This window comes from Pseudomonas sp. 32_A, assembly GCF_017490905.1.
GTDB classification, from domain to species: Bacteria; Pseudomonadota; Gammaproteobacteria; order Pseudomonadales; family Pseudomonadaceae; genus Aquipseudomonas; species Aquipseudomonas inefficax.
Genome location: NZ_JAFGYI010000014.1, coordinates 56,899 through 113,279, shown reverse-complemented (window position 1 = coordinate 113,279; position 56,381 = coordinate 56,899). Strand labels below are relative to the sequence as shown.

At 63.8% G+C, this 56,381-nt stretch carries 55 protein-coding genes and 2 pseudogenes (1 of these 57 running past the window's edge); 44 read left to right on the top strand and 13 right to left on the bottom strand.

Features of this window, described 5'->3' with window-relative positions:
• The 26 genes from J5M58_RS11330 to J5M58_RS11205 form a co-directional block, all read left to right on the top strand.
• Positions 1-11 carry the 3' portion of an STAS domain-containing protein gene (locus J5M58_RS11330; protein WP_112253083.1) on the top strand. It extends 295 nt beyond the left edge of the window, so 11 of the gene's 306 nt are visible here — the last part of the coding sequence; its start codon lies off the left edge, out of view; its stop codon occupies positions 9-11.
• An 8-nt stretch (positions 12-19) separates the two neighbouring features.
• On the top strand, positions 20-1,711 hold the full coding sequence (locus J5M58_RS11325) for a fused response regulator/phosphatase (protein WP_207878145.1): 1,692 nt from the start codon (positions 20-22) through the stop codon (positions 1,709-1,711).
• Between the two features lie 48 nt (positions 1,712-1,759).
• Positions 1,760-2,107 carry an Hpt domain-containing protein gene (locus J5M58_RS11320; RefSeq protein WP_207878144.1) on the top strand — a complete coding sequence of 116 codons (348 nt, stop codon included), beginning with the start codon at positions 1,760-1,762 and terminating at the stop codon, positions 2,105-2,107.
• Positions 2,108-2,179: 72 nt separating this feature from the next.
• Complete coding sequence (locus J5M58_RS11315) at positions 2,180-3,445, top strand: flagellar hook-length control protein FliK (RefSeq protein WP_207878143.1); 1,266 nt, start codon at positions 2,180-2,182, stop codon at positions 3,443-3,445.
• A gap of 219 nt (positions 3,446-3,664) precedes the next feature.
• The gene (gene fliL, locus J5M58_RS11310; protein WP_025340078.1) at positions 3,665-4,162 is read left to right on the top strand and encodes a flagellar basal body-associated protein FliL; all 498 of its coding nucleotides are present in this window, start codon (positions 3,665-3,667) and stop codon (positions 4,160-4,162) included.
• Positions 4,163-4,171: 9 nt separating this feature from the next.
• Complete coding sequence (gene fliM / locus J5M58_RS11305) at positions 4,172-5,140, top strand: flagellar motor switch protein FliM (RefSeq protein WP_013973595.1); 969 nt, start codon at positions 4,172-4,174, stop codon at positions 5,138-5,140.
• A gap of 47 nt (positions 5,141-5,187) precedes the next feature.
• Positions 5,188-5,658 (top strand): flagellar motor switch protein FliN, encoded by a 471-nt coding sequence (gene fliN, locus J5M58_RS11300; protein WP_112253253.1) that lies wholly within the window; start codon positions 5,188-5,190, stop codon positions 5,656-5,658.
• Positions 5,659-5,670: 12 nt separating this feature from the next.
• A complete protein-coding gene (gene fliO, locus J5M58_RS11295; protein ID WP_112253252.1) occupies positions 5,671-6,105 on the top strand; it encodes a flagellar biosynthetic protein FliO in 435 nt (144 codons plus the stop codon).
• Positions 6,105-6,860 (top strand): flagellar type III secretion system pore protein FliP, encoded by a 756-nt coding sequence (fliP, locus tag J5M58_RS11290; protein ID WP_038410037.1) that lies wholly within the window; start codon positions 6,105-6,107, stop codon positions 6,858-6,860. Before fliO ends, fliP begins: the two co-directional genes overlap by 1 nt.
• Before the next feature lie 21 nt (positions 6,861-6,881).
• On the top strand, positions 6,882-7,151 hold the full coding sequence (gene fliQ, locus J5M58_RS11285; protein ID WP_112253079.1) for a flagellar biosynthesis protein FliQ: 270 nt from the start codon (positions 6,882-6,884) through the stop codon (positions 7,149-7,151).
• 7 nt (positions 7,152-7,158) lie between these two features.
• Positions 7,159-7,935, top strand: coding sequence for a flagellar biosynthetic protein FliR (fliR, locus tag J5M58_RS11280; protein WP_021785189.1), 777 nt, complete (start codon positions 7,159-7,161; stop codon positions 7,933-7,935).
• 2 nt (positions 7,936-7,937) lie between these two features.
• Positions 7,938-9,080 (top strand): flagellar biosynthesis protein FlhB, encoded by a 1,143-nt coding sequence (flhB, locus tag J5M58_RS11275; protein ID WP_112253078.1) that lies wholly within the window; start codon positions 7,938-7,940, stop codon positions 9,078-9,080.
• A 218-nt stretch (positions 9,081-9,298) separates the two neighbouring features.
• Positions 9,299-11,428, top strand: coding sequence for a flagellar biosynthesis protein FlhA (gene flhA, locus J5M58_RS11270; RefSeq protein ID WP_112253077.1), 2,130 nt, complete (start codon positions 9,299-9,301; stop codon positions 11,426-11,428).
• 11 nt (positions 11,429-11,439) lie between these two features.
• Positions 11,440-12,750, top strand: coding sequence for a flagellar biosynthesis protein FlhF (flhF, locus tag J5M58_RS11265; RefSeq protein WP_112253076.1), 1,311 nt, complete (start codon positions 11,440-11,442; stop codon positions 12,748-12,750).
• Between the two features lie 93 nt (positions 12,751-12,843).
• On the top strand, positions 12,844-13,677 hold the full coding sequence (fleN, locus tag J5M58_RS11260) for a flagellar synthesis regulator FleN (protein ID WP_039612698.1): 834 nt from the start codon (positions 12,844-12,846) through the stop codon (positions 13,675-13,677).
• A complete protein-coding gene (fliA, locus tag J5M58_RS11255) occupies positions 13,674-14,414 on the top strand; it encodes an RNA polymerase sigma factor FliA (RefSeq protein ID WP_133974377.1) in 741 nt (246 codons plus the stop codon). Before fleN ends, fliA begins: the two co-directional genes overlap by 4 nt.
• A gap of 103 nt (positions 14,415-14,517) precedes the next feature.
• Positions 14,518-14,892: a chemotaxis response regulator CheY gene (locus J5M58_RS11250; RefSeq protein ID WP_112253075.1), complete on the top strand. Its 375-nt coding sequence runs from the start codon at positions 14,518-14,520 to the stop codon at positions 14,890-14,892.
• Between the two features lie 20 nt (positions 14,893-14,912).
• Complete coding sequence (locus J5M58_RS11245) at positions 14,913-15,701, top strand: protein phosphatase CheZ (RefSeq protein ID WP_112253074.1); 789 nt, start codon at positions 14,913-14,915, stop codon at positions 15,699-15,701.
• Between the two features lie 12 nt (positions 15,702-15,713).
• Positions 15,714-17,948 (top strand): chemotaxis protein CheA, encoded by a 2,235-nt coding sequence (locus tag J5M58_RS11240; protein WP_112253073.1) that lies wholly within the window; start codon positions 15,714-15,716, stop codon positions 17,946-17,948.
• Positions 17,949-17,994: 46 nt separating this feature from the next.
• The gene (locus tag J5M58_RS11235; RefSeq protein ID WP_207878142.1) at positions 17,995-19,134 is read left to right on the top strand and encodes a chemotaxis response regulator protein-glutamate methylesterase; all 1,140 of its coding nucleotides are present in this window, start codon (positions 17,995-17,997) and stop codon (positions 19,132-19,134) included.
• Positions 19,134-19,874 (top strand): flagellar motor protein, encoded by a 741-nt coding sequence (locus J5M58_RS11230; protein ID WP_025340068.1) that lies wholly within the window; start codon positions 19,134-19,136, stop codon positions 19,872-19,874. Before J5M58_RS11235 ends, J5M58_RS11230 begins: the two co-directional genes overlap by 1 nt.
• 3 nt (positions 19,875-19,877) lie before the next feature.
• Positions 19,878-20,735 (top strand): flagellar motor protein MotD, encoded by an 858-nt coding sequence (gene motD / locus J5M58_RS11225; RefSeq protein WP_112253071.1) that lies wholly within the window; start codon positions 19,878-19,880, stop codon positions 20,733-20,735.
• A 216-nt stretch (positions 20,736-20,951) separates the two neighbouring features.
• On the top strand, positions 20,952-21,740 hold the full coding sequence (locus J5M58_RS11220; RefSeq protein WP_207878141.1) for a ParA family protein: 789 nt from the start codon (positions 20,952-20,954) through the stop codon (positions 21,738-21,740).
• The gene (locus J5M58_RS11215) at positions 21,740-22,633 is read left to right on the top strand and encodes a CheW domain-containing protein (RefSeq protein WP_112253069.1); all 894 of its coding nucleotides are present in this window, start codon (positions 21,740-21,742) and stop codon (positions 22,631-22,633) included. Before J5M58_RS11220 ends, J5M58_RS11215 begins: the two co-directional genes overlap by 1 nt.
• A 41-nt stretch (positions 22,634-22,674) precedes the next feature.
• Positions 22,675-23,154 (top strand): chemotaxis protein CheW, encoded by a 480-nt coding sequence (locus J5M58_RS11210; protein WP_003254393.1) that lies wholly within the window; start codon positions 22,675-22,677, stop codon positions 23,152-23,154.
• Position 23,155: 1 nt separating this feature from the next.
• The gene (locus J5M58_RS11205) at positions 23,156-23,551 is read left to right on the top strand and encodes a DUF2802 domain-containing protein (RefSeq protein ID WP_112253068.1); all 396 of its coding nucleotides are present in this window, start codon (positions 23,156-23,158) and stop codon (positions 23,549-23,551) included.
• Positions 23,552-23,607: 56 nt separating this feature from the next.
• On the opposite strand, the gene J5M58_RS11200 is transcribed toward J5M58_RS11205, so the two are convergent.
• The 4 genes from J5M58_RS11200 to J5M58_RS11185 all read right to left on the bottom strand — a co-directional run bounded on the left by J5M58_RS11200 (position 23,608) and on the right by J5M58_RS11185 (position 31,245).
• On the bottom strand, positions 23,608-26,469 hold the full coding sequence (locus J5M58_RS11200; protein ID WP_207878140.1) for a DUF6543 domain-containing protein: 2,862 nt from the start codon (positions 26,467-26,469) through the stop codon (positions 23,608-23,610).
• Positions 26,466-29,216: a DUF6543 domain-containing protein gene (locus J5M58_RS11195; protein WP_207878139.1), complete on the bottom strand. Its 2,751-nt coding sequence runs from the start codon at positions 29,214-29,216 to the stop codon at positions 26,466-26,468. Before J5M58_RS11195 ends, J5M58_RS11200 begins: the two co-directional genes overlap by 4 nt.
• A 131-nt stretch (positions 29,217-29,347) precedes the next feature.
• The gene (locus J5M58_RS11190) at positions 29,348-29,692 is read right to left on the bottom strand and encodes an EscU/YscU/HrcU family type III secretion system export apparatus switch protein (RefSeq protein ID WP_112253065.1); all 345 of its coding nucleotides are present in this window, start codon (positions 29,690-29,692) and stop codon (positions 29,348-29,350) included.
• Positions 29,689-31,245 carry a flagellar hook-length control protein FliK gene (locus J5M58_RS11185; protein WP_207878138.1) on the bottom strand — a complete coding sequence of 519 codons (1,557 nt, stop codon included), beginning with the start codon at positions 31,243-31,245 and terminating at the stop codon, positions 29,689-29,691. Before J5M58_RS11185 ends, J5M58_RS11190 begins: the two co-directional genes overlap by 4 nt.
• A 265-nt stretch (positions 31,246-31,510) precedes the next feature.
• Between J5M58_RS11185 and ccmA the strand changes: the two genes are divergently transcribed.
• From ccmA to J5M58_RS11110, 15 genes and pseudogenes are all read left to right on the top strand, one after another.
• Positions 31,511-32,143: a cytochrome c biogenesis heme-transporting ATPase CcmA gene (ccmA, locus tag J5M58_RS11180; RefSeq protein ID WP_207878137.1), complete on the top strand. Its 633-nt coding sequence runs from the start codon at positions 31,511-31,513 to the stop codon at positions 32,141-32,143.
• A complete protein-coding gene (gene ccmB, locus J5M58_RS11175; RefSeq protein ID WP_012273477.1) occupies positions 32,140-32,808 on the top strand; it encodes a heme exporter protein CcmB in 669 nt (222 codons plus the stop codon). Before ccmA ends, ccmB begins: the two co-directional genes overlap by 4 nt.
• A 46-nt stretch (positions 32,809-32,854) precedes the next feature.
• On the top strand, positions 32,855-33,622 hold the full coding sequence (locus tag J5M58_RS11170) for a heme ABC transporter permease (protein ID WP_207878136.1): 768 nt from the start codon (positions 32,855-32,857) through the stop codon (positions 33,620-33,622).
• Positions 33,619-33,795 (top strand): heme exporter protein CcmD, encoded by a 177-nt coding sequence (ccmD, locus tag J5M58_RS11165; protein ID WP_013973562.1) that lies wholly within the window; start codon positions 33,619-33,621, stop codon positions 33,793-33,795. The genes J5M58_RS11170 and ccmD overlap by 4 nt, the downstream gene beginning before the upstream one ends.
• A pseudogene (gene ccmE, locus J5M58_RS11160) lies at positions 33,792-34,243 on the top strand (cytochrome c maturation protein CcmE); the annotation flags it as partial. The gene ccmD and the pseudogene ccmE, both read left to right, overlap by 4 nt.
• Positions 34,244-34,258: 15 nt before the next feature.
• Positions 34,259-36,232, top strand: coding sequence for a heme lyase CcmF/NrfE family subunit (locus J5M58_RS11155; protein WP_181457375.1), 1,974 nt, complete (start codon positions 34,259-34,261; stop codon positions 36,230-36,232).
• Complete coding sequence (locus tag J5M58_RS11150) at positions 36,229-36,765, top strand: DsbE family thiol:disulfide interchange protein (RefSeq protein ID WP_023663391.1); 537 nt, start codon at positions 36,229-36,231, stop codon at positions 36,763-36,765. Before J5M58_RS11155 ends, J5M58_RS11150 begins: the two co-directional genes overlap by 4 nt.
• A complete protein-coding gene (locus J5M58_RS11145) occupies positions 36,762-37,250 on the top strand; it encodes a cytochrome c-type biogenesis protein (RefSeq protein WP_207878135.1) in 489 nt (162 codons plus the stop codon). The genes J5M58_RS11150 and J5M58_RS11145 overlap by 4 nt, the downstream gene beginning before the upstream one ends.
• Positions 37,243-38,430: a c-type cytochrome biogenesis protein CcmI gene (gene ccmI, locus J5M58_RS11140; RefSeq protein WP_112253060.1), complete on the top strand. Its 1,188-nt coding sequence runs from the start codon at positions 37,243-37,245 to the stop codon at positions 38,428-38,430. The genes J5M58_RS11145 and ccmI overlap by 8 nt, the downstream gene beginning before the upstream one ends.
• 12 nt (positions 38,431-38,442) lie before the next feature.
• Positions 38,443-38,862 (top strand): hypothetical protein, encoded by a 420-nt coding sequence (locus J5M58_RS11135; RefSeq protein ID WP_112253059.1) that lies wholly within the window; start codon positions 38,443-38,445, stop codon positions 38,860-38,862.
• Between the two features lie 462 nt (positions 38,863-39,324).
• Positions 39,325-40,263: a 2-hydroxyacid dehydrogenase gene (locus J5M58_RS11130; protein WP_112253058.1), complete on the top strand. Its 939-nt coding sequence runs from the start codon at positions 39,325-39,327 to the stop codon at positions 40,261-40,263.
• 50 nt (positions 40,264-40,313) lie between these two features.
• Positions 40,314-41,102 (top strand): PhzF family phenazine biosynthesis protein, encoded by a 789-nt coding sequence (locus tag J5M58_RS11125; protein ID WP_207878134.1) that lies wholly within the window; start codon positions 40,314-40,316, stop codon positions 41,100-41,102.
• Between the two features lie 92 nt (positions 41,103-41,194).
• Positions 41,195-41,602, top strand: a complete 408-nt coding sequence (locus J5M58_RS11120; RefSeq protein WP_207878133.1) for a GFA family protein — start codon at positions 41,195-41,197, stop codon at positions 41,600-41,602.
• A gap of 74 nt (positions 41,603-41,676) precedes the next feature.
• Positions 41,677-42,015: an FKBP-type peptidyl-prolyl cis-trans isomerase gene (locus J5M58_RS11115; protein ID WP_207878132.1), complete on the top strand. Its 339-nt coding sequence runs from the start codon at positions 41,677-41,679 to the stop codon at positions 42,013-42,015.
• A 238-nt stretch (positions 42,016-42,253) separates the two neighbouring features.
• Complete coding sequence (locus J5M58_RS11110) at positions 42,254-42,916, top strand: histidine phosphatase family protein (RefSeq protein ID WP_112253250.1); 663 nt, start codon at positions 42,254-42,256, stop codon at positions 42,914-42,916.
• A 127-nt stretch (positions 42,917-43,043) separates the two neighbouring features.
• On the opposite strand, the gene J5M58_RS11105 is transcribed toward J5M58_RS11110, so the two are convergent.
• The 3 genes from J5M58_RS11105 to J5M58_RS11095 form a co-directional block, all read right to left on the bottom strand.
• Positions 43,044-43,772, bottom strand: a complete 729-nt coding sequence (locus J5M58_RS11105) for an aspartate/glutamate racemase family protein (protein ID WP_112253054.1) — start codon at positions 43,770-43,772, stop codon at positions 43,044-43,046.
• Positions 43,773-43,788: 16 nt separating this feature from the next.
• Positions 43,789-45,321, bottom strand: coding sequence for an NCS1 family nucleobase:cation symporter-1 (locus J5M58_RS11100; protein WP_207878131.1), 1,533 nt, complete (start codon positions 45,319-45,321; stop codon positions 43,789-43,791).
• 556 nt (positions 45,322-45,877) lie between these two features.
• Positions 45,878-46,315 carry an Lrp/AsnC family transcriptional regulator gene (locus J5M58_RS11095; protein WP_112253052.1) on the bottom strand — a complete coding sequence of 146 codons (438 nt, stop codon included), beginning with the start codon at positions 46,313-46,315 and terminating at the stop codon, positions 45,878-45,880.
• A 134-nt stretch (positions 46,316-46,449) separates the two neighbouring features.
• Here J5M58_RS11095 and J5M58_RS11090 point away from each other — a divergent pair, with 134 nt between their 5' ends.
• Entirely contained in the window at positions 46,450-47,346 is an 897-nt protein-coding gene (locus J5M58_RS11090) for a DMT family transporter (RefSeq protein WP_112253051.1), read from the top strand.
• Between the two features lie 144 nt (positions 47,347-47,490).
• The gene (locus J5M58_RS11085; protein ID WP_112253249.1) at positions 47,491-48,417 is read left to right on the top strand and encodes a class I SAM-dependent methyltransferase; all 927 of its coding nucleotides are present in this window, start codon (positions 47,491-47,493) and stop codon (positions 48,415-48,417) included.
• 124 nt (positions 48,418-48,541) lie between these two features.
• Here the strand turns inward: J5M58_RS11085 and J5M58_RS11080 are convergent, their stop codons facing one another.
• Positions 48,542-49,543, bottom strand: a complete 1,002-nt coding sequence (locus J5M58_RS11080; protein WP_112253050.1) for a sulfate ABC transporter substrate-binding protein — start codon at positions 49,541-49,543, stop codon at positions 48,542-48,544.
• Between the two features lie 217 nt (positions 49,544-49,760).
• The gene (locus J5M58_RS11075; protein ID WP_112253248.1) at positions 49,761-50,582 is read right to left on the bottom strand and encodes an ion transporter; all 822 of its coding nucleotides are present in this window, start codon (positions 50,580-50,582) and stop codon (positions 49,761-49,763) included.
• A gap of 150 nt (positions 50,583-50,732) precedes the next feature.
• Between J5M58_RS11075 and J5M58_RS27915 the strand changes: the two are divergent.
• Positions 50,733-50,999: pseudogene (locus J5M58_RS27915) on the top strand (RHS repeat-associated core domain-containing protein); the annotation flags it as partial.
• A 385-nt stretch (positions 51,000-51,384) separates the two neighbouring features.
• Here the strand turns inward: J5M58_RS27915 and J5M58_RS11065 are convergent.
• The 4 genes from J5M58_RS11065 to J5M58_RS11050 form a co-directional block, all read right to left on the bottom strand.
• Complete coding sequence (locus tag J5M58_RS11065; RefSeq protein ID WP_112253048.1) at positions 51,385-52,266, bottom strand: urea transporter; 882 nt, start codon at positions 52,264-52,266, stop codon at positions 51,385-51,387.
• A gap of 210 nt (positions 52,267-52,476) precedes the next feature.
• Entirely contained in the window at positions 52,477-53,892 is a 1,416-nt protein-coding gene (gene pyk, locus J5M58_RS11060) for a pyruvate kinase (protein WP_207878130.1), read from the bottom strand.
• Positions 53,889-55,163 (bottom strand): glycerate kinase, encoded by a 1,275-nt coding sequence (locus tag J5M58_RS11055; RefSeq protein WP_025340038.1) that lies wholly within the window; start codon positions 55,161-55,163, stop codon positions 53,889-53,891. The genes pyk and J5M58_RS11055 overlap by 4 nt, the downstream gene beginning before the upstream one ends.
• 243 nt (positions 55,164-55,406) lie before the next feature.
• The gene (locus tag J5M58_RS11050) at positions 55,407-56,300 is read right to left on the bottom strand and encodes a 2-hydroxy-3-oxopropionate reductase (RefSeq protein ID WP_112253046.1); all 894 of its coding nucleotides are present in this window, start codon (positions 56,298-56,300) and stop codon (positions 55,407-55,409) included.
• Positions 56,301-56,381 lie beyond the last annotated feature (81 nt).

Genomic DNA, 56,381 nt, shown 5'->3' with positions numbered 1-56,381 from the left:
ATATCAGTTGAGCGCCGACATGCCCGCCGAACAGGCGTTGACCGTGCTGGTCGCCGAAGACGGTGCCGCCGACCGTCTGCTGCTGGCGCAGATCGTGCGCCGGCAGGGTCATCAGGTATTCACCGCGGAAAACGGCGAGCAGGCGGTGGCACTGTTCATCGAGCGGCGCCCGCAACTGGTGCTGCTGGATGCACTGATGCCGGTGATGGACGGCTTCGAGGCGGCACGGCAGATCAAGGCCCTGGCCGGCGAAGCGCTGGTGCCGATCATTTTCCTGACGTCATTGAACGAGGAGGAAGGCCTGGTGCGCTGCCTGGAGGCCGGGGGCGACGACTTCATGGCCAAGCCCTACAGTGCGGTTATCCTCGGCGCCAAGATCCGCGCCATGGACCGCCTGCGCCGGCTGCAGGCCACCGTGCTGGAGCAGCGTGACCAGATTACCCGGCACCACCACCACCTGCTCAACGAGCAGCGGGTGGCCAAGGCAGTATTCGACAAGGTGGCCCACTCCGGCTGCCTGGCCGCGCCCAACATCCGCTACCTGCAGTCGCCCTATGCGCTGTTCAATGGCGATCTGATGCTGGCCGCGTTCACCCCGTCCGGCGACATGCGCGTGCTGCTTGGCGATTTCACCGGCCACGGCCTGCCAGCGGCGGTGGGGGCCATGCCGCTGGCTGAAGTGTTCTACGGCATGACTGCCAAGGGCTACGGCATGGCCCAGGTCCTGCGCGAGATGAACGCCAAGCTCAAACGCATCCTGCCGGTGGACATGTTCTGTTGTGCGCTGTTGCTCAACCTCAGCATGCAGCGCGGTTCGGTGGAGGTGTGGAACGGTGGCATGCCTGATGGCTATCGCCTGGCAGTGGATGGCCAGGTGCTGTCGGTGCTGAGTTCGCGACACCTGCCACTGGGCATCCTGGATGCCGAGCGTTTCGATGACAGTACCGAAGTGTTGCCGTTGGCACCAGGCGAGCGCCTGCTGCTGCTGTCGGACGGCGTGCTGGACACTGCCGACGACCAGGAACGCCTGTTCGGCGTGCAGCGCCTGCGCAGGGTGCTGGCCGACAACCGTGACCCGGTGCGGCTGTTCGACGAAGTGATGCAGGCCCTGGAGCGCTTTGGCGGGCGCCCGCGCGATGACATCAGCTTGTGCGACATTCGCATGTTCAGCGCCGAGGAGCGGGTGCCGGCGCCTATGATCTACTCTGATAGCGGCCGCTCCAGCCCGCTGGACTGGTCGCTGGGGTTCGAGGTGCGTGGCCAGAGCCTGAAACGCTTCAACCCGGTGCCGTACCTGGTGCAATTGTTGCAGGAGATTCACGGCCTGCGCGCACGTACCGGCAACCTGCACAGTGTGCTCAGCGAGCTGTATTCCAACGCCCTGGAGCATGGCGTGCTGGGCCTGGACTCGCAGCTCAAACGCGATGTACAGGGCTTTGCCGACTACTATCAGGAACGCGCTCGGCGCCTTGGGGTGCTGACCGACGGTTACGTACGCATCGACTTCCAGGTTGAACCGCAGGCCGATGGCGGGCGTCTGATGATCGAGGTCCGTGACAGCGGTGCCGGGTTCGATGTGCAGCGCGTGCTGTCGCGGCCCTCGCTGGCGCAGGAGCTGAGCGGGCGAGGCCTGAACCTGGTGCGGCGGTTGGCCAGCAGTGCGCACTGGAGTGATGGCGGGCGCTGCGCGCATGTGGAGTTCGTCTGGTGAGCCACGGGTTGGCTCGGGCATAATCTGGCTTGATCAAGGAGTGAACAAGTGACTGACATGCATATTGACCACAAGGTACTCAGCGACCTGCGTGAGATCATGGAAGATGGCTACCTGCAGTTGGTGCAAACCTTTCTCGACGACTCCGAGCAGCGCCTTGATCAGCTGCACGCGGCCAAAAGTGCCGAAGAGCTCAGTTCTGCAGCCCACAGTTTCAAGGGCAGCAGCAGCAACATGGGCGCAGTTGTGTTGGCCAGTCTGTGCCAGCAGCTGGAGGAGCGCGCGCAGCGGCCCCCACTGTATGGCATCGAGGACCTGATCAGCCGCATCGACTTGGAGTTCGTCGAGGTGCAGCGCTTCTACCGAGGTGAGCAGCAACGCATTTCGGCAGGTTAACCCACAACTTGGCGCGAGTCTTGCGTGTCTCTGGCCGGATTATTTTTTTGTTTCTGGCGCGGAGACTGCTCGATGCCTGTCGCACCCAACCCATTGTTGCAAGGCAACGCCATTGCCACCACCTCGCGGTCGGCCACCACGCAGGTTGAAAAACCTCTGCAGGCGCCGGGCGACAAGGGTGACAGCTTTGGCCAGGTGATGGCCAGGCGGGGCCGCGACAAGGCCGCCGCGCAGGACGACAAGGCCGACCAGGCCAAGCCCAAGGACAAATCCGAGGCGGCACAAGGCGGCAAGAAAGACGCTGCGGAAAACCCCGCCGTTGCCGATGACGGCAAACAATTGCCAGCCGACGACCAGGCTCAAGCGGACACTGGCGTGCGCGATGCCAGCCTTGTGGCCGGCCAGGTAACCGACGCTCAGCCTGGCGCACAGCTGATTCAGGCCCAGGCCGAGGCGGTGGCACCTGTGTTGCAAGCCGCCACGGCGCAGGCCCAGGTCACCGCCGCACTGCCCGAGGAGCCAGTCGCCGAGGAAGCCTTCGACCCTGACGCCGACCCTTTGGCCAACCTGCCGACCTTGCGCCTGGCACTGGAACAAAGCGCCCAGGCCAAAGGGGCGACCTCGGCGCATGCCCTGGACCCTTCACAGGCCCAGGGCGAGGACGGGCAGATGGCCGTCAATACCTTGGCGAATCTGGTCGAGAATGCCGAGAGTGAAACCGGCGAGCCTGGCGACAAGGCCTTTGCTGGCTTGCTCGAAGATGGCCTGAAGGACACCAAGAGCGCTGGCAGCGATACGCGCGTCGACGATTTCGCCAACCGCCTGGCCAACCTGACCCAGGCCGCCACGGCCAAGACCGCCAATGCCGTGCCGGCCAATGCCAGCCCATTGCACCAACCGCTGCCGATGAACCAGAACGCCTGGGCCGAGGGCCTGGTCAACCGGGTCATGTACCTGTCCAGCCAGAACCTCAAGTCGGCGGATATCCAGTTGGAGCCGGCGGAGCTGGGGCGCCTGGACATTCGCGTCAATGTTGCGACGGACCAGTCGACCCAGATCACCTTCATCAGCGGCCACGCCGGTGTGCGTGACGCCCTCGACAGCCAGGTGCACCGCCTGCGCGAGCTGTTCGCCCAGCAGGGGCTGGCACAGCCGGATGTCAACGTGGCCGACCAGTCGCGCGGGCAACAGCAGCAGCAGGGGCAGGCGCAGGGCAGCAACCTGTCCGGGGTGGCGGCGCGCCGGGCCGAGCAGGATGGCGGCGAGGCAGTCGATAGCGCCCGGCCTGTGGAGCAACAGGTGGTTGTTGGCGACAGCGCGGTCGATTATTACGCGTAGATCTCGATTGCCTGTACTGGCCTCTTCGCGGGTAAACCCGCTCCCACAAGTACAATGCAGGATTCGCAACCTGTGCAGGTCCTGTGGGAGCGGGTTCACCTGCGAAGAAGCCAGCACAGTCGTCCCTGCTGAAAAATGCCCTTCTGCAAAATCTGGCATAACACTTGCTCAAGCCAAGCCATTCTCCCTTGAACCCCCGATGGACGACGGATTATTGGCATGGCGAAGAGCGAAGCAGTCAAAGACCCCGCCACTAAAGGCAAACTCAAGCTGATCCTGCTGGCAGTAGTGGGCCTGTTGCTGGCGATCGGCCTTTCGGTGGGCGCTACCTGGTTCATCATGCACAAGAGCGAGCCGGCCCCGGCCGCCGATCCTGCAGCCAGCAACGTCAAGCCAGCGGCTATCTACGAAGCGCTGGCCCCGGCCTTCGTGGTCAACTTCAACCAGAACGGCCGCCAGCGCTACATGCAGGTGAGCATCACCCTGCAAGCGCGCAGCCAGGCTGACCTGGATGCGCTCAAGGTGCACATGCCGGTGATCCGCAACAACCTGGTGATGATGTTCTCCGGGCAAGGCTTCGACACCCTGGCTGGTAGCCCGGTAGGGCAGGAAATGCTGCGCCAGAAGGCCACCGCAGTGGTCCAGGAAGTGGCGCAGAAGGAAGTCGGCAAGCCGGTCGTCGACCAGTTGCTGTTCACCAATTTCGTATTGCAGTAGGAGTCCGCAATGGCCGTACAGGACCTGCTGTCCCAGGATGAAATCGATGCCCTGTTGCATGGCGTCGACGACGGGCTGGTGCAGACCGAGAGTGCATCCGAGCCTGGCAGCATCAAAAGCTACGACCTGACCAGCCAGGACCGTATCGTGCGGGGCCGCATGCCGACCCTGGAAATGATCAACGAGCGTTTCGCCCGTTACACCCGTATCAGCATGTTCAACCTGCTGCGCCGTTCCGCCGACGTGGCGGTGGGGGGCGTGCAAGTGATGAAGTTCGGCGAGTACGTGCACTCGCTGTACGTGCCGACCAGCCTCAACCTGGTCAAGATCAAGCCGTTGCGCGGCACCTCGCTGTTCATCCTCGATGCCAAGCTGGTGTTCAAGCTGGTGGACAACTTCTTCGGCGGCGACGGCCGCCACGCCAAGATCGAAGGCCGCGAATTCACCCCCACCGAACTGCGCGTGGTGCGCATGGTGCTGGACCAGTGCTTCGTCGACCTCAAGGAAGCCTGGCAGGCAATCATGCCGGTCACCTTCGAATACATGAACTCCGAAGTAAACCCGGCCATGGCCAACATCGTCGGCCCCAGCGAGGCGGTGGTGGTGTCCACCTTCCACATCGAACTGGATGGCGGTGGCGGCGACCTGCACGTGACCATGCCGTACTCGATGATCGAGCCCGTGCGGGAAATGCTCGATGCCGGTTTCCAGTCCGACCTGGACGACCAGGACGAGCGCTGGGTCAAGGCCCTGCGCGAGGATGTGCTGGACGTGGCCGTGCCGCTGACCGCCACCGTAGCCCGGCGCCAGCTGAAGCTGCGCGACATCCTGCACATGCAGCCTGGCGACGTGATCCCGGTGGAGCTGCCCGAGCACCTGGTGCTGCGCGCCAACGGCGTGCCGTCGTTCAAGGCGCGCCTGGGTTCGCACAAGGGCAACCTGGCGCTGCAGATCATCGACCCGATCGAACGCCGCTGACGGCGTGCCGGTCACTCCTAACGAATTGAATGCCTGTCGAGGAAACCATGGCTAACGAAAACGAGATCACCTCTGCAGAGGACCAGGCGCTGGCCGATGAGTGGGCTGCGGCCCTGGAAGAAACCGGTGCAGCCGGCCAGGCCGACATCGATGCACTGCTGGGTGGTGACACCGGCAGCAGCGCCGGCGGCCCGGGCCGCCTGCCGATGGAGGAGTTCGCCAGCTCGCCGAAGCCGAACGAAAACGTCAGCCTCGAAGGCCCGAACCTGGACGTGATCCTGGATATCCCGGTGAACATCTCCATGGAAGTGGGCAGCACCGAGATCAACATCCGCAACCTGCTGCAGCTCAACCAGGGCTCGGTGATCGAGCTCGACCGCCTGGCCGGCGAACCGCTCGACGTGCTGGTCAACGGCACGCTGATCGCCCATGGCGAAGTGGTAGTGGTCAACGAAAAGTTCGGCATCCGCCTGACCGACGTGATCAGCCCCAGCGAACGTATCAAGAAGCTGCGCTGAGTGAAGGGCACGATGCGCGCCTTCGCGGCGCTCGCCGCGCTGCTCGCCAGCCAGGCTTGCCTGGCCGCGGCCACACCGGCGGCAACCCCGGCAACCGCGCCTGGCAGCCTCGGTGGGCAGTTGGCGCAGATGGTCTTCGGCCTGTTGCTGGTGGTCGGCCTGATCTTCTTCCTGGCCTGGTTGCTGCGGCGCATGCAAAGCACGGCGGTGAAGGGCGGGCAGGTGATCGAGATCGTCGGCAGCCGGGCCATCGGCCCGCGTGATCGGCTGCTGCTGGTGCAGGTGGGCAAGCAGCAGATCCTGATCGGCCATACCCCTGGCAGCATCGAGGCCCTGCATGTGCTGGCCGAACCCGTGGAAGTGCCGGAAAGTGCCCGTCAGGCGACGCCGGAGTTTGCCCAGCGGCTGATGGAGCTGATGGGCAAGGACCCTAAGGACAAGAAGTGATGAGTGGCGCGCTGCGTGTGTTGTTGACTCTGGCGCTGCTGCTGGCTGCGCCGCTGGCCTTGGGTGCCGACCCGCTGTCGATCCCGGCCATTACCCTGTCCAATACCCCGGACGGGCAGCAGGAATACTCGGTCAGCCTGCAGATCCTGCTGATCATGACGGCGCTCAGCTTCATCCCGGCGTTCGTCATCCTGATGACCAGCTTCACCCGCATCATCATCGTGTTCTCGATCCTGCGTCAGGCCCTGGGCCTGCAGCAGACGCCGTCGAACCAGTTGCTGACTGGCATGGCGCTGTTCCTGACCATGTTCATCATGGCGCCGGTGTTCGACCGGGTGAACCAGGACGCGCTGCAGCCGTACCTGAAGGAGCAGATGACCGCCCAGCAGGCCATAGACAAGGCCCAGGGGCCGCTCAAGGACTTCATGCTGGCACAAACCCGGCAAAGCGACCTCGACCTGTTCATGCGCCTGTCCAAGCGTACCGACATCGCCGGCCCGGACCAGGTGCCGCTGACGATCCTGGTACCGGCGTTCGTCACCTCAGAGCTGAAGACCGCGTTCCAGATCGGTTTCATGATCTTCATCCCGTTCCTGATCATCGACATGGTGGTGGCCAGCGTGCTGATGGCCATGGGCATGATGATGCTGTCGCCGCTGATCATCTCGCTGCCGTTCAAGATCATGCTGTTCGTGCTGGTGGATGGCTGGGCGCTGATCATGGGTACCCTGGCCAGCAGTTTCGGCGGCGTCTGACGCCGTCAAGGAGAGCCGCCGATGACACCTGAAGTCGCTGTCGACCTGTTCCGTGATGCCCTGTGGCTGACCACCCTGATGGTCGCCATACTGGTGGTGCCGAGCCTGCTGGTGGGCCTGGTGGTGGCGATGTTCCAGGCCGCCACGCAGATCAACGAACAGACCCTGAGTTTCCTGCCGCGCCTGCTGGTGATGCTGGTCACGCTGATCGTCGCCGGGCCGTGGCTGGTGCAGAAGTTCATGGAGTACTTCATCAGCCTCTACACCAACATCCCGCATTTGATCGGTTGACGCGCCGATGCTGGAGCTGACCGACACGCAGATCGGCACCTGGGTTGCCACCTTCATCCTGCCGTTGTTCCGGGTGACGGCAGTGCTGATGACCATGCCTATATTCGGCACCCGCATGCTGCCGGCGCGGGTGCGCCTGTATGTGGCCGTGGCTATCACCGTGGTGATCGTCCCGGCCCTGCCGCCCTTGCCCGAGTTCGACCCGTTGAGCCTGCGCGGCCTGCTGCTGTGTGCCGAGCAGGTCATCGTCGGGGCGCTGTTCGGGTTGTCATTGCAGTTGTTGTTCCAGGCGTTCGTGATCGCTGGCCAGGTCGTCGCGGTGCAGATGGGCATGGCCTTCGCATCGATGGTCGACCCGGCGAACGGCGTCAACGTCGCGGTGATCAGCCAGTTCATGACCATGCTGGTGAGCGTGCTGTTCCTGCTGATGAACGGCCATCTGGTGGCGTTCGAGGTGCTGACCGAAAGTTTCACCACCTTGCCGGTGGGCAATGCGCTGGTGGTCAATCAGTTCTGGGAGCTGGCAGGGCGCCTGGGCTGGGTGTTCGGTGCCGGCCTTCTGCTGATTCTGCCGGCTATCGCCGCGCTGCTGGTGGTGAACATCGCCTTTGGCGTAATGACGCGTGCCGCGCCGCAGTTGAACATTTTCTCCATCGGTTTTCCGCTTACCCTGGTCATGGGCATGTTCATTTTCTGGGTTGGCCTGGCCGATATACTTTCCCATTACCAGGCATTGGCCAGCGAAGCGCTGCAATGGCTGCGTGAACTGGCGAGGGCGCGCTGAGCATGGCGGAAAGCGAAAGCGGTCAGGACAAGACAGAAGAACCCACCGACAAGCGCAAGCGCGATGCTCGCGAGAAAGGCGAGATCGCGCGTTCCAAGGAACTGAATACGGTGGCGGTGACCCTGGCCGGCGCCGGTGGCCTGTTGGCGTTTGGCGGCCACCTGGCCGAGACGCTGCTGGCGATCATGCGCATGAACTTCAGCCTGACCCGCGACTTCATCACCGATGAGCGGGCCATGGGTGCCTTCCTGCTGGCCTCGGGCAAGATGGCCATCTGGGCGGTGCAGCCGATATTGATCCTGTTGTTCGTGATTTCCTTCGTCGCGCCGATCGCCCTGGGCGGTTTCCTGTTTTCCGGCAGCCTGTTGCAGCCGAAATTCAGCCGTATGAATCCCTTGTCAGGGGTCAAGCGCATGTTCTCGATGAATGCCCTGACCGAACTCTTGAAAGCGTTCGCCAAGTTTCTCGTGATTCTGGTCGTGGCGGTAGTGGTGCTGGTCAATGACCGTCAGGCGCTGCTGGCCATTGCCAACGAGCCGTTGGAGCAGGCGATCATCCATAGCCTGCAGGTGGTGGGCTGGAGTGCGTTGTGGATGTCGGCGGGGCTGCTGTTGATTGCGGCGGCGGACGTGCCGTTCCAGCTGTGGCAGGCGCACAACAAGCTGAAGATGACCAAGCAGGAAGTCAAGGACGAGTACAAGGACAGTGAAGGCAAGCCCGAGGTCAAGCAGCGTATTCGCCAGCTGCAGCGTGAGGCTTCGCAGCGGCGCATGATGGCGGCCGTGCCCGAAGCCGACGTGATCATCACCAACCCGACGCACTACGCGGTTGCCTTGCAATACGACCCGGAGAAGGGCGGGGCGGCGCCATTGCTGCTGGCCAAGGGCACGGATTTCATTGCCTTGAAGATTCGCGAGATCGGTGTGGAGCACAAGGTCCAGATCCTCGAGTCGCCGGCGTTGGCGCGGGCGATCTATTACTCCACCGAGCTTGAGCAGGAAATCCCCGCCGGCTTGTACCTGGCGGTGGCGCAGGTGCTGGCCTATGTGTTCCAGATCCGTCAGTACCGGGCCGGCAAGGGCAAGCGGCCAGAGCCGCTGAAAGACGACCTGCCGATTCCGCCGGACCTGCGTCGCGACAGTTGACCTTGTGTCAGGGCTTCTGGCCCTTTCGCGGGTGAACCCGCTCCCACAGGTCCTCTGCGGGCCTTGAAAACTGTGAGGTCCCTGTGGGAGCGGGCGTGCCCGCGAAGAGGCCGGAACAGGCAAGATAAATCCCCCGTCGAGCAAAGTTGGAAGGCTTCTTGCAAAGCCAGCGCCAGGCGCCCCCTGTGCGTCAAAGTTTTGCATCAAGAGGACTCGCGGTGGATCGCACTCAGTTAATCAGCAACGCCCGTAACAACCTGGCCGGGCTCGGTCGGGGCAACCTGGGTGTGCCGCTGTTGCTGCTGGTGATGTTGGCAATGATGATGTTGCCGATACCGCCGTTCCTGCTCGACGTGTTCTTCACCTTCAACATTGCCCTGTCGATCGTGGTCCTGCTGGTCTGCGTCTATGCGCTGCGCCCGCTCGACTTCGCCGCGTTCCCCACCATCCTGCTGGTGGCCACGCTGTTGCGCCTGGCCCTGAACGTTGCCTCCACCCGGGTTGTGATGCTGCATGGCCAGGAGGGCCACGGCGCAGCCGGCAAGGTGATCCAGGCCTTCGGCGAGGTGGTGATCGGCGGTAACTACGTGGTCGGTGCCGTGGTGTTCGCCATCCTCATGATCATCAACTTCGTGGTAGTGACCAAGGGCGCCGGGCGTATCTCGGAAGTGAGCGCGCGTTTCACCCTCGACGCCATGCCCGGCAAGCAGATGGCCATCGACGCCGACCTCAACGCCGGCCTGATCGACCAGGCCCAGGCCAAGCACCGCCGCGCCGAAGTGGCGCAGGAAGCCGAGTTCTACGGTTCGATGGACGGTGCCAGCAAGTTCGTTCGCGGTGACGCCATCGCCGGCCTGCTGATCCTGTTCATCAACCTGATCGGCGGCATGCTGATCGGCATGCTGCAGCACGGCATGAGCTTTGGCGATGCCGGCAAGGTGTACGCTTTGCTGACCATCGGTGACGGTTTGGTGGCGCAATTGCCATCACTGCTGCTGTCCACCGCTGCCGCGATCATGGTTACCCGCGCCTCGGGCTCCGAGGACATGGGCAAGCTGATCAACCGGCAGATGTTCGATTCGCCCAAGGCCCTGGCGGTGTCCGGCGCGCTGATGATCGTCATGGGCCTGGTGCCGGGCATGCCGCACGTGGCCTTCCTCAGCCTTGGCCTGCTGGCCGGTGGTGGCGCCTACCTGGTATGGAAAAAGCAGCAGAAGGCCAAGGCGCAAGCGCTGCAGGAGGCGCAGCGCCAGCAGGACCTGCTGCCCTCGCCACAGCGCGCGCTGGAAACCAAGGAACTGGGCTGGGACGACGTCACGCCGATCGACATGATTGGCCTGGAGGTCGGCTACCGGCTGATCCCGCTGGTCGATCGCAACCAGGGCGGCCAGTTGCTGGCGCGGATCAAGGGCGTGCGCAAGAAACTGTCGCAAGATCTGGGCTTCCTCATGCCCACCGTGCACATCCGCGACAACCTCGACCTGCAGCCCAGCGCCTATCGCCTGACCTTGATGGGGGTGATCCTGGCGGAGGCCGAGATCTATCCGGACCGTGAACTGGCAATCAACCCGGGCCAGGTGTTCGGCACCCTCAACGGTATTGCCGCGCGTGACCCGGCGTTCGGCCTGGAGGCCGTGTGGATCGATGTTGGCCAGCGTTCCCAGGCACAGTCGCTGGGCTACACCGTGGTCGACGCCAGCACCGTGGTGGCCACCCACCTGAACCAGATTCTGCAGAAGCACTGCCACGAGCTGATTGGCCATGAAGAGGTCCAGCAACTACTGCAGGTGCTAGCCAAGGCATCGCCTAAACTTGCAGAAGAGCTTGTGCCAGGTGTCATTTCATTGTCGGGTCTGCTCAAGGTGCTGCAAGCGCTGTTGTCGGAGCAGGTGCCGGTGCGCGATATTCGCAGTATCGCCGAGGCGATCGCGAACAACGCCGGCAAGAGTCAAGATACCGCCGCGCTGGTGGCGGCGGTGCGCGTCGGATTGTGTCGCGCCATCGTGCAAAGCATTGTCGGCATTGAGTCGGAGCTGCCAGTGATTACCCTGGAGCCAAGATTGGAACAGATTTTGCTCAATAGTCTGCAGAGGGCCGGGCAAGGTCAGGAAGACGGTGTTCTTCTGGAGCCGAGCATGGCCGAGAAGCTGCAGCGTTCGTTGATCGAGGCGGCCCAGCGCCAGGAAATGCAGGGCCAGCCGGCCATCCTTCTGGTCGCCGGCCCGATCCGCGCCATGCTGTCGCGTTTCGGTCGCCTGGCTGTACCGAATTTGCATGTTCTGGCGTATCAGGAAATACCTGACAACAAGCAAGTCACCATCGTTGCCACCGTGGGCCCTAACGGCTGAGGTAGGGGATAATGCAAGTTAAGCGATTTTTCGCCGCCGATATGCGTCAGGCCATGAAGCTGGTCCGTGATGAGCTGGGCGCCGATGCCGCCATCATCGGCAACCGCCGCATCGCCGGCGGTGTCGAGCTGACGGCTGCGCTGGACTACAAACTGTCCGCCCTGGCCCCGCGTGTGCCTAACGCCGAGCTGGAAGAAGAGCTGCGCAAGACCCATACGCGCATCGCCACTGCCCGCGCCGAGCTGGATCCCCGCCCGGACAGCAGCGACAACAACCGCCAATTGTTCGCCGGGCAGTCGCTGACCGCCGCCGAGCCGTTGATCGAACCGCACGTCGATGCGCCCGAGGCCGCCGCTGCAGCCCCCGCATCGGCACCGGTCGACCCGCGTCTGTTCGATGCCATGCGCTCCGAGCTGTCGGGCCTGCGCGAGCTGCTGGAAGTGCAGCTCGGCTCGCTGGCCTGGAATCAGCTGCAGGGCAGCAAGCCGCAGCAGGCCACCGTCTGGCGCCGGCTGCAGCGCATCGGCCTGTCCGGGCCGATCGCCCGTGAGCTGCTGGACCTGACTGCCGAGATCGACGAGCCACGCCAGGCCTGGCGCATGTTGCTGGCGCACCTGGCGCGGATGATCGAAATCCCTGAGGTCGAGCCAATCGAAGAGGGGGGTGTGATCGCCATGGTCGGCCCGGCCGGCATGGGCAAGACCACCACCCTGGCCAAGCTGGCCGCCCGCTACGTGCTCAAGTACGGCGCGCAGAACCTGGCACTGGTGAGCATGGACAGCTTCCGCATCGGCGCCCAGGAGCAGCTCAAGACCCTGGGCCGCATCCTCAACGTGCCGGTGACCTACGTCGACCCGGGCCAGTCGCTGGCTGCGGCGCTGGAGCCGCTGCTGCGCAAGCGCGTGGTGCTGATCGATACCGCCGGCCTGCAGGCCAGCGACCCGGCCCTGCGCATGCAGCTGGACACCCTGGCCGGGCGTGGCATTGCCGCGAAGAACTACCTGGTGCTGGCCACTACCAGCCAGAAGCAGGTGCTGACTGCCGCCTACCACAGCTACAAGCGCTGCGGCCTGGCCGGTTGCATCCTGACCAAACTCGATGAAACGGCAAGCCTTGGCGACGTGCTGAGCCTTGCCATCAGTCATGAACTGCCGGTGGCCTACCTGACCGATGGGCCGCGCATTCCTGACGACCTGCACCTGCCTCGGGGGCACCAGTTGGTCTCCCGCGCGGTCAATGTGCAGCAGCAGGACGAGCCCAGCGAAGAGGCCATGGCCGACATGTTCGCTGATCTCTATCACAACCCACGGCGAGCGGGTTGATGATGAAGCGTGTGCAAGGTAGCTATGCCAAGGGGTACGCAGAATTGCCCTACGTGTGGCCTGAGTCCCAGCGAGACAAGGTAAAGAACAGACATGGGTAGCATGCATCCCGTACAGGTGATCGCCGTGACCGGTGGCAAAGGTGGCGTCGGCAAGACTAACGTTTCAGTGAACCTGTCCCTGGCGCTGGCCGAGCTTGGCCGCAGGGTCATGCTGCTGGACGCCGACCTGGGCCTGGCCAATGTCGACGTGCTGCTGGGCCTTACCCCCAAGCGGACCCTGGCCGATGTCATCGAGGGGCGCTGCGAGCTGCGCGACGTGATGCTGCAGGGCCCCGGTGGTGTGCGCATCGTGCCGGCTGCCTCGGGCACGCAGAGCATGGTGCACCTGGCCCCGGCCCAGCATGCCGGGCTGATCCAGGCGTTCAGCGAAGTCGGCGACAACCTCGACGTGCTGGTGATCGACACTGCGGCCGGTATCGGTGATTCGGTGGTCAGCTTTGTCCGCGCTGCCCAGGAAGTGCTGCTGGTGGTATGCGACGAACCCACCTCGATCACCGACGCCTACGCCCTGATCAAGCTGCTCAACCGCGACTACGGCATGAACCGTTTCCGCGTGCTGGCCAACATGGCGCAGAGCCCACAGGAAGGCCGCAACCTGTTCGCCAAGCTGACCAAGGTCACCGACCGCTTCCTCGACGTTGCCTTGCAGTACGTGGGCGCCGTGCCGTATGACGAGTGCGTGCGCAAGGCGGTACAGAAGCAGCGTGCCGTGTACGAAGCCTTCCCACGCTCCAAGTGCGCGCTGGCCTTCAAGGCGATTGCCCAGAAGGTCGACAGCTGGCCGCTGCCGGCCAACCCGCGCGGCCACCTGGAGTTCTTTGTCGAGCGTCTGGTGCAACCTACCAGCGCGGGACCTGTGTTATGAACGCCAGTGGTTTCAAGATGTACAGCCGGGCGTCGAAAGACGCCCAGTGCGAGCTGATCGAGCGCTACGCCCCGCTGGTCAAGCGCATCGCCTACCACCTGCTGGCGCGGCTGCCGGCCAACGTGCAGGTCGAGGACCTGATCCAGGCTGGCATGATCGGTCTGCTGGAAGTGGCCAACAAGTATGACGCCAGCAAGGGCGCGAGCTTTGAAACCTACGCCGGCATCCGCATTCGCGGGGCCATGCTCGATGAAGTGCGCAAGGGCGACTGGGCGCCGCGTTCGGTGCACCGCAACACCCGCATGGTCAGCGACGCGATGCGTGCGGTTGAAGCCAGAACCGGCCGTGACGCTAAAGATCATGAAGTTGCTGCCGAACTCCAATTGAGTCTCGATGATTACTACGGGATCTTGAACGACACCCTGGGCAGCCGCCTGTTCAGCTTCGACGACCTGTTGCAGGACGGCGAGCACGAAGGGCTGCATGAGGATGGCGCCAGTGGCCAGGTAGAACCTGCGCGTGGCCTGGAAGACGAGCGCTTCCAGGTTGCCCTGACCGAGGCCATCGCCAACCTGCCGGAGCGTGAGCGCCTGGTGCTGGCGCTGTACTACGACGAAGAGCTGAACCTCAAGGAAATCGGTGAGGTGCTAGGGGTCAGCGAGTCGCGGGTCAGCCAGTTGCACAGCCAGTGTGCCGCGCGCCTGCGCAGCCGCCTGGGGGAATGGCGGGCGCGTTGAGCCCGCTGTCGTTGCAGTCGTTTTCTACGTTGTACCGAATTGTAAATGCGCGCTCGGGGCCGAGCGCGTTTGAGACTGCTTGGAGGTCTACTTGAACAAAGACATGAAAATCCTCATCGTTGACGACTTTTCGACGATGCGGCGGATCATCAAGAACCTGTTGCGTGACCTGGGCTTCACCAACACCGAAGAAGCCGATGACGGCACTACGGCGCTGCCGATGCTGGAGAACGGCCACTTCGACTTCCTGGTGACCGACTGGAACATGCCGGGCATGTCCGGTATCGACCTGCTGCGCAAGGTGCGTGCCCACGATCGCCTGAAAGCCATGCCGGTGCTGATGGTGACCGCCGAAGCCAAGCGCGACCAGATCATCGAAGCGGCCCAGGCCGGCGTCAATGGCTACGTGGTCAAGCCGTTCACCGCCCAGGTGCTCAAAGAAAAGATCGAGAAGATCTTCGAACGCGTCAACGGCTGAGTCACGTCAGGGGGCGCGCCATGGATTCATCACAAACGTCTTTGGGCGAGTTCGAATCGACCCTGAAGAAGCATGCCCAGGAGCTGGTCGAAAGCCTGGAGCGGGGCCGTTTCGGCGAGGCGGTGCAGCTGATTCACGAGCTGAACCAGACACGCGACCGCGGCCTGTACCAGGAAGTCGGCAAGCTGACCCGCGAGCTGCACAGTGCCATCGTCAGTTTCCAGATCGACCCGACCATGCCGCAGGCCGAGGAGGTCTCGCAGATAACCGACGCCACCGAGCGCCTGTCGTACGTGGTCAGGCTTACCGAGGGCGCGGCCAACCGCACCATGGACCTGGTCGAGGAAAGCACCCCGGTGCTCAACGAACTGGCCAGCGAGGCCGCGGCCCTGAGCACCGACTGGCAGCGCTTCATGCGCCGCGAAGTGGCTGCGCCGGAGTTCCGCGACCTGGTCAAGCGCGTCGACAGTTTCCTGACGCACAGCGCCGAAGGTAACCGCAAGGTCGCCGGCCACCTCAACGACATTCTGCTGGCCCAGGACTATCAGGACCTGACCGGCCAGGTGATCAAGCGCGTCACCACCTTGGTCACCGAGGTGGAAAGCAACCTGCTCAAACTGGTGCTCATGGCCAGCCAGGTGGACCGCTTTGCGGGCATCCAGCATGACCACGATCAATTGCGCGCAGAAAAAGATCTAGAAAAACATCCGACTCGGGGTGAAGGTCCGCAGATTCATGCCGATAAGCGTGAAGACGTCGTGTCCGGTCAGGACGATGTCGATGATCTGCTGTCCAGCCTGGGTTTTTAAGGAGCACCTTTGATGAGCTTCGGCGCCGATGAAGAAATCCTCCAGGATTTCCTGGTAGAAGCCGGCGAAATTCTTGAGCAACTGTCCGAGCAACTGGTCGAGCTGGAAAGCCGGCCCGACGATGCCGACCTGCTCAATGCGATCTTTCGCGGTTTCCACACTGTAAAAGGGGGCGCCGGCTTCCTTCAGCTGAACGAGCTGGTGGAGTGCTGCCATATCGCCGAGAACGTGTTCGACATCCTGCGCAAAGGTGAGCGCCGGGTCGACGCGGAACTGATGGATGTGGTGCTCGAGGCACTGGATACGGTCAACAGCATGTTTGGCCAGGTGCGTGAGCGCAGCGAAGTGACCCCGGCTACTCCCGAGCTGCTGGCGGCACTGTCGCGCCTGGCCGAGCCGGGGGGCGCCGAAGCCGTTGCCGCGCCGGCCCCTGCGGCACCGGTGCCGGTTGCCGAAGCTCCGGCCGAGGAGCAGGACATCACCGACAGCGAGTTCGAACAGCTGCTCGATTCGCTCGATGCGGTCAAGGCACAAGCTGCGGTCGACGAGCAGATGCAGGGCGAGACCGTCAGCGCTGAAGGTGACGAAATCACCGACGCCGAGTTCGAGTCGCTGCTCGACCAGTTGCACGGCAAAGGCCAGTTCAGCGCCGAGGTTGCCGCGCAGCCGGTTGCCAGTGCGCCGGAAGCGGCCAGCGACGAAATTACCGACGCCGAATTCGAATCGCTGCTGGACCAGTTGCATGGCAAGGGTACCTTCCAGGCCGATGCCTTGCCCGGCGCCAAGGCGCCGACGCCTGCCGCAACCGATAGCAGCGCAGCCGGCGACGAAATCAGCGAGCACGAGTTCGAGGCGCTGCTGGATCAGTTGCACGGCAAGGGCAAGTTCGGTGGCGACGTTGCCGCCGTCGAAGCCCCGGCTGCAGCCAAGGTGCAAGCGCCGGTCGCGGCCAAGGCCGACAGCCAGCCCGTGGCCAAGCCAGCAGCTGCTCCGGCGCCGGCACCGGCCCCTGCCAGCAAACCTGCCGCAGCACCCCGCGCCCCGGCCCCGACCGCTGAAAAGCATGGCGCCAGCGAAGCGGAGACCACCGTGCGGGTCGATACCGCGCGCCTGGACGAGATCATGAACATGGTCGGCGAGCTGGTACTGGTGCGTAACCGCCTGGTGCGCCTGGGCCTGAACAGTGGCGACGAGGCCATGTCCAAGGCCGTGTCCAACCTCGACGTGGTCACCGCAGACCTGCAGACCGCGGTGATGAAAACCCGCATGCAGCCGATCAAGAAAGTCTTCGGCCGCTTCCCGCGCCTGGTGCGCGACCTGGCCCGCCAGCTCAAGAAAGAAATCAACCTGGAGCTGGTCGGCGAAGAGACCGACCTCGACAAGAACCTGGTCGAAGCCCTGGCCGACCCATTGGTGCACCTGGTGCGCAACGCAGTCGACCATGGCGTGGAAATGCCCGAGGAGCGTGAAGCCGCCGGCAAGGCGCGCACCGGCCGCGTGGTGCTGTCTGCCGAGCAGGAAGGCGACCACATCCTGCTGTCGATCTCTGATGACGGCAAGGGCATGGACCCCAACATCCTGCGCGCCAAGGCCGTGGAAAAGGGCCTGATGGACAAGGACGCCGCCGAGCGCCTGAGCGAGTCGGACTGCTACAACCTGATCTTCGCCCCCGGCTTCTCGACCAAGACCGAGATTTCCGACGTGTCCGGCCGCGGTGTGGGCATGGACGTGGTGAAGACCAAGATCTCCCAGCTCAATGGCTCGATCAATATCTTCTCGGCCAAGGGCCAGGGCTCGAAGATCGTCATCAAGGTGCCGCTGACCCTGGCGATCATGCCCACCCTGATGGTGATGCTGGGCAACCAGGCGTTCGCCTTCCCGCTGGTCAACGTCAACGAGATCTTCCACCTCGACCTGTCGCGCACAAACGTGGTCGACGGCCAGGAAGTGGTGATCGTGCGCGACAAGGCGCTGCCGCTGTTCTACCTCAAGCGCTGGCTGGTCCAGGGCCAGGTGCACGAAGAGCAGCACGAGGGCCACGTGGTGATCCTGTCGGTTGGCACCCAGCGCATCGGCTTTGTCGTCGATCAACTGGTTGGCCAGGAAGAAGTGGTAATCAAGCCGCTGGGCAAGATGCTGCAGGGCACACCGGGCATGTCCGGGGCCACCATCACTGGCGACGGTCGCATTGCGTTGATTCTCGACGTCCCGAGCATGCTCAAGCGTTACGCCGCGCGGCGTATTTGATTTCGGTGGCGCACCCTGGCGGGTTGCGCCGCCTAATGGAGTGTTTATGGCAGTCAAGGTCCTGGTGGTGGATGATTCCGGTTTCTTCCGCCGCCGCGTCTCGGAAATCCTCTCGGCGGACCCGACGATCCAGGTAGTAGGTACCGCGACCAACGGCAAGGAAGCAATCGACCAGGCGCTGGCATTGAAGCCCGATGTCATCACCATGGACTACGAAATGCCCATGATGGACGGCATCACCGCGGTGCGGCACATCATGCAGCGCTGCCCGACGCCGGTGTTGATGTTCTCGTCGCTGACCCACGAGGGCGCCCGTGTCACCCTCGATGCGCTGGATGCCGGTGCGGTGGATTACCTGCCGAAGAACTTCGAGGACATTTCGCGAAACCCCGACAAGGTCAAGCAATTGCTGTGCGAGAAGGTGCATACCATTTCCCGCAGCAATCGCCGTTTTGGCAGCTACACCAGCCATGCGCCGGTTGCCGCACCTGCACCCGCGCCAGCAGGCGCCGGTCACGCAGCTGCCAGCAGCTTCGCCAGCCCGGCAGCGGCGCGCACGCCTGCGCCTGCCCGTGCAGCGGCCCCGGCCGTGGCGCCAGCGCACTCGCCGGCACCCAAGCGCAAGCCATACAAGCTGGTGGCCATCGGCACCTCCACGGGCGGCCCGGTCGCCCTGCAGCGGGTGCTGACCCAGCTGCCGGCCAACTTCCCGGCGCCGATCGTGCTGATCCAGCACATGCCGGCAGCGTTCACCAAGGCCTTTGCCGAACGCCTGGACAAGCTGTGCCGCATCAGCGTCAAGGAAGCCGAGGACGGCGACATGCTGCGCCCGGGCCTGGCCCTGTTGGCCCCAGGTGGCAAGCAGATGATGATCGATGGCCGTGGCACGGTGAAGATCCTGCCTGGTGACGAGCGCCTGAACTACAAGCCATGCGTGGACATCACCTTCGGCTCGGCGGCCAAGTCGTATGGCGACAAGGTGCTGTCGGTGGTGCTTACCGGCATGGGCGCCGATGGCCGTGAAGGTGCGCGCCTGCTCAAGCAGGGCGGCAGCACGGTGTGGGCGCAGGATGAAGCCAGCTGCGTGATCTATGGCATGCCCATGGCCATCGTCAAGGCCAACCTGGCCGACGCAGTGTACAGCCTGGACGAGATCGGCAAGCACCTGGTGGAGGCGTGCGTCTGATGGACGTGCTCAGCCTGATCGGCCTGATCCTCGCCTTTGTCGCCATCGTCGGTGGCAACTTCCTCGAAGGCGGCCATGTCGGCGCCCTGATCAATGGCCCGGCGGCGCTGATCGTGCTGGGCGGCACACTGGCGGCGGCCTTGCTGCAGTCGCCACTGTCGTCGTTCAAGCGCGCCTTGCAGATTCTGCGCTGGATCCTGTTTCCGCCACGGGTCGACCTGGCGGGCGGGATCGACCGCGTCGTCAACTGGAGCCTGACCGCGCGCAAGGAAGGCCTGCTGGGCCTGGAAGGGGTGGCCGACAGCGAGCCTGACCCTTATGCGCGCAAGGGCCTGCAGCTGCTGGTGGATGGTGCCGAGCCGGAGGCCATCCGCAGCATCCTCGAAGTCGATTTCCTGACCCAGGAAAGCCGTGACATCCAGGCTGCCAAGGTGTTCGAGAGCATGGGCGGCTACGCGCCGACCATCGGCATCATCGGTGCGGTGATGGGCCTGATCCACGTGATGGGCAACCTGGCCGACCCCTCGCAGCTGGGCAATGGCATTGCCGTGGCCTTCGTCGCGACCATCTACGGCGTAGCCAGTGCCAACCTGGTGCTGCTGCCGGTCGCCAACAAGCTCAAGGCCATCGTCATGCGCCAGTCGCGCTACCGCGAGATGCTGCTTGAGGGCCTGCTGTCGATTGCCGAGGGTGAGAACCCGCGCTCGATCGAGCTGAAGCTGCAAGGCTTCATGGAGTAACCCATGCGTCGCCGTCGTCATACCGAGGAACATGAAAACCACGAACGCTGGCTGGTGTCGTACGCCGACTTCATCACCTTGCTGTTCGCCTTTTTCGTGGTGATGTACTCGATTTCCTCGATCAACGAGGGCAAGTACAAGGTCATTTCCCAGGCCTTGCTCGGGGTATTCAACGACCCCGAGCGCAGCATGAAGCCTATCCCCATCGGTGAAGAGCGGCCGCTGAGCGTGCGCCCGGCCGAGCCGTTGGTGAAGGACAGCGAGCAGACTGATGCAGGCCTGGGGGCGACCAGTATCGACCCGCTGAAAACCATCAGCGACGACGTGCGCGATGCCTTCGGCGACCTGATCAAAAGCGACCAGATGACTGTGCGCGGCAATGAGCTGTGGATCGAGATCGAGCTCAACTCCTCGTTGCTGTTCGGCAGCGGCGATGCCATGCCCAGCGACCAGGCATTTGCGATCATCGAGAAGGTGGCCGGCATTCTCAAGCCGTTCGCCAACCCGGTGCACGTCGAAGGCTTTACCGACAACCTGCCGATCCGCACGGCACAGTACCCGACCAACTGGGAGCTGTCTTCGGCGCGGGCGGCAAGCATCGTGCGCCTGCTGGCGATGGAAGGGGTCAACCCGGCACGCATGGCTTCGGTCGGCTACGGCGAATACCAACCGGTGGCGAGCAACGACACTGCCGAAGGCCGTGCGCGCAATCGCCGCGTGGTGCTGGTGATTTCGCGCAACCTCGAAGTACGCCGCAGCCTGACTGGCTCGGGCAGTGCCAATGCCACGCCGGATGCCGCATTGCGCCGGGCTGGCACACAAAGTGCACCGGCAACGCCAGCAACGGTGGCGGGGCAGTGATTCGTCAATTCCCCGACGCTGCCAAGTAGTTGAATGTAGCGCGGTCCTCTGTGGGAGCGGGTTCACCCGCGAAGAAGGTGACACGGTGCATGGCACCGGCTGCGCCGGTGTTCGCGGGTAAACCCGCTCCTACACTGATCGCGCCAGCTTTCCGATGTTGAGCAAGACAGTTGCCCCCGCAGTGTCCCTGCCAAATCAATAGATAGAGTTTGCTTGATGAGAGTCTGGGCAGTAGCCAATCAAAAAGGTGGCGTCGGCAAGACCACCACTACCATCGCTCTGGCCGGCCTGCTGGCCGAGGCCGGCAAGCGCGTGGTCGTTGTCGACCTCGACCCGCACGGCTCGATGACCAGCTATTTCGGGCATAACCCCGATGCCCTGGAGCACAGCTGCTACGACCTGTTCCTGCACAAGGGCGTGGTACCCGAGGGCCTGCCCGGGCAACTGCTGCTGCCCACCAGTGACGAACGCATCTCGCTGCTGCCATCGAGTACCGCACTGGCGGTGCTGGAGCGTCAGTCACCGGGGCAGAACGGCCTGGGCCTGGTGATCGCCAAGAGTCTGGCGCAGCTGTGGCAGGATTTCGACTATGCCCTGATCGACAGCCCACCCTTGCTCGGCGTGCTGATGGTCAATGCCCTGGCGGCCAGCCAGCAGCTGGTGATCCCGGTGCAAACCGAATTTCTCGCAGTCAAGGGCCTGGAGCGCATGGTCGGTACCCTGGCCATGGTCAACCGCTCGCGCAAGCAGGCGCTGCCCTATCAGATCGTGCCGACCCTGTTCGACCGCCGCACCCAGGCCTCGCTGGCCACCCTCAAGCTGCTGCGTGACACCTACGACCAGCAGGTGTGGCAGGGCTACATCCCGGTGGATACGCGCCTGCGTGATGCCAGCCGCAAGGGCGTCACGCCCTCGCAATTCGACAGCAAGAGCCGCGGGCTGATTGCCTATCGCGCGCTGCTCAAGCACCTGCTGACCTACAAGACTGCGGCGCAGGTGGCCTGATGACCCAGACCCGGCAAACCAGCAACCGGCCACAGATGGCCCTGCAGTCGTACCTTGATGGCCTGTTGCAGGAGGCCACCGAAGCCGAAGACCTGTTCGAGGCGCCGGCAGCGGCGGATGAGTTCGCCGAAGCGGTGCGCGAAGAGCAGGCGCGTGATGCCTTGCAGCAAGCCAGGCCGGCATCGGTCGAAGCAACCGTCAGCCCCGCACCACGGCCGTTCGCCGAGCCCAGGCTGGCGGTGCTGCCCCGCGTGATGCCGGTAGAAGCGCCGGTGGTGACGGTGGTAGAGCGCGAAGTGGTGGCCGAGGCCAGCATTCCGGTGCTGGTCGAAGAACAAACCGTGGAACCGGCAGTGCCGCTGGTGGATGTGCACCTGCCGGGGCCGCAAGCGCCTGTGCCCCCGGCCACGGTCGATGGCCGCCCGGCCTGGGCCGCCGAGCCGTTCGAATGCCTACTGTTCGATGTGGCCGGCCTGACCCTGGCGGTGCCACTGGTGTGCCTGGGCTCTATCTATACCCTGGCCGGCCAGGAACTGACACCGCTGTTCGGCCAGCCCGACTGGTTCCTCGGCATCCTGACCTGCCAGGCCGGCAACCTGAAGGTGCTGGACACCGCGCGTTGGGTGATGCCAGACCGCTACCGCGATGATTTTCGCCAGGGCCTGCAATACGTGATTTCCGTGCAGGGCTACGAATGGGGGCTGGCCGTGCACCAGGTCAGCCGCTCGCTGCGCCTGGACCCGTCCGAGATCAAGTGGCGCAGCCAGCGTGGCCAGCGCCCGTGGCTGGCCGGCACGGTGATTGAACACATGTGTGCACTGCTCGACGTCGCAGCACTGGCCGAGCTGATCGCCAGTGGCGCGGTCAAGCAGATGCACGCCAAACAGAAATGACACCGAACACACCGCCGATGGCGGATTTTGAGGGTAGGGGAATGAAAAAGTCGTCTGCACAAGGTTCCGAAGATCCGATCCTGCAGTGGGTTACCTTCCGTCTGGACAATGAGTCCTACGGCATCAATGTGATGCAGGTGCAGGAAGTGTTGCGCTACACCGAGATCGCCCCGGTGCCGGGTGCGCCAAGCTACGTGCTGGGCATCATCAACCTGCGCGGTAACGTGGTGACCGTGATCGACACCCGCCAGCGCTTTGGCCTGATGCCGACCGAAGTCACCGACAACACCCGTATCGTCATCATCGAGGCCGACAAGCAAGTGGTCGGCATCCTCGTCGACAGCGTGGCCGAGGTGGTGTACCTGCGCCAGTCCGAGATCGAGACCGCGCCGAACGTGGGTAACGAAGAGTCGGCCAAGTTCATCCAGGGCGTGTGCAACAAGAATGGTGAACTGCTGATCCTGGTCGAGCTGGACAAGATGATGACCGAGGAAGAATGGTCCGAGCTGGAGAACATCTGAGTTGATCCTAGAGGTTGCTGTCATCTTCCTGGCGCTGGTCTGGGCGCTGAGCCTGTGGTTCTTCCTCAACTACAGCAAGCGCCAGCGCGAGCTGGCCGCGCAGCAGGCAGAGGGTGATGCGCTGCGTGACCAGCGCATCAAGGACCTCGCCAAACGCCTGGACGACTACCAGAACGGTACCGTGCGCATGGGCGAGGCGCTGCACGACCTGCGCGTGGCGGTTGCCCCGCTGCCAGACAAGATCCAGCAGCTGGAGCAGCGCGACCCGCACAACGTCACCTTCACCCAGGCGGCCAAGCTGGTGGGCATGGGCGCCAGCGTGGCCGAGCTGACCGAAAGCTGCGGCCTGACCCAGGCCGAGGCAGAGCTGATGAGCAAGCTGCATCGCAGCAACTGATTGCCATGAGCATTGCGCGGCCCCTGATACAGTGGCCGCGCAAGCCCGTCCGGCCGTCAGTAACCCTGTGCGTTCCCCGCCATTGCTACCTCTTCCAGGGGTAGCAACCGCAGCTCTGCACGCCGTTGTGCTGCTTCATCCAGCAGCGCGTCGTAGTTCAGGGTGTGCATGTTTGCCAGGTCCGCCACCTGCCTGAAGGTGTAGAGCTCAGGTAGACGTTGGTCGATCACATGGTTGAGCACCGCAGGCCCGGTCAGCGTGTTGAGCCTTTCGGTATAGGACTGGAATGCCGCCGCATGCTGTCGCGGCGGTTTGGGGGCCTCGTAGAACGCCTGGCCCTCCGGGGTGCGGTAGCGGGCCAGGATCTCGTCGGAAATGGCGTTCAGCACCGGATTGCCAGCGCGGCTACCAATCATGCTGGTGTTGTAGCTGGTATACATTCCCAATTGCGCATTGCACACCGGGCTCCTCAACAGCAGCCCGTCGAGGGGCGTGGTGAGCGGTACGCTGTCGATCTTTGCCCGCAGCTGCCCGGTTGCGTCCGGCTCGACCAGCAGATGGTCGTCGATATCCAGGTAGATGCCCCCTTCGCTGTGCAGGACGCGGTAGCGCAAGATGTCGGAGGCCGAGGAGAAGTTGCTCGCCACACCGCCATTCCCTTCCAGCGCAGCTTGGTACTGGCCGAAGTATTCACTTGCCGCGAATTGATGATAGAAGGTCTGGTGCTCCAGCACTGCAACCTTCAACCCCTCGTCGATGCGGGCCTGCAGCAGGGTCATGTTGCGTTCGAATGCCCGAGGGTTGACGTTGGAGAGGTAGAGCTTGAGCGTGAAATCGCTGTTGCGCAGTGCCTGCACGTTGTTGTCGAGCGCAGCCAGGTAATCACCGGCGATCGTCCTGTCACCCAGCCAGATGTGAAATACCTGCCTGGGGACGGGTATGCCTGGTGCAGTCCCCAGGGCATCGAGGTCGACGGGCAGCTGCAGATCGATACCCAGTGCCCGCAGCGTGCGCGAGCGCGATGCCGGGCTGATTTCCCGCAATGGGTCCGTATCGGGCAGCAGCCGGCCGATCGGCTGCAGCGGATCGGCGCTGGCCACATAGTGCTGGGCGCCGCGTGTGCCGTTGGGGTACTTGAGCACGAAGCTGTCCCGTCGGGCGTCGTAGTAGAGCGGGTGCGGGCCATTGCCCACATCGCCGATCAGTTCGTCACCTGTGCCGAATGCCCTGCGCCGTGTTACGCAGCGGGCAATGTGTGAATCGGCGCCGGACCAGCTGGCGGCTACCTGATCGCCCGCTACTGCCAGGTCCTGGAAATAGGGTGTCATCGCAGGCCCGGGCCAGCGTGGCGGCGAGACCGGGCTCAGCGGGTAGCCTATGCGGCCATTGAGCCTCACCGGTTTGATGAAGCCAATGGGGCGTTGGCCGAACAGCGCCTTGCTCGCCTTGACCCCGCGCGCCAGCCCCGGGGCTGCGTTCAGCAGGCCGAACACGGCCTGCTCCGCGCCTTCGAGCTGTTGGTTCACATCCTTGCCGTGCAGCGCCTGGTCCAGGCCCACTGTAAATTGGGCCACCCCGGCCACGGCAGCCAGGGGTAGCAGTCCGGGAACCACCAGCAGAAACGGTGTGGCCAGGTTCATGGTCAGGTAGAAATAGCTGCGCCATGCGGCCTTGGTCACTTCACTGTCGCGCGTGATCAGGAAGTCGGCGTCGGATTGGCTGCGTTGACGTTGTACCACCGTCAATGCCTCGAACAGGTTGTATTCGATGCTCGGGCTGGAGGTGTCTGCCTTGTAGTTGATCAGGGTATGCGGGTTCCATACCCTGGCCAGGCGATACACGCTGGTTGCAGGCAGGATGATCTGGCGGGGCGGGAAATCGCCCATGCCTTGAAGTACCCGACGCAACCCCGACCGGCCAATCCTGTCCGGAATATCGCAGGCCCTGAAGTGGGCAAGCAGGGCCGCCCGTTTGTCGGCGTCGCGGCACTGCCTGGCAAGCCACGCACGCATGGCGCCCGGGGTGGCGAACTCATGCAACGGCGCCGCATTGCCCGGTATGTACAGCAAGGTCAGGCGGCTGCGCGTATCGCTCAGGCAGAGGATGTCGCTCGATGGGTAGCCATTGATGTTCAGCAACCTGGCCTCTACCCCGTTGGCACTGAGGCTGGCGCCGTGGTGCCAGCGTTCCGCGCCTGCCGCCCGCCACGCCAGGCTGCGTCCCTGTTCGCTGAGGTTGCCCCGCAATGCCTGCCGGTTGCAGGCAGCGAGGAATGCGATGCACGCGCTGACGCTGTACTGGCTGGCGGCATGGGCCCAGAAGTCATCGAGCTGGCGTTTGAATACACCCTGGAAGTCGAGTTGCCAGATGAAGGACTGGAAGGTCGTGGCGTCGAACTGCACATAAGTGCTGGCGTCGTAGCGCATGGGTGCGGTCTGGCGGAAAAGGCCATGGAATTCGGTGTGCACATCGATGTCGTGGTCCAGGCCGCTTCCTGGCAATTCATCGACGATCGTCACCTGACCATTGCTGAAGGCCTGGGCCCAGGGCGCTCGACCGTGTGGCAGGGACAGCTCCGGCAGTACACCTAGCAGGTCGACGGTGGCCGTCCCGCCTCTTAGCAGCAACTGCGCGGTTTGCTCGGCAACCTTGGAGTAGCCACTTTGCTGCCAGTTGCCAAGCAGCGCTTCGGTCAGGTTCATTTGTTGGACGACCTTGGCCAGCCAGCCCCGCTTGGGAACGAATTTGCAATGCAAGGTCACCGCAAGCGTGTTGTCAGGTTCCACATCCAGCCGCTGTTGGCTGGCCCATTCGCGGATGGCTGCACTGGCACTGCGGTCAGGGCGAGGCACGGAACCCAGCATTGCCTTGACGTAGTCTTGGCCGGCTGCGCCGACCACAGGTTGGCGCGGGTTCATGTTTGGCTCCAGGAATGGTTGCCACCGACAGTGGCGAAGCGGTTCAGGGGCAGGAGCGTACGCACCGAATCGCGCATGCGTGGCAGATCGACGAACCGGTAGGCATTGATGCGCGGCATCCCATAGAGGTTGGTGAGCTGTCGCAGGATGCGCAGGCTCGGCAGTTGCCGATCGACCACGTCGCTGAGCAGGGCAGGGCCGGTGAGGTAGCTCAGGCGGCTGGCATACTCATAGAAGCTCCCCGGGTCTTCAGCCAGGCTGGGCTTGCTGTCGTAGAAGTCGCGATTGAGCTGGTAGCGTGCGTACATCTCTTCGGAAATGGCCTCCAGGGTAGGGTTGCCGGGGTGGCTGCCGATAAGGCTGGAGTTGTAGAGGCTGTTCATGCTCATCTTTTCATTGGACATGGGCGGTACCAGCAGCAGCCCATTGGCGTCCGTGCTCAACTCGACCTGATCGATGGGTTCACCGGCGGCACCTACCGGTTGGCCGTCGATGATCAATGAGTATTCGCCTGGCGCGAGCAAGGTGTCATCGACATCCATGTACAAGCCACCTTCGTGGTGCAGCATCGGGTAGCGCAGCACATCGCATGCCGATGCATAGTTGCGGGCAACGCCGCCGTTGCCATCCAGGGCAGCGTCGTACTGCGCGTAGTACCTGCTTTGGCGGAAAGCCCTGAAGAAGGCCTGCTCTTCCAAGGGCAGCACCTGCAAACCCGGGGCATGACTGGCCAGCAGCTCCAGGTTTTCGGCATAGGCCTGCCGGGCAGTGCTGGAAAGGAACAACCGCATCCTGTATTCGCTGCCTTGCAACCGCGCTGCGTTCTGGCCCAAGTTGGCCAGCAGTTCGGGGCCGATGATCTGGTCACCGACCCACAGGCAGGAAATGTGCTTGGGTATTGGCCAACTGCCCGGCGCTCTGGCCGGCACCTGTAGCGGCAATGGCAGGTCCACTCCCAGCGCCCGCAGGGTACGACTGCGCATCGCATGGGTCACCACGCGCCCTTGCGGCGCGGGGCGCAGGTTCCGGCTGCCGGGTACCGCCACGAAGCCGACAGGGTCGACCTGGTTCAGGTCTTCTGCCCGAATGAATACGTCCCGCTCCATGTCGTAGATCACCCTGGCGTTGTAGCCATCGATGTTCGCTGCCAGGGTGTCTGGCTCACCATCGTACTGGGGCGTACGAATGACGGCGTCGGCAACTGCCTGGTCAGCGTCCTCCAGTGGCTCTATCGGGTCGGTGATATGGAAGTAGCGTGCGCCCTCGGGCTCGGGGAAGCGCGGTGGCGAGAGCGGGCTCAGGGGGTAGCCGATCTGTTCATTCAGCCGCGTCGGCGGCGCGAAACCCTCGACCTTGAATTCGAACAGTGCCTTGCCCCTTGCGGCAGCGCCTGCCGCCAGGGGCAAGGCGTTGAACAGGCCCCAGGTGATGTTGCCGATGCCTTCCTGCTGCTGCAGTGACTTGCCGTTGATTGCCTGGTCGAGCCCCAGGCCAAGCTGGGCGATGCCACCGATGGCCAGCAGCGGCCCCAGGCCGGGTACCACCAGGCACAGTGGCGCCAGCAGGTTGAGCGTAGTGGCCAGGTAGCCACGCCACCTGGCCTTGATGACTTCGCTGTCAGCCGTGATCAGAAACGCGGCATCGTCGTAGCTGCGCTGACGCTGGCGCTCGGCCAATGCCTGGAAAAGGTCGCCCTTGATTCTTGGGTTGTACTTGGTAGGTCGATAATTGACATAGGTCTGCGGCGGCCAGGTGCCGTCGTCGTTGAAATAGCCGTGTTCGGGCGGCAGCAGGTGACGTTCAGGGTAGACGCCCAGCCCCTCCATGGCAGTGTCCAGGCCGCTGAAATCGAGGCCTTGCGGGCAATCGGCCAGGCGAAAGTGCTGTTTCAGGGCCTGGCGTTTGGTCGGGTCTTTGCATTGTTCGCCGACCCAGGCCTTCAATTCTCGTTCGCTACTGAACGTCAACAACGGTGAGCTGTTGCCAGGAACGTACAGCACTGTCAGGTCGGTGGCGGGGTCGTTCAGGTACAGCAGGTCGGTTGCGGCATAGCCGTAGATGCTCAACGTGCTGCGTCGCAGCCTGTTACGCCGTGGCATCAGCCCGGCCGCTTGCCAGACCAGTTGCCGTGCAGGCTCGCTGAGGCTGCCCTCGCTGACCTGTCTGTTGCAGGCTGCGATGAAGTTGAGCTTCAGCGCCAGCCTGTGACTGTGCAGATGGTCACGCCAGTACACATCCAGCGCCGCCTTGAAAGGCTGCTGGAAGTCCAGGTTGCTGATGAACTGCTGGAAGGCTTCGGCGCTTACCGGCAGATGGGTGGAAGCGTCGTAGCGTTGCGGGGCAGTGCGCCGGAACAGGCCGTTGAATACCTCGAAGGGGGCCCCGTAGTGATTGAAGCCGGGTGCCGGGAGGGTTTCCACCAACCGTAGCGGGCCTGCGGGTAATGCACCGGCCCACGGTGCTTGCAGCAGCTTGCCGAACACGTCACTGGCCGACTCGCCCTGCCAGTTGCCCAGCAGTGCCTGGGTCAGGCTGGTGCGCTGGCTGATCGCGGCCAGCTGGCCACCTGCACCGTCCGGGCAGTAGTGGAGGGTAACGACGTCGAGCTGGTCCGGGTCCAGGTCCTGGCCTTGCTGCGCGAGCCATTGGCGGATGGCGCGGTTGGCTTCACGATCGGGGCGAGGCACATGGCCGAGGTGGTCTATAACGTAATGCGTGCCCATCACGTTGATGCGAGTCGAATGCATGGGGGGTACCTTGCGCTGAGATGAAGCCGGCAAGGTTGGAGCAGGGGCACGGAAAAGCGGTGGTAGATATGTCGGTGCGGGGCCTGGCCGTTCTCATCACCCCGTGACCCTCGCAAGGGCAAGGGCTGGTGTCAGGCGCCTTCGCCTCCGGGCAGCAGCCTTCCTAGCAGCGGTGGGGTTGTCCCTGGGGCGGCAGGTTCGTCATCGAATCCCGCAGGCACTTTGCCCCGCAGGTGCCAGGCAAAGGCGATGATTTCGGCAATGGTCAGGTACAGCGCCTCCGGTATCTGGTCCCCCAGCTCCAGGCGCGCCAGCAGACGCACCAGCTCGGCATTTTCGTAGATCGGCACTTCGTGCTCGCGGGCCAGAGCCAGGATGGCCTCGGCCAGCGCATCGTCGCCCTTGGCGGTGAGGGTAGGGGCTTGCTGCCCGTCGTAGAACAGGGCAATCGCCTGCCGTGCAGGTTGGTGCGTCATGCGTTCTCATCCACCCAACGTTGTTCTACCCGCGTACGCGGGCCTTGTGGCGGGATACCAGGATGGCATTCCAGATCACCCACATCCAGGCCCCGCGCCAACAGGCGTTCGCGCAAGCTGCCGAGCTGGCTGTCGATCAGCCGGGCTGTCGCCTCGCGTTCCGCCCAAAGCTGGCCACCCAGGCGGCCTTGACTCAGTTGTGCCTGGACCTGCACCGGGCCAAGGGGCGATAGGTCGAAAGCCAGCTCGATACGCCACAGGGCTTGCAGCGGGTCGGCTGATTCCTGCTGGCGGTCGGCCTGCTGCTGTGGCGTTTCTTCGCGCTGCAGCTTGACCTGCAACGGGATGAACTCCTGGCCGTGACGGATCGGCACTTCGGTTTGCCAGGTGGTTTGCAGGTTGCCGTTTTCCAGGGTACCGGTTTGTTGCAGGCTGCTCATGGCATGGCTTTGCAGCCGAGATACGGCAGCGGCGGCCAGGCGCAGCAGTTGTTGCAGGTCGCCTTCGTCCTCCATGGCCTTGAGCAGGCGCGACGGCAGCGGGAATGCGCCCGGTTGCGGCTTGGGGCTGACCCGTTCGAGCATCCCCAGCGCGCTGCGGGCCAACGCCGGCATGGTAACGGCCAGGACGGCGGGCGAGAGGTTGGGCGCCCCGGGTACGCTGGCCGGTACGACGTTGATCAGCCGCAGCAAGTGCGCCTTGAGGTCGGTGGCGACGCTGGCCGGGAAACCGCCCAGCAGTTTCGCTTCGAGAAAGGCGCCGCTGTTGTTCAGGGCTTGGGCCACTGCCTTGGCATCACCCAGTTGCCGGGCTTCCGGCAGGCTGGCCAACAGGCGTTCGGCGCTGGCTCGCAGTTCGCCATCGGTGCTCGGGTCACGGGCCACCTGCTGCAGGGCATTGAGCAGGCCGGGCAGCGAAGCCTGGCGGTTTTGCTGGGTCAGCAACTGCTGGGCAATGCTGAGCTGGTCCTGGCGGCCGCTGAGCGGTACGAAACGCAGTGACTGGTCGCCCTGCACCAGCGCGCTGAGCAGGCTGCCGACGGCCAGCGGGCGCGGGCTGTCCACGCTCAGGGTAGCACCGGCCTGGGCACTGTTGAGCAGGCTGACCAGCGCCCGGTAGGCGGCTGGCTGGCCGGGCGCCTGGGCCAGCACCTGGTTGGTCAGGACCTTGCCCTGCAACAGGGTGCCGACCGGCACCTTGCTGGTGTCCAGGCGGGTGAGGGTGGCGATCTGGCTGGCGCTGGCCTGTTGCAGCATGATCGCCAGGCGGTTGCTTTCGGGCTGGCTGACCGTGACCTGGCTGCCCTGGGGCAAGGGCTGGCTGGCGCTGGCCTGCAACTGGGTCTGGGCGCCGTTGGCCTGCATCAGCCGCAGCACCAGCTGGAAGTCCTGGCCCACCTGGCGCAACGACATGACCTCGGCCTGCGCGGTCTCGCCGGGCGCCATCAAACCTGGCTGCGGTTGCGTCAGGCGCAGCAGTTCGCCGGTCATGCCCGCCTTGATGGCCTGGGGGCTGACCGTGGTTTGTGTGCCGAGACTATTGATTTCAGTCATGATTGTATACAACCTGTCGAGCCCACCCTCTTGGCAGCGCGGTGGCACGTGTAATAATGCCGACCGCCCGTGGTTGCCAGTATAACGGCAGCGTAGGGGGCGACTTGAGACACAAGGCTTCAGAGCGGTGTCGTCTGCTTCGCGGGTGAACCCGCTCCCACAGGTACGGCGCAAGGCTTGAAAGCTGCGCAGAACCCTGTGGGAGCGGGTTCACCCGCGAAGCGGACAACACCATTCTGAAGCCCTACAAAGATAAGGCGAAACCGTGACCCTTCACCTCCAAGCCGCGGGCCTGGCCTGCGAGCGCGACTGGCGCCTGCTGTTCGAGCACCTCGCATTCGAGCTGCGGCCCGGCGACATGCTGCAGATCAGCGGCCCCAACGGCAGCGGCAAGACCAGCCTGCTGCGTCTGTTGGCCGGCCTGATGCAGCCGACCGCCGGGCAGATCCTGCTGGGCGGCAAGCCACTGGCCGAGCAGCGCCACGCCCTGGCCAGCATCCTGTTGTGGATCGGCCATGCCGCTGGCATCAAGGACCTGCTCACCGCCGAGGAAAACCTCACCTGGTTGTGCGCCCTGCACCAGCCGGCCAGCCGCGAGGCGATCTGGGCGGCGCTGGAGGCCGTTGGCCTGCGCGGTTTCGAAGACGTGCCCTGCCACACTCTCTCGGCCGGCCAGCAGCGCCGCGTGGCCCTGGCCCGGCTGTACCTGGCCAGCCCACCGCTGTGGATTCTCGACGAACCCTTCACCGCCCTCGACAAGCAGGGTGTGGCGCAACTCGAGGCGCACCTGGCGGCCCACTGCGAGCAGGGCGGCACAGTGGTGCTGACCACTCACCACACACTGGAACGCAAGCCCTCCGGTTACCGTGAACTTAACCTGGGGCAATGGGCGGCATGAGCGTATTCATCCTGTTGTTGCGCCGCGAAGCGCGCCTGCTGTTCCGCCGCCCGGCCGAGCTGGCCAACCCTTTGGTATTCTTCGCCATCGTGGTTGCGCTGTTCCCGTTGGCAGTCGGCCCGGAAAGCCAATTGTTGCAAACCTTGTCGCCGGGCCTGGTCTGGGTAGCGGCACTGCTGGCGGTGCTGTTGTCGCTGGACGGCCTGTTCCGCAGCGATTTCGAGGATGGCTCGCTGGAGCAGTGGGTGCTGTCGCCACACCCGTTGGCGCTGCTGGTGCTGGCCAAGGTGCTGGCGCACTGGATCTTTTCCGGGCTGGCGCTGGTATTGTTGGCGCCGCTGCTGGCGCTGATGCTGGGCCTGCCGAGCCATTGCCTGCCGGTGCTGCTCGGTTCGCTGCTGCTGGGTACGCCCGTGCTGAGCCTTTTGGGCGCGGTGGGCGCGGCGCTGACAGTCGGTCTGAAACGCGGCGGTTTGCTGCTGGCATTGCTGATTCTGCCGTTGTATATCCCTGTATTGATCCTGGGCAGTGGTGCGTTGCAAGCGGCGTTGCAGAATATGCCGGCAACCGGCCACCTGCTCTGGCTCGCCAGCCTGACGGCCCTGGCCGTGACCCTGGCACCCTTTGCGATAGCGGCCGGCCTGAAGATCAGCGTCGGCGAATAACGAGTCCCGGGCTTTCAAGCCCGGCCAATACCCTGGATGTACCCTGATGAAAATAAGCTGGACGTGGTTCCACAAGCTGGGCTCCCCCAAATGGTTCTATGCCATCAGCGGCCGCATGCTGCCGTGGCTTGCCGGCGCTGCCGTGCTCCTGCTGCTGGTCGGCATCACCTGGGGCCTGGCCTTTGCACCGCAGGACTACCAGCAAGGCAACAGCTTCCGCATCATCTACATCCATGTGCCGGCGGCGATGCTGGCGCAGTCCTGCTACGTGCTGCTGGCAGTGGCCGGGGTGGTGGGGCTGGTGTGGAAGATGAAACTGGCCGACGTCGCCCTGCAATGCGCTGCACCGATTGGTGCCTGGATGACCGCCGTGGCGCTGGTCACCGGGGCCATCTGGGGCAAGCCAACCTGGGGTAGCTGGTGGGTCTGGGATGCCCGCCTTACGTCCATGCTCATCCTGCTGTTCCTGTACTTCGGCATCATTGCGCTGGGCCAGGCAATCAGTAATCGTGACAGTGCAGCCAAGGCCTGCGCGGTACTGGCGATTGTCGGCGTGGTGAACATCCCGATCATCAAGTACTCGGTGGAGTGGTGGAACACCCTGCACCAGGGTGCCACCTTCACCCTCACCGAAAAACCGGCGATGCCCGCAGAAATGTGGCTGCCGCTGCTGTGCACGGCGCTGGGCTTCTACTGCTTCTTTGGCACTGTGCTGTTGCTGCGCATGCGCCTTGAAGTACTCAAGCGCGAGGCACGCGCCAGTTGGGTCAAGGATGAAGTATTGAACAGCCTGGGGCGGAGGGCCGCACAATGAGTTTCGCCACCTTCGGTGACTTTCTCGCCATGGGCCACCATGGCCTGTACGTGTGGACGGCCTATGGCATCTGCCTGGCGGTGCTGGCGTTGAATGTCGCCGCGCCCGTGCTGGCCCGCCGTCGCTACCTGCAAGATGAGGCGCGCCGTTTGCGCCGGGAGAACAACCAGTGAATCCGCAGCGCAAGAAACGCCTGTTGCTCATCGTCGGCCTGCTGGTCGGCGTCGGGGTTGCCGTCGGCTTTGCCTTGAGCGCATTGCAGCAAAACATCAACCTGTTCTACACCCCGACCCAGATCGCCAACGGCGAAGCGCCGCTGGACACCCGCATCCGCGCCGGCGGCATGGTCGAAAAAGGTTCGGTGCAGCGCTCGTCCGATTCGCTGGACGTGCGCTTCGTGGTCACCGACTTCAACAAGTCGGTGCCGATTACCTACCGTGGCATCCTCCCCGACCTGTTCCGCGAAGGGCAGGGCATCGTCGCCCTCGGCAAGCTCAACGCCGACGGCGTGGTAGTGGCCGATGAAGTACTGGCCAAGCATGACGAGAAGTACATGCCGCCCGAGGTCACCAAGGCCCTGAAGGAAAGCGGCCAGGCCGCCACTGGCGGGGAGGCAAGGCCATGAACGCGGCGCTGGTGATCCCCGAGCTCGGCCAGCTGGCGATGATCCTGGCCATCTGCTTTGCCGTCGTGCAGGCCAGCGTGCCGCTGCTGGGCGCCTGGCGTGGCGACAGCCTGTGGATGAGCCTGGCGCGGCCGGCGGCCTGGGGGCAGTTCGCTTTCCTGGCCTTTGCCTTCGCCTGCCTGACTCATGCCTTCATGACCGACAACTTCTCGGTCGCCTATGTGGCCAGCAACTCCAACAGCGCCTTGCCCTGGTACTACAAGTTCAGTGCCGTGTGGGGCGCCCACGAAGGTTCGCTGCTGCTGTGGGCGCTGATCCTCGGCGGCTGGACCTTCGCCGTTTCGGTGTTCTCGCGGCAGCTGCCGCAGGTGATGCTGGCCCGCGTGCTGGCGGTGATGGGCATGATCAGCGTGGGCTTCCTGAGCTTCCTGATCATCACCTCCAACCCGTTCCAGCGCCTGCTGCCGCAGGTGCCGACCGATGGCCGCGACCTCAACCCGCTATTGCAGGACTTTGGCCTGATCGTCCACCCGCCGATGCTGTACATGGGCTACGTCGGGTTCTCGGTGGCCTTCGCCTTCGCCATCGCCGCCTTGCTCGGTGGCCGCCTGGACGCCGCCTGGGCGCGCTGGTCGCGGCCCTGGACCATCGTTGCCTGGGCCTTCCTCGGCGTCGGTATTACCCTGGGCTCGTGGTGGGCCTACTATGAGTTGGGCTGGGGTGGCTGGTGGTTCTGGGACCCGGTGGAAAACGCCTCGTTCATGCCCTGGCTGGTGGGTACGGCGCTTATCCATTCGCTGGCGGTGACCGAGAAGCGCGGGGTGTTCAAGAGCTGGACCGTGCTGCTGGCGATTGCCGCGTTCTCGTTGAGCCTGCTGGGTACCTTCCTGGTGCGCTCCGGTGTGCTGACCTCGGTGCACGCCTTTGCCGCCGACCCGTCGCGGGGCATTTTCATCCTGATCTTCCTGCTGTTCGTGGTCGGTGGTTCGCTCACCCTGTTCGCCTTGCGCGCACCGGTGGTCAAGAGCCAGGTCGGCTTTGCCCTGTGGTCGCGCGAGACACTGCTGCTGGCCAACAACCTGGTGCTGGTGGTGGCGGCGTCGATGATTCTGCTCGGTACCCTGTACCCACTGGTGCTCGATGCGCTCACCGGGGCCAAGCTGTCGGTCGGCCCACCGTATTTCGATGCCTTGTTCCTGCCGCTCATGGCACTGTTGATGGTGGTGCTGGGTGTGGGCGTGGTGGTGCGCTGGAAAGACACCCCCGGCAAATGGCTGGCCAGCATGATGACCCCAGTGCTGATCGGTAGCGCCATCCTTGCGCCGGTAGCGGGCTTTATCGTTGACGATTTCGACTGGCCAACCCTGACCGCCTTCGCCCTGGCCGCCTGGGTGGTACTTGGCGGGCTGCGCGATATCCTCGACAAGACCCGCCACAAAGGCCTGCTCAAGGGCCTGCCCGGGCTGGGTCGCAGCTACTGGGGCATGCAGCTGGCGCACCTGGGCCTGGCGGTGTGCGCGCTGGGCGTGGTGCTGTCGAGCAACAACAGCGCCGAACGCGACCTGCGCATGGCGCCGGGCGAGAGCGTGGAGCTGGGCGGGTACCAGTTCCTGTTCCAGGGCGCCAGGCACTTCGAAGGGCCGAACTTCATCTCCGACAAGGGCACCGTGGTGGTCAGCCGGGATGGCCGTGAAGTGACCACCCTGCATCCTGAGAAGCGCCTGTACACCGTGCAGCAGTCGATGATGACCGAAGCCGGCATCGACGCCGGCTTCACCCGTGACCTGTACGTCGCCCTCGGTGAGCCGCTGGAGAACGGCGCCTGGGCGGTACGCGTGCATATCAAGCCTTACGTCCGCTGGATCTGGCTGGGCGGTCTGCTGACCGGCCTGGGCGGGTTGCTGGCGGCCCTCGACCGGCGCTATCGCGTCAAGGTCAAGACCCGGGTGCGTGATGCCCTGGGCGTGTCTGGAGCAGCTGCATGAAGCGTTGGATCATGGTAGTCCCCCTGGCGGTATTCCTGCTGGTGGCGGTGTTCCTCTACAAAGGGCTGTTCCTCAAGCCCGACGAGCTGCCCTCGGCAATGATCGGCAAGCCGTTCCCGGCGTTTTCCCTGGCCTCGACCCAGGGCGACCGTACCCTGACCGAGGCCGACTTGCGTGGCCGCCCGGCACTGGTCAACGTGTGGGCCACCTGGTGCCCGTCGTGCAAGGTCGAGCACCCGTACCTGAACCAGCTGGCCCAGCAGGGCGTGGTGATCCACGGCGTCAACTACAAGGACGACAATGCGGCGGCCCTGAAGTGGCTGGCCGAGTTCCACAACCCGTACCAGCTGGACATTCGTGACGAGCAGGGCAGCCTGGGCCTGGACCTGGGCGTGTATGGCGCGCCGGAAACCTTCCTGATCGATGCCAAGGGCATCATCCGCTACAAGCACGTGGGCGTGGTCGATGCCACGGTCTGGCGTGAGCAGCTGGCGCCGCTGTACCAGGGCCTGGTCGACGAGGCCAAGCCATGAAGCGCGGGCTGGCAGCTGCCGTGCTGGGGCTCTTCATGGGGTTGAGCCTGGCAGGCGTGGCCAAGGCGGCCATCGACACCTACCAGTTTCGCGACGATGCCGAGCGTGAGCGCTACCAGCAGCTGACCAAGGAGCTGCGCTGCCCCAAGTGCCAGAACCAGGACATCGCCGACTCCAACGCGCCGATTGCCGCCGACCTGCGTCGGGAAATCTTCCGCATGCTCGGCGAGGGCAAGAGCAACCAGCAGATCGTCGACTTCATGGTCGACCGCTATGGCGACTTCGTGCGTTACAAGCCGGCGCTCAGCGGGAGTACCTGGCTGCTTTGGTTCGGCCCGGGGATTTTGCTGGCCGGTGGTTTCGTGGTGCTGGCGCTGATCGTGCGCCGGCGTCGCGGTGCGGCCGTGCAGGGCGCCAACGAGTTGTCTGCCGAAGAACGCGAGCGTCTCGCCAAATTGCTGGAAAAAGAACAGACTCATGATTGAATTCTGGCTTAGCGCGGGCCTGCTGCTGCTCGCTGCCCTCAGCTTCCTGCTGATCCCGATCCTGCGTGGCCGTGGCCGCCAGCAGGAAGAAGACCGTACAGCCCTGAACGTGGCCCTGTACCAGGAGCGCATCGCCGAACTGGCTGCCCAGCAGGCCGCCGGCGTGCTCGACGAGGCGCAGATGGCCAAGGGCCGTGACGAGGCCGGCCGTGAGCTGCTGGCGGATACCGAGGGTGCTGAAGCCCCGCGCCAGGGGCATCTGGGCAAGGCCCTGCCGTTGCTGGCGGCGCTGCTGGTGCCGCTGCTGGCATTGGGGCTGTACCTGCATTTCGGCGCGGCCGACAAGGTGGAGTTGACCCAGGAGTTTGCCGAGGCGCCCAAGTCGATGGAAGAAATGACTGCCCGCCTGGAACGGGTGGTACAGACCCAGCCGGATTCCGCCGAGGCCGTGTACTTCCTGGGCCGAGCCTACATGGCCGAGCAGCGCCCCGCCGATGCCGCGCGTACCTTCGAGCGCGCCGTGAACCTGGCCGGTCGCCAGCCCGAATTGCTCGGGCAGTGGGCACAGGCGCTGTACTTCGCGGCCGACAAGAAATGGAGCCCGCAACTGCAGGCGCTGACTGACGAGGCACTGAAAGCCGACCCCAACGAAGTGACCAGCCTGGGCCTGCGTGGTATCGCTGCATTCGAGGGCGAGCGTTACCAGGAAGCCATCGACTACTGGAAGCGCCTGCTGGCGCAGTTGCCGGAAGGTGATGCCTCGCGAGCGGCGCTGCAGGGCGGTATCGATCGCGCCGCCGAGCGCCTGGGTGGATCGCCGGGGCAGGCGGCGCCCGTGGCGGCTCGCTTGAAGGTGCGCGTGGAGCTGGCGGCGGCGTTGAAGGACAAGGTCAAGCCGGATGACACGGTGTTCATCTTCGCCCGCGCCAGCAATGGCCCACCCATGCCGCTGGCGGCCAAGCGGGTGACCGTGGCGCAATTGCCGATCGAGGTGGAGTTGTCCGACGCCGACGCCATGATGCCGCAGATGAAACTGTCGGACTTTGCCGAAGTCCAACTCGTTGCACGTGTATCACGCGCTGGCCAGCCAACCCATGGCGAGTGGATTGGCCAGGGCACGCCATTGCCCAGCGCCACCCAGGCCATCCAGCACCTGACCATCGACAGCCCCGACCCGTAAGAGAGCAATGCCATGCACAGCATCGTCCGCCTGACCCTGATCACCCTGGCCCTGGGTTTGTCTGCGTGTACGGTGCATGAGCCGTACGAGCAGCCCGAACCACCGATCGAGCGGCTGCCGCCAGGGCCGGGGCCGGCGGTCAAGCCCTTGCCGGACAGGCAGCCGGCCCCCGCGCCGAGCAAGCCTGCGGCCACGCCCAAGCCGATGCCTCGTACCTCGGCCAGCTTCGCGCCGCCACCTGGCGGGGCGAGCCATTGGGACCCGAAGCTGGGTGTGTATGTGCTGGAGAAGAAGCCCAATACCTTCTACCGCCAGCGGACCTACTACCGCTTCGACAACGGCTGGAGCTGGTCGCTGAGCCCGGACGGGCCGTGGCAGGAAACTGACAGCAGCGGTGTGCCGGGTGGTCTGGGGCGCGCGTTCGCCCAGTAATTGAATGGGGCGGGTGAGAGCTGGAGGCTCGCCTTTGGTTTTGTACTGGCTGTGAGATCGAGCGCCGCCCGCGCGGCGCTTCGCGGGACAAGCCCGCTCCCACATTTGTTGCAACGTACCGAACTTGTCAGGCCATGGTTGCCCGCCTTGTTGGCCCGACTCGATCTCGAGGTGGACACATCCGCCGCCCCACCTGTCTGAAGACATGCACCAAAGCTGGCAACGCCTCTCCAACAGACATGGCCACGTTGCAACAAATGTGGGAGCGGGCTTGTCCCGCGAAGCGCCGCGCGGGCGGCGCTCGATCTCACTAGCATCGCACCTCCTTCGCCAAGCACCCCTAGCCCCCACGCGGCCTCCCTGCCACTCCGCCCATACAGTACAGTTCAACAAACATTTTCTGATTGACTGTACTGGCCAGTGACTCCGCATAATGTCGCCTCGAACTGACCCGGAGGTGGCATGCACAAGACAGTCCTGGTACTGGTGGAAACCGTCGATGACTACCTGCCCATGCTGGAGCAGGCCGGCTACCGTCTGATCCGTGCCCCTTCGCCGCAGCTGCGGGCGGAGGCCATCCGGCGCCATGCCGATGAAATCGATGCCGTGCTCACCCGCGGCCCGCTGGGCCTGACTGCCAGCGAAATCGACGTTCTGCCCAAGCTGCAGATCATCTGCGTGATCGGTGCTGGCTACGAGCAGGTCGACCTGGCCGCGGCCGCTGCGCGCGGCATCACCGTCACCAACGGCGCCGGGGCCAATGCGGAGGCGGTCGCCGACCACAGCCTTGCCCTGCTGCTGGCGTTGTTGCGCGATATTCCTCGCGCCGATGCCAGTACCCGCCGGGGAGAATGGAACCGGGTGATCAGCCCTTCGGTGAGCGGCAAGCGCCTGGGCATTCTCGGCCTTGGTGCGGTAGGCCTGGCCATCGCCAGGCGTGCCCACCTGGGCTTTGCCATGCCCGTCAGCTACCACAGCCGCACGCCGCGCCAGGATGTGCCCTACACCTGGTACGACAGCCCGCAGCACCTGGCCGATGCTGTCGACATCCTGGTGGTGGCCACCCCCGGCGGTGCCAATACTCACCACCTGGTCGATGCACAGGTGCTCGCGGCCTTGGGCCCCGAGGGCTATCTGGTGAACATCGCGCGTGCCAGCGTGGTCGACACCCAGGCCCTGGTCGCCGCGCTGCAGCATGGCCAACTGGCTGGTGCAGCACTGGATGTGTTCGACGACGAGCCGGCGGTACCCGATGCCCTCAAGGCCCTTGGCAACACCGTGCTCACCCCCCACGTGGCCGGCCAGTCGCCGGAGGCAGCGCGCGACACGGTGACCCTGGTGCTGCGCAACCTGCAGGCGTTCTTTGCCGGCGAAGCCGTGTTGACGCCGGTAAGCCAATAACCCTTTTCATACATCTGCCTGGCAGCGATCGGGCAACAAGGAGTGTGGGCATGCAACTTGAAATCTTCCAGGTCGATGCGTTTTCCGCCGAACCGTTCGGGGGCAACCCGGCGGCAGTGATCCCGCTGCAAAGCTGGCTGCCGGACGACGTGCTGCAGCGCATCGCCGAAGAGAACAACCTGTCGGAAACCGCCTACTTCGTGCGCAACGGCGAAACCTTCGACCTGCGCTGGTTCACCCCGACCGTGGAAGTCGACCTGTGCGGCCATGCCACCCTGGCCTCGGCCTATGTGCTGTTCGAACAGCTGGGCGAGCAAGCCCAAGTGCTGCGTTTCAACACCCGCAGTGGTGAGCTGCGGGTCAGTCGCAACGCCGACGGTTCGCTGGCCATGGACTTCCCGGCCAAGCAGCCGGTCGCCGTGGACATTCTGCCGGGCCTGTTGCAGGCGCTGGGCCTTGGCCAGGCACAGGCGCTGTACCGCAGTGACGACTATGTGGTGGTGATCGATGACGCCCTGTCGCTTGACACCCTGAAGCCGGATTTCGTTGCGCTTTCGGCTTTCGATGTTCGCGGTATCGCTGTTACCGCGGCAGGCCGTGGCTTTGATTTCGTCACCCGCTGGTTCGGCCCGCGGGTCGGCGTGAACGAAGACCCGGTGACTGGCTCGGCGCACACCTCGCTGGCGCCAATATGGGCTGAGCGTCTGGGCAAGAACGTGCTGAGCTGCGAGCAGGGTGGGGTGCGCAAAGGGCAGCTGCAGTGCGTGGTGCCGGGTAACGGCCGGGTGATCATCAGCGGGCGGGCGGCGCTGTACATGCGCGGTACTGTGTACATCTGACCTGGGCAACTGTCTTGTGCTACCTGTGCCGGCGATGGGGCCGGTACAGGCGTCTACACTTGCTGGCCCATCTTCCGCTCAAGGAGCCAGCCATGGCCCTGGAAAAACACGGCACCTGCCTGTGCGGCGCCACCCGGCTCAAGGTCACCGTCGACAACACCCATATCAGCGCCTGCCACTGCAGCATGTGCCGCAAGTGGACCGGCGGCCCACTGCTGGTGGTGCACTGCAGCCAGCCACCGGTGATCGAAGGGCGCGCGCCCAGCGTGTATGAGTCTTCCGACTGGGCCCAGCGCGGTTTCTGCGGCCAGTGCGGCACCCACCTGTACTACCGGCTCAAGGCCAATGACTTCCACGCCGTGCCGGTCGGGCTGCTCGACGGCGACCAGGCGTGGGATTTCGACCTGCAGATTTTCGTCGAAGAGAAACCCGCCTGGTATTGCTTCGCCAACCAGACCAAGGAATTGACCGGCCAGGAAGCCTTCGAGCAGCTCGGCTGATCAAGAGCGGGCTTGCCAAACCGTTGCATACCTGAGAAAAGGGCGGCTTTGTTTCCAGTGTTGGAGGATGCCCCGTGAGCCAGGAACTGCAGATCATCGACCTTGTGGAGGGGGATGGCAAAGCCGCCGTCAAAGGTGCCCTGATCACCACCCAGTACACCGGCTGGCTGGCCGATGGCAGAGAGTTCGATTCGTCCTGGTCGCGCGGCAAGCCGTTCCAGTGCGTGATTGGCACTGGGCGGGTAATCAAGGGCTGGGATCAAGGCCTGATGGGGATGCGCGTGGGCGGTAAGCGCAAGCTGCTGGTACCGGCGCATCTGGGCTATGGCGAACGCAGCGTCGGGGCGATTCCGCCGAATTCTGATCTGACCTTCGAGATCGAATTGCTGGAAGTGCTGACGCGGGACGATTGAGTGGCCTATTGCAACCCGATGTTCTTGCGCCCTACACAATTCAGCAACACCCCATCCCCTAATGTAAGCCTTGCCTAGGGAACGGCATCCACCTCCAGGGAGGAACCAAACGGGTTCAGGGCACTCTCACCCTCACTCGTTGCCAAGGACGGCATTCACTACAAGGATGCCCTGCCGTGCTGTTGGCGGGGTGATGTGGCGGGTCAACCCGATTTTTCTGCCACACGAGCCTGCCTTGATGAAGTTGCCAACATTCTTCCGCCGTCGTCGTCACTGGTTGCTGAGCCTGGTGCTGACGGCCGTCGCTGTACCGCTGGCATTGGAGGCTGTCGAAAGCCGGGCGCAACCGGTGGATGGCACCCAGACCCTTGTGTTCCTGCGCCACGCCGAGAAGCCGGGCGAAGGGCTGGGCCAGTTGAACTGCCAAGGCCTGAACCGTGCGCTGGACCTGGCTACCGTGTTGCCCGAGCGCTTTGGCAAGGCCGACTACGTGTTCGCTGCCAACCCCTCACGGCATGTCGAGGAAGGCAGCAAGGACGAAAGCTACAGCTACATTCGCCCGCTGATGACCATCAGCCCCAGCGCCATTCGCCTGGGCCTGCCGGTAAACATCGACTATGGCGCCAACGACACCGACGCGCTGGCCGAAGAGCTGCTGCGTGACAAGTACCGTAACGCGACCGTGTACACCGCCTGGTCACACGGCTACCTACCAGACCTGATCAATGCCGTGGCTGGCAAGGCCCTGGGTGAAGAGCGGGTGATCACCGAGGACTGGGGCGGCGACGACTTCGATACCCTCTACGTCCTCACCCTGACCTGGCACGACGGCAAGGCCAGCCTGCTCAGCCGCAACGTGCGTCAGGGCTTGAATGATGGTGCGCATAGCTGCCCGACTTGATGGTTTTCCTCTGCCGGCCTCTTCGCGGGCTTGCCCGCTCCCACAGGTACTGCACGGGCCTTGAGAGCAATGCGGTCCCTGTGGGAGCGGGTTTACCCGCGAAGAGGCCAGGTCCGGCGAAAGATGCCTAACGGCCGAAGCGCATCGGCCAACCCACCACTTTCTTCGCTCGTGGCGTGGCATAAGTACGTACCTTGGAGGTAGTCAAGCCCATGCGCACCAGCGATTCGGCAATGGTCACCGCCGCGCTCACGCCATCCACCACCGGCACGCCAGTGCGCTGGCGGATCTGCTCGTCCAGCCCGGCCATGCCGCCGCAACCCAGGCATATCACCTCGGCCTTGTCGTCACGCACGGCGCGTTCTGCCTGCTCGACAATCGCCTCCACGGCGCGCTGCGGGTCGGCTTCCAGCTCCAGCACCGCCAGCCCGCTGGCCCGCACCGATGCGCAGCGGTCATACAGGCCGGAGAGCTTCAGGCGGTCTTCGATCAGCGGCACGGTGCGGTCCAGGGTGGTCACCACCGAGTAGGCATGGCCCAGGTACATCGCCGTGCTGGCGGCGGCATCGGTGATGTCCACCACCGGCACGTTCAGCAGCTCCTGCAGGCCCTCGCGACCATGCTCGCCGTAACCCGCCTGGATCACGGCGTCGTAAGGGCCTTCGTAAGCCAGCACCCGGTCCATCACCGCGATGGCGGCCAGGTAACTTTCGAAATTGCCTTCCACCGACTCGGCCCCGAACCATGGGGTGAGGCCGATGATTTCCGTGCCGGGCGCGGCCACCGCACGAGCCTGTTCGGCAATGGCTTCGGTGATGGCTTCGGTGGTGTTGACGTTGGCGATCAGAATGCGCATGGGTAGTCCTCCCTGGTCAATGGCTGCTGTGGTCAACGGCGATGCATTCGCCGCTGACATCGTGGTAATGGCGGTTGCGTGGGGCGATCAGCAGGTACAGGGCGGCGGCGATACCGGCACCGATCAGCCAGGAGAACGGCGCCACGCCGTGGAAGTTGGGCACCAGGGCCAGCACGATGGCCAGCAGTGCGGCCGGCACGAAGGCGGCCACCGCGCGCAGGTTGATGCCCTTGGTGTAGTGGTAGGCGCCGGCCGGGTCTTCGCTGTACAGCTGCGGCACGTTGATGCAGCCTTTGCGCAGCAACCAGTAGTCGGACATGATCACCCCGTACAGCGGGCCGAGCAGGGCACCCAGGCCGGACAGGAAGTACACGATCACCAGCGGGCTGTTGTACAGGTTCCACGGCAGGATCAGCACCGCCAGGGTGGCGCTGATCAGCCCGGCGCGGCGGAAGTTCAGGTGGCGCGGTGCCAGGTTGCTGAGGACGAAGGCCGGGGCGACGAAGTTGGCCATGATGTTGACCGCCACGGTGACGATCAGGAAGGCCAGGCAGCCAAGTACCAGGAACGCTGTGCTGGGGATGGCGGCGACGATCTGGGTCGGGCTGTCGATGATCTGGCCGTTGATCTGGAACTGCGCGCCGCACAGCACCACGGTGATCATGGCGAACACCAGGATGTTCACCGGCAGGCCCCAGAAGTTGCCGACGCGGATGGTCTTGCGGCATGGCGAGGAGCGGGCGAAGTCACAGAAGTTCAGCACCAGGGTGCCGTAGATCGCCAGCCACAGCGCGCCGCCGGCAAAGATGTTGCGCCACATCTCGTAGCCGGTCAGCGGCTCGGCCACCGACCAGGCGATGCGGGCGTCGGCCTTGAAGTACATGAACACCGCCAGGGCGGCGACAGTCAGCAGGATCACCGGGCCGGCAAAGGCCTCGTAGCGGCGCACCATCTCCATGCCGTAGGCCAGGATCACCAGCTGCACCAGCCAGATCGACACGAAGCACACCCAGCCCAGGCTCGACAGGCCAAGGATGCTGTCATGGTCGTAGGCTGCCATTTGCGGCCATACGGCGGTGAGCAGCACCCGCAGCACCACCGAAGCCAGGTAGGTCTGGATGCCGAACCAGGCGATGGCGATGACCGCGCGGATCAGCGCCGGTACCTGCGCGCCGTGGATGCCGAAGGCGATGCGGCTGATGACCGGGAACGGCACGCCGGTCTTCTGCCCCATGTAGCCGGACAGGTTCATGAAGAAGTACACCAGCGCCGCACCGATGGCCAGCGACAGCAGGATTTGCCAGCCACCCAGGCCGAGGGCGAACAAGCCCATGGCGAACGAGTAGTTGGCGATGTTGTGCACATCGTTGGTCCACAGCGCGAAGATGCTGTAGCCGCCCCAGCGACGGCCCTCGACGCGTGTCGGGGCGAGGTCGCGGTTGTGCAGGCGCGGGCTCAGGGCAAGTTCCGGCTGGTGACCGGCAAGAGGGGAAGCGGGGTGGGTGCTGGCGACGGATAGTTCAGGGGCAAGGTCGAGGCTGGTACTCATTCCGGCGGGCTCCTGATGCACGTGGACTGCGATGAGCGGGCATGCGCACGGGCTCGCCATCTCGTCGGTGCAGCGTTGGCATCTCAGGTTTGGGGCGCGGCGGCCGATTTGGGTCGGCGTCGCGGGTTCTTGTGTATTTATGTTTTGCTCGGTTTGTATACAAAACACGAACACACAAAAGCGAGTTCCATGCCAAGGGAGAAGCAACTTTCAGCGGGCCATCATTTTGAATCTATCTTGTTGAAATATAAGTTTATGAAATGAAGGGGATATAAGTTGACCAAATGAACAGGTTTAAATTTTTCGAGGGTGATTTAGTTGATCGTTTGGTCAAAATAAGTTGTGGGAAGTGTGTAACGTAATGGGGCGTATTCTTGGTAAGTGCACACAAAAACGGCACTTATGGTGACATTCTTGTGTACAAAAAATAGTCAGCTTTTTCTTGTGCCGGCCTCTTCGCGGGTGAACCCGCTCCCACAAGTATTCCACAGCATTCAGGCCCGTCGAGATGCTGTGGGAGCGGGTTTACCCGCGAAGGGGACCGTACAGGCAAAACTCAATCCATCGGCGGCAACCGCCGCTTCACCGGGCTTTTCTTGATGATGGCGGTGTTGGTCTCGGCCAGTACATTGATGCGGTCGAGCAGGGTATCCAGCTGCTCCATCGAGCGCACATGCAGCCTGGCAATGAAGCAGTCCTCGCCGGTGACCTTGTCGCATTCGGTGAATTCCGCAATCGCAATGATCTGCCGCTCCACCTCCTGCAACTGCCCCGGTAGCGGGCGGATGCGCACGATGGCCTGCAACTGGTAGCCAAAGGCGCGCGGGTCGACCTCTACGGTGTAACCACGCAACACGCCGCGTTCCTCCAGGCGGCGCAGGCGTTCGCTGACGCTGGGCGCCGACAGCCCGCTGATCTGCGCCAGGGCCTTGAGCGAACGGCGTGAATCCTCCATCAGTGCATTGATCAGCAGTTGGTCGATGGCATCGGTCATGGTCACCCTCATAAGGTCGTTCGTATGATTTGCCTTGATAGTAAAGGTAGTTCAGCAAATCCACCTTCGATATCCGCTGGAAGGCCTCCCGGAAACATTTGCATACTGTTGCCATCATCGACAGGAGGTGTGAAATGGATAGTTCGTTGCGCCGTGGTTCGCTGGAAATGGTCGCCGCCATGCTGATTTCCGGGACCATTGGCTGGTTCGTGCTGGTATCCGGCCAGCCGGTGCTCGAGGTGGTGTTCTGGCGCTGCGTGTTCGGTGCCGTGACCTTGCTGGCGATCTGTGCTGGGTTCGGCTTCCTGCGGCCGGGGGTGATCAGCCGCACGGCGTTCCTGCTGGCGATTGCCAGCGGTGTGGCCATCGTCGGCAACTGGGTGCTGCTGTTCGCCTCCTACTCGCGGGCGTCGATCGCCATCGGCACGGCGGTGTACAACGTGCAGCCGTTCATGTTGGTGGGGCTGGCGGCAGTGTTCCTGGGCGAGAAGATCACCCTGGCCAAGGTCACCTGGCTGAGCGTGGCGTTCCTCGGCATGCTGGCCATCGTCAGTGCCCATGGCGCGGGGCAGGGTGGTGGTGGGGACTATTTGCTGGGCATTGCGCTGGCGCTGGGGGCGGCCTTCCTGTATGCCATCGCGGCGTTGATCATCAAGCGCCTGAGCGGCACCCCACCGCACCTGATCGCGCTGATCCAGGTGGCCACGGGTGTGCTGTTGCTGGCACCGTGGGTCAAGCTTGGCGGGTTGCCGGGGGAAGTGCCGGCGCTGGTCAGCCTGGTGACTTTGGGCATGGTGCACACCGGCTTGATGTATGTGTTGCTGTACAGCGCCATCCAGCGCTTGCCCACGGCGTTGACCGGGGCACTGTCGTTCATCTATCCGATTGCGGCGATTCTGGTGGACTGGGTGGCGTTCGGGCACCGGTTGGCACCTTTGCAGTGGCTGGGGGTAGCGTTGATCCTGCTGGCTGCTGCGGGCATGCAGCAGGGGTGGTGGTTCCGGCCAGCGCGGGTTGTGGCCGAGGAATGAGGTGGTCTTGCGGGCCTTTCGCGGGTAAACCCGCTCCCACAGCTGCTCCACACGGTTCGGGCCTGTGGTGATCCTGTGGGAGCGGGTTTACCCGCGAAGAGGCCCACAAGGTAGAATGCTGCTCTTTGCCAGTTACGACCCATGATGACTTCGCCGATCCAGACTCTGGAGCAACACCTGCTCGCCGCCCTCGACCCTGCCCCGCAGGAAACCCGCCGCCTGTTCCACGGCCGGGGCCGCTGCTGGGCGGGCCTGGAGCAGGTAACTGTCGACTGGCTGCAAGGCGTGCTGTCGGTCGCCCTGTTCCGCGAGCCGGCGGAAGGCCAGCTGGCCGAACTGGAGGCCATGCTGCGTACTCTCGCCGAGCGCCCACAGTGGACTGGTCAAGCCATCCTTCTCCAGCACCGCTACCTGCCCGACAGCCCGGGCCAGTGGTTGCTGGGCGAGCCGTGCCAGCAGCGCGAGGTGGTCGAGGACGGCCTGACCTACCTGCTGGACCTGGGCGTGCGGCAGAACAACGGCCTGTTCCTCGACATGCGCTATGGTCGGCGCTGGGTGCGCGAGCAGGCGGCGGGCAAGCGCGTGCTGAACCTGTTCGCCTACACCTGCGGTTTCTCGGTGGCGGCGATTGCCGGTGGCGCCGAGCAGGTGGTGAACCTGGACATGGCCAAGTCGGCGTTGTCCCGGGGCCGCGACAACCACCGCCTGAATGGCCACGATGCGTCGCGGGTGGCGTACCTGGGGCACGAGCTGTTCAAGTCGTGGGGCAAGGTGCGCAAGTACGGGCCTTATGACCTGATCATCATCGACCCGCCGACCTTCCAGCGCGGTAGCTTCGTGCTGACCCAGGACTACGCGAAGATCCTGCGGCGCTTGCCGGAGCTGTTGAGCGAGGGCGGGACGGTGCTGGCGTGCGTGAACGACCCGGGCATCGGGCCAGAGTTTCTGATCGAGGGGATGGCGGAGCAGGCGCCGTCGCTGGCTTTCGTCGAGCGGCTGGAGAATCCACCGGAGTTTCCTGACGTGGACCCGGCGGGGGGCTTGAAGGCTTTGGTATTCCGTCAGGTCTGATGTTGCCGTTGCTGGCCTCTTCGCGGGTAAACCCGCTCCCACAAGTACAGTGCAAAACCTGAGGGCTGTGGGGTACTTGTGGGAGCGGCTTTAGCCGCGAAGAGGCCGGGCCTGCTTACATCAATTACTGATTGTTGCTGTAGATCTGGTCAAACACCCCACCATCATTGAAGTGGGTCTTCTGCACGGTGCGCCAGTCACCAAAGGTCTTCTCCACCGACAGGAAGTCCACTTTCGGGAAGCGGTCGGTGTACTTGGCCAGTACCGTCGCATCACGCGGGCGCAGGTAGTTCTGTGCGGCGATTTCCTGGGCGGCTGGCGACCACAGGTACTTCAGGTATTCCTCGGCCGCGGCCTGGGTGCCTTTCTTCGCCACCACCTTGTCGACCACGCTGACCGGCGGCTCGGCTTCGGCCGACACGCTCGGGTAGACCACTTCGAACTGGTCGCGGCCGAACTCGCGGGCGATCATTTCGGCTTCGTTCTCGAAGGTCACCAGCACGTCGCCGATCTGGTTGGTCATGAAGGTGGTGGTGGCGGCACGGCCACCGGTGTCCAGCACCGGCGCTTGCTTGAACAGCTTGCCGACAAAGTCCTTGGCCTTGTTTTCATCACCGCCTTGCTTGAGCACATAGCCCCAGGCCGACAGGTAAGTGTAGCGGCCGTTACCCGAGGTCTTGGGGTTGGGCACGATCACCTGTACGCCATCCTTGAGCAGGTCGGGCCAGTCTTTCAGCGCCTTGGGGTTGCCCTTGCGCACGATGAAAACAGTGGCCGAAGTGAACGGCGCGCTGTTGTTCGGCAGGCGGCTCACCCAGTTGTCCGGCACCAGCTTGCCGTTGTCGGCCAGGGCGTTGATATCGGTGGCCATGTTCATGGTGATCACATCGGCCGGCAGGCCATCGATCACCGCTCGCGCCTGCTTGCTCGAGCCGCCGAAGGACATCTGCACGTTGACCTTCTCGTTGTGCTCGGCTTCCCAGTGTTTCTGGAAGGCCGGGTTGTAGTCCTTGTAGAAGTCGCGCATCACGTCGTAGGAAACGTTGAGCAAGGTTGGGGCGGCCTGGGCGAAATTGCCCAGGGCAAGGCCTGCGGCGAGTAGCGAGGCGGTGAAGAGTTTTTTCACGTTGCTTCCTTGTTCTTGAAGGTTATTGGGGCAGATTGCCAGCGACTATAGCGGGTGGGTTTGCGCGGGTTAAAGAACAAAAACGACTTTGGTTATGCTTCGGCCTGTGCCGGCCTCTTCGCGGGCAAGCCCGCTCCCACAGGGACCGCGCAGGGTTCGGGCCTGTGGTGATCCTGTGGGAGCGGGTTTACCCGCGAAAGGGCCGGAACAGGCGACATCATTGCTTGGGAAACAGCACATTCCCACACCGGGAACAGAATGCCGCCCCATGCTCATGGCTCTTCTTGCTGCAGGTCGGGCAATCATGCTGCAACTGCTCCCCGCGCATGGCATTGGCCAGTTCGGCGGTGAAGATCCCGGTCGGTACGGCAATGATCGAGTAACCGATGATCATCACCAACGACGAAATCACCTGCCCCAGCGGCGTCTTCGGCACGATGTCACCAAAGCCCACCGTGGTCAGGGTGACGATGGCCCAGTAGATACCTTTGGGAATGCTGGTAAAGCCATGTTCCGGCCCTTCGATCACATACATCAGCGTACCGAACACGGTCACCAGGGTAGAAACGGTGACCAGGAACACGATGATCTTCTGCTTGCTGCCGCGCAGTGCTTCGATCAGGTAGTGCGCCTGCTTGAGGTACGGGCTGAGCTTGAGCACGCGGAAGATCCGCAGCATCCGGATCACCCGGATGATCAGCAGGTACTGGGCGTCGCTGTAGTACAGCGCGATGATCCCCGGCACGATCGCCAGCAGATCGACCAGGCCATAAAAGCTGAATGCGTAGCGCAAAGGCTTGGGCGAGCAGTACAGGCGGGTGAGGTACTCGGCCAGGAAGATCGCGGTGAAGCCCCACTCGATACCCGCCAGCAGGCCGGCGTAGCTCTGGTGCACTTCGTCGATGCTGTCGAGGATGACGGTGACCAAGCTGGCGAGAATGATCAGCAGCAGGATCTTGTCGAAGCGCCGGCCGGCTACGGTGTCGGTCTGAAACACCATGATGTAGAGGCGTTCGCGCAAGCTTTGTGAGTCGGACATATAGACGATGGCCAAAAACGTAGTCGCACTAAGACTATGGGGCACGCCATAGCCATACAAGTGAGAATGGTCGAAAGCACCTGACAGAATTGCCAGTACCGTGGAGCCAGGAATGCTACGACAATTGGCCAATTGCAGAAAGGTGGTGTTATGAGCGAGCGCGTTCGAGCAGAACCGGTTGTATATGGTCCATACGGGTATGAGCGATCGAATTGGGCCTGCCGGCTGCTCGGGTTCTGCGGATATTGGCGCAATATCTGCGAACACAGCTACCCATTGGGCAACGGATATCGCCTGCTAAACACGCGGTTGATGCGTTTCAATAGGCCTGATGAGCTGAGTCCGTTCGCGGAGGGTGGAATCAATGCGTATATGTATTGCAGTGGCGATCCGGTGAACAAGGTGGACCCAAGCGGCAGAAAAGGCACTGGCTTAAGAGCACTGCTTAAGCTGCACAGGCTCCCAGAGAAGCGTCTCAAGCCGCTTCTCAAGATGCTCAAGGAAAATCAGGCAATTACAATCATCCGTGTCGAAGGACCAAGCGCCACCACCTTCAAAGCCACAAGGACTGCTACCGGATTTTCTGTAGATGCCTCTTCAACGGAAACTTCGAGTTTGGCCCCAGGTACATATTTGGCCAGAAAAAATCTCTATATCGCCTGGAGGGAAGGGGCTAGCAGCTCCGCGATAGAATTCTCAACGGGTTTCAAAAAGCTCAAAGTAAACTTCGAGCATTCTATTGTGACCTTGGACGGGGCGCGACGGCCTCTTGCTAAGGGCAACATATACACAGATCCTCCACTCAATACCGTTGTTCAGGACGTGCGCGAAGGGGGCCGTGGTGCTGGTTTTTCAGATACACCCCAAGGTGCATCAGCCAGCAGGCGATAACAAAGGGAGCGGTCAAGCCGGAAACTGGTAGCAAGTTGAGTATCGGCTGCAATATCAGCGCAATAGTAATTGCCAGCAGCGTTACCCACGGCTTTTCACCTTGCCTGCTGAACGCCAGTGCCGCCAGCGCGGCGTTGAAACCGTACAGGCCCAGCCACGCGGCTTGCGCCTGGTCGGCAAGCAGTGCCACGCCGCCGCCGATGGCCGAACCGATCACTGCCCACATGGCCGCATAAGGGTTGGCGATGAACATGCCGATGATGATCAGCAGACCGGCCAGTGGCTGGTCGAGCAGGAAGATCTGGCCGACGCCGCGCGCCAGCGCGTATAGCGGGTCGGCTTCGACGAAGCCGCTGGGCGAGGGGCTGGCGATCTGCAATACGGCCCAGCCAAGCAGCACGAAGGGTGCGGTGTAGGCGATCAGCAGCTTGCCGCCGCGCTTGCGCCACTGGTGGGTGATGATGCTGGACAGGCCGCCAGCGGCGATGATCAGTGGCGGCAGGATGACCGACCAGGGCAGTACGGCGCTGATCAGGATGCCGATCAGCACGCCGTTGTAGCAGTACAGGCCGGCCTGGCGGTCGGCACGGTCGTAACCGCGGGCCTGGGCGGTGAGCAGGCCGGCCAGGGCGCCGAGCAAGGCGCCGCCGACCAGGTTGGGCGCGGTCAGCAGGATGGCCAGCAGGCAGCACAGGCCGCACAGGGGATTACGCAGCAGCAGTACCTGGCTGAAGCCGTTGAGTAACGCCGTTGCCCAGTCGGGGCACGGGTTGACGAAATTTTTGGTGTACATCGGGGCAGTCAGTGAGGTTGATGGGGAGCGGTGGGCCTCTTTGGGCCTCGGGTTTTCCGCAGGTTTGGTGTTTCAGGGTTCTGGGAGGGCTTTGCCCTCCGATCGCGACGCAAGGCCGCTCCTACAGGGGGCGCGCAAGCCTGAAGGTGTCGCGGTCCCTGTAGGAGCGGCCTTGTGTCGCGAAAGGGGCGCAAAGCGCCCCCGGCATTCTCAGATCAAAGTCTCGATCCGCAGCGTGTTAGTCGACCCTGGCTTGCCGAAAGGCACACCAGCAGTAATCAGCAGCGTGTCGCCACGGCTGGCCATGCCCTGTGCCTGGGCAATCTCCAGCGCAGTGGAAACAACCTCGTCCACTTGGCGCAGGCGGTCGTTGACCACCGAATGCACGCCCCACGCCACGCTCAAACGGCGCGCGGTGTTCAGGTTCGGTGTCAGGTTGAGGATCGGGGCCCGTGGCCGCTCGCGTGCCGCGCGCAGGGTCGAGGCGCCCGACTCGCTATAGTTGACCAGCACCGCCACTGGCAGGATGCCGCTGATACGGCGGATGGCGCAGCTGATGGCGTCCGACACGGTGGCCTCGGCCTTCGGCCGGCCAACGTCGAGCTGGGCCTGGTAGTCCGGGCCGTTCTCCACCTGGCGGATGATCTTGCTCATCATCTGCACGGCTTCCAGCGGGTACTCACCCGAGGCAGTCTCGGCCGACAGCATCACCGCATCGGCACCTTCGGCCACGGCGTTGGCCACGTCGGTGACCTCGGCGCGGGTCGGTGCTGGCGAGAAACGCATGGATTCGAGCATCTGCGTGGCCACAACCACCGGTTTGCCCAGATGACGGCAGGTGCCGATGATGCGTTTCTGGATCTGCGGCACGCTTTCGGCCGGCACTTCCACACCCAGGTCGCCACGGGCCACCATGATCGCATCTGCAAGCTCCGCGATGGCCTGCAACTGTTCCACTGCCGATGGTTTCTCGATCTTGGCCATCAGGTAGGCGCGGTCGCCAATCAGCTGGCGTGCTTCAACGATGTCCTCTGGGCGCTGCACGAACGACAGGGCTACCCAGTCCACGCCCAGCTCCAGGCCGAAGGCCAGGTCGCGGCGGTCTTTCTCGGTGAGCGGGGAGAGGTCGAGTACCGCTTGCGGCACGTTGACACCCTTGCGATCGGACAGCTCGCCACCGGCCAGTACTTCGGTGTCGATGGCGTCGCTGTGCTTGGCGGTTACGCGCAGGCGCAGCTTGCCGTCGTCCAGCAGCAGGTCCATGCCCGGTTCGAGCGCGGCGATGATCTCGGGGTGTGGCAGGTTGACCCGGCGGCTGTCGCCCGGGGTGTTGTCCAGGTCCAGGCGCAGGGCCTGGCCGCGTTGCAGCTGCACCTTGCCATCGGCAAAGCGGCCGACGCGCAGCTTCGGCCCTTGCAGGTCCATGAGGATACCCAGCGGGTAGTTCAGTTGCTGCTCGACTTCGCGGATCCACTGGTAGCGCAGGGCGTGGTCGGCGTGCTCGCCGTGGCTGAAGTTGAGGCGGAAGATGTTCACCCCGGCTTCTACCAGTTGGCGGATGTCGTCGATGCCTTTGATCGCAGGGCCAAGGGTGGCGAGGATTTTGACTTTTTTATCAGGCGTCATGATTGGGCAGTCTCGAGGATCAGGATGGCGCGGAAGTCGTTGACGTTGGTGCGGGTCGGCTCGGTGACGATCAGCGCATCCAGCGCGGCGAAGTAGCCGTAGCCGTTGTTGTTGTCCAGTTCATCGCTGGCCGACAGGCCCAGGGCTTCGGCGCGGGCGTAGCTGGCCGGGGTCATGAAGGCGCCGGCGTTTTCTTCCGAGCCATCGATACCGTCGGTGTCACCGGCCAGGGCGTACACGCCCGGCAGGCCCTTCAGGCTTTCGGTGAGGCTGAGCAGGAACTCGGCGTTGCGCCCGCCACGGCCATTGCCGCGCACGGTCACGGTGGTCTCGCCACCGGACAGGATCACGCAGGGCGCCTTCAGCGGCTGGCCGTGCTGGACGATCTGCCGGGCGATACCGGCGTGCACCTTGGCCACTTCGCGTGATTCGCCTTCCAGGTCGCCGAGGATCAGCGGGCTGAACCCGGCCTGGCGGGCTTTGACCGCGGCGGCTTCGAGCGACTGCTGGGGCTTGGCGATCAGCTGGAAGTGGCTGCGGGCCAGGGCCGGGTCATCGGCCTTGACGGTTTCCGAGGCTGGGTTGTTGAGCCAGTCGATAACGGCCTTGGGCGCTTCGATGTTGTAGCGCTTGAGGATGGCCAGGGCATCGGCCGAGGTGCTCGGGTCGGCCACGGTAGGGCCTGAGGCGATCACCGTGGCGAGGTCGCCCGGTACATCGGAAATGGCATAGGTGTAGACCGTGGCCGGCCAGCAGGCCTTGGCCAGGCGGCCGCCCTTGATCGCCGAGAGGTGCTTGCGCACGCAGTTCATCTCGCCGATGGTGGCGCCGGATTTCAGCAGCGCCTTGTTGATCTGCTGCTTGTCGGCAAGGGTCAGGCCTTCGGCGGGCAGGGCCAGCAGTGCCGAGCCACCGCCGGACAGCAGGAAGATGACGCGGTCGTCTTCACTGAGGTTGCTGACCAGTTCCAGCACGCGCTTGGCCACGGCCAGGCCGGCGGCATCGGGGACCGGGTGGGCGGCTTCGACCACCTCGATCTTCTGGCAGTTGGCGCCGTGGCCGTAACGGGTTACGACCAGGCCGGAGACTTCGCCCTGCCAGCTTTTCTCGACCACTTCGGCCATGGCGGCTGCGGCCTTGCCGGCGCCTATGACGATGACCCGGCCGCTGCGGTCGGCGGGCAGGTAGGGTTCGAGGACTTGACGGGGGTGGGCGGCGGCGATGGCTGTGTCGAACAGCTCGCGGAGAAGTTTTTGCGGATCGACCGACATGGCAGGCTCCCAATTATTGTTGTTCTGCAGAATCAAAAACGCCCCTGGAACTGCCTCCGTGCAGGCCGAACCAGGGGCGGGTGTTGCTCGGTGCCACCTTTGAACCTGTGGTCGCAGGTTCAAAGGTGTTGGCTTCTTCGCGGGTAAACCCGCTCCCACAGGGGCCTCACAGAGGCTGAAGACGGCGTAAAACCTGTGGGAGCGGGTTCACCCGCGAAGAGGCCGGTGAAGGCTAAAAATTACTTACTTGTCGTCGCGGATCGAGAAGTTGGCCATGTGCTCCAGGCCTTTGATCAGCGCCGAGTGGTCCCAGTTGCCGCCACCCAGGGCCTGGCAGGTGTTGAACACTTGCTGGGCATTGGAGGTGTTGGGCAGGTTGATGCCCAGTTCCTTGGCACCCTGCAGGGCCAGGTTCAGGTCCTTCTGGTGCAGGTTGATGCGGAAGCCTGGGTCGAAGGTGCCCTTGATCATGCGCTCGGCATGCACTTCGAGAATCTTCGACGAAGCGAAGCCACCCATCAGTGCTTCACGTACCTTGGCCGGGTCGGCGCCATTCTTGGCGGCGAACAGCAGGGCTTCGGCAACGGCCTGGATGTTCAGGGCAACGATGATCTGGTTGGCCACCTTGGCGGTCTGGCCGTCGCCATTGCCACCGACGCGGGTGATGTTCTTGCCCATGGCTTCGAACAGCGGCAGGGTGCGCTCAAAGGCTTTCGGGCAGCCACCGACCATGATGCTCAGGGTTGCAGCCTTGGCGCCGACTTCGCCGCCGGACACCGGAGCGTCCAGGTAGGCAGCGCCGGTGGCCTTGATTTTCTCGGCGAAGGCTTTGGTAGCGGTAGGGGAGATCGAGCTCATGTCGATCACGATCTTGTTCGGGCCCACGCCTTCGGCGACGCCGTTTTCACCAAACAGGACGCTCTCGACCTGCGGGGTGTCGGGAACCATGACGATGATGAACTCGGCTTCCTGGGCTACTTCCTTCGGGTTGGCCAGGGCCACGGCACCGGCGGCGACCAGGTCGGCCGGGGCAGCGTCGTGGTGAGTGGAGACGAAGATGCTGTGACCTGCTTTCTGCAGGTTCTGAGCCATGGGCTTGCCCATGATGCCGGTGCCGATGAAACCGATTTTAGCCATGAGAGATTACCTCGTTGTATTTGTTGAATCTCGATGGAGCAGACTGCTCAGGCCCGTTGTTGGACACAGAACTCTGTGGGA

Coding starts and splice junctions, on each gene's coding strand:
- fliP (WP_038410037.1), top strand. CDS start 6,105: ATGAGTGGCGCGCTGCGTGTGTTGTTGACTCTGGCGCTGCTGCTGGCT.
- fleN (WP_039612698.1), top strand. CDS start 12,844: ATGGGTAGCATGCATCCCGTACAGGTGATCGCCGTGACCGGTGGCAAA.
- ccmI (WP_112253060.1), top strand. CDS start 37,243: ATGATTGAATTCTGGCTTAGCGCGGGCCTGCTGCTGCTCGCTGCCCTC.
- J5M58_RS11185 (WP_207878138.1), bottom strand. CDS start 31,245: ATGACTGAAATCAATAGTCTCGGCACACAAACCACGGTCAGCCCCCAG.
- J5M58_RS11240 (WP_112253073.1), top strand. CDS start 15,714: ATGAGCTTCGGCGCCGATGAAGAAATCCTCCAGGATTTCCTGGTAGAA.
- J5M58_RS11145 (WP_207878135.1), top strand. CDS start 36,762: ATGAAGCGCGGGCTGGCAGCTGCCGTGCTGGGGCTCTTCATGGGGTTG.
- J5M58_RS11100 (WP_207878131.1), bottom strand. CDS start 45,321: ATGAGTACCAGCCTCGACCTTGCCCCTGAACTATCCGTCGCCAGCACC.
- flhF (WP_112253076.1), top strand. CDS start 11,440: ATGCAAGTTAAGCGATTTTTCGCCGCCGATATGCGTCAGGCCATGAAG.
- J5M58_RS11125 (WP_207878134.1), top strand. CDS start 40,314: ATGCAACTTGAAATCTTCCAGGTCGATGCGTTTTCCGCCGAACCGTTC.
- fliM (WP_013973595.1), top strand. CDS start 4,172: ATGGCCGTACAGGACCTGCTGTCCCAGGATGAAATCGATGCCCTGTTG.
- motD (WP_112253071.1), top strand. CDS start 19,878: ATGCGTCGCCGTCGTCATACCGAGGAACATGAAAACCACGAACGCTGG.
- J5M58_RS11195 (WP_207878139.1), bottom strand. CDS start 29,216: ATGCATTCGACTCGCATCAACGTGATGGGCACGCATTACGTTATAGAC.
- J5M58_RS11095 (WP_112253052.1), bottom strand. CDS start 46,315: ATGACCGATGCCATCGACCAACTGCTGATCAATGCACTGATGGAGGAT.
- J5M58_RS11190 (WP_112253065.1), bottom strand. CDS start 29,692: ATGACGCACCAACCTGCACGGCAGGCGATTGCCCTGTTCTACGACGGG.
- J5M58_RS11090 (WP_112253051.1), top strand. CDS start 46,450: ATGGATAGTTCGTTGCGCCGTGGTTCGCTGGAAATGGTCGCCGCCATG.
- J5M58_RS11105 (WP_112253054.1), bottom strand. CDS start 43,772: ATGCGCATTCTGATCGCCAACGTCAACACCACCGAAGCCATCACCGAA.
- fliA (WP_133974377.1), top strand. CDS start 13,674: ATGAACGCCAGTGGTTTCAAGATGTACAGCCGGGCGTCGAAAGACGCC.
- ccmD (WP_013973562.1), top strand. CDS start 33,619: ATGAGTTTCGCCACCTTCGGTGACTTTCTCGCCATGGGCCACCATGGC.
- J5M58_RS11170 (WP_207878136.1), top strand. CDS start 32,855: ATGAAAATAAGCTGGACGTGGTTCCACAAGCTGGGCTCCCCCAAATGG.
- J5M58_RS11135 (WP_112253059.1), top strand. CDS start 38,443: ATGCACAGCATCGTCCGCCTGACCCTGATCACCCTGGCCCTGGGTTTG.
- J5M58_RS11220 (WP_207878141.1), top strand. CDS start 20,952: ATGAGAGTCTGGGCAGTAGCCAATCAAAAAGGTGGCGTCGGCAAGACC.
- J5M58_RS11130 (WP_112253058.1), top strand. CDS start 39,325: ATGCACAAGACAGTCCTGGTACTGGTGGAAACCGTCGATGACTACCTG.
- fliQ (WP_112253079.1), top strand. CDS start 6,882: ATGACACCTGAAGTCGCTGTCGACCTGTTCCGTGATGCCCTGTGGCTG.
- J5M58_RS11245 (WP_112253074.1), top strand. CDS start 14,913: ATGGATTCATCACAAACGTCTTTGGGCGAGTTCGAATCGACCCTGAAG.
- J5M58_RS11235 (WP_207878142.1), top strand. CDS start 17,995: ATGGCAGTCAAGGTCCTGGTGGTGGATGATTCCGGTTTCTTCCGCCGC.
- flhB (WP_112253078.1), top strand. CDS start 7,938: ATGGCGGAAAGCGAAAGCGGTCAGGACAAGACAGAAGAACCCACCGAC.
- J5M58_RS11110 (WP_112253250.1), top strand. CDS start 42,254: ATGAAGTTGCCAACATTCTTCCGCCGTCGTCGTCACTGGTTGCTGAGC.
- fliO (WP_112253252.1), top strand. CDS start 5,671: ATGCGCGCCTTCGCGGCGCTCGCCGCGCTGCTCGCCAGCCAGGCTTGC.
- J5M58_RS11150 (WP_023663391.1), top strand. CDS start 36,229: ATGAAGCGTTGGATCATGGTAGTCCCCCTGGCGGTATTCCTGCTGGTG.
- J5M58_RS11325 (WP_207878145.1), top strand. CDS start 20: ATGCCCGCCGAACAGGCGTTGACCGTGCTGGTCGCCGAAGACGGTGCC.
- fliL (WP_025340078.1), top strand. CDS start 3,665: ATGGCGAAGAGCGAAGCAGTCAAAGACCCCGCCACTAAAGGCAAACTC.
- J5M58_RS11210 (WP_003254393.1), top strand. CDS start 22,675: ATGAAAAAGTCGTCTGCACAAGGTTCCGAAGATCCGATCCTGCAGTGG.
- J5M58_RS11315 (WP_207878143.1), top strand. CDS start 2,180: ATGCCTGTCGCACCCAACCCATTGTTGCAAGGCAACGCCATTGCCACC.
- J5M58_RS11250 (WP_112253075.1), top strand. CDS start 14,518: ATGAAAATCCTCATCGTTGACGACTTTTCGACGATGCGGCGGATCATC.
- J5M58_RS11055 (WP_025340038.1), bottom strand. CDS start 55,163: ATGTCGGTCGATCCGCAAAAACTTCTCCGCGAGCTGTTCGACACAGCC.
- pyk (WP_207878130.1), bottom strand. CDS start 53,892: ATGACGCCTGATAAAAAAGTCAAAATCCTCGCCACCCTTGGCCCTGCG.
- J5M58_RS11200 (WP_207878140.1), bottom strand. CDS start 26,469: ATGAACCCGCGCCAACCTGTGGTCGGCGCAGCCGGCCAAGACTACGTC.
- J5M58_RS11075 (WP_112253248.1), bottom strand. CDS start 50,582: ATGTCCGACTCACAAAGCTTGCGCGAACGCCTCTACATCATGGTGTTT.
- fliN (WP_112253253.1), top strand. CDS start 5,188: ATGGCTAACGAAAACGAGATCACCTCTGCAGAGGACCAGGCGCTGGCC.
- ccmB (WP_012273477.1), top strand. CDS start 32,140: ATGAGCGTATTCATCCTGTTGTTGCGCCGCGAAGCGCGCCTGCTGTTC.
- J5M58_RS11230 (WP_025340068.1), top strand. CDS start 19,134: ATGGACGTGCTCAGCCTGATCGGCCTGATCCTCGCCTTTGTCGCCATC.
- J5M58_RS11065 (WP_112253048.1), bottom strand. CDS start 52,266: ATGTACACCAAAAATTTCGTCAACCCGTGCCCCGACTGGGCAACGGCG.
- J5M58_RS11050 (WP_112253046.1), bottom strand. CDS start 56,300: ATGGCTAAAATCGGTTTCATCGGCACCGGCATCATGGGCAAGCCCATG.
- fliR (WP_021785189.1), top strand. CDS start 7,159: ATGCTGGAGCTGACCGACACGCAGATCGGCACCTGGGTTGCCACCTTC.
- J5M58_RS11120 (WP_207878133.1), top strand. CDS start 41,195: ATGGCCCTGGAAAAACACGGCACCTGCCTGTGCGGCGCCACCCGGCTC.
- J5M58_RS11215 (WP_112253069.1), top strand. CDS start 21,740: ATGACCCAGACCCGGCAAACCAGCAACCGGCCACAGATGGCCCTGCAG.
- J5M58_RS11085 (WP_112253249.1), top strand. CDS start 47,491: ATGACTTCGCCGATCCAGACTCTGGAGCAACACCTGCTCGCCGCCCTC.